The sequence below is a fragment of the Flavobacterium sp. genome (assembly GCF_043780635.1).
Classification (GTDB): Bacteria; Bacteroidota; Bacteroidia; order Flavobacteriales; family Flavobacteriaceae; genus Flavobacterium.
In genome coordinates this window covers 1-40437 of sequence record NZ_JAYWCK010000135.1, presented here as the reverse complement: position 1 = coordinate 40437, position 40437 = coordinate 1, and the positions used below count along the sequence as shown (strand labels likewise).

Below are 40437 nucleotides of genomic sequence, written 5' to 3'. Positions count from 1 at the left end.
AACCGTTAAACCTACAGTTCCAGTAAAAAGACTTCCGTTAAATCCTCTAATATTATTAGTACTGGCACCATCAAAAGCGAAACTTTGTTTTGCATTTGTTATAGTTGTGAAATCTCCGGTTAGGGCGATTCTGTCCGTCAATTTAATTTGACCTGTTACTCCAATCATAAAATTACCCATTCTGTCTTTTACATACGTAGGATCTTTTCTTTCCAAAAAGGATAAACCAAAACCAGCGTGACCTAACAAACCAAAAGTGTTTGTCCAAGTTTCAAAACTCATCATTCTTCCCAAGTTTGCAACACCTTGTATATCGACTCTGTAATACTTTGAGTCAAAATCGATAGATTCGTTTTTTCCTGTAAAACTGTTGTAACCAAAATCAGCTTTTAAACCAAATTTGTTGTTGAACATATAACGAGCTCCTAATTCAACTGTGTAAGGACTGACTACTGAAGTTGAATAACCAGCAGTCATAGGTCTTTGTGGTTTATTAAAACCACCGGCTAATTCGAAAGACCATTGATTAAAACCAATTGGTTTGGTTTCAACAGCTTCATTTTGAGCGGTTAAAGAGTTTATTGCGAGTGCAAAAATTAATGTAAGGAAGATTTTTTTCATAATTTCATAATTTAAATTCTTGGCAAAACTACATTGGGTTGTTTGATAAAAAATTTAAATCAGTAAATTATGAAAGTAATAACTTTAATTATGTAAGTTGGTATATTAAAATATAGTATAAAACCTGTTAATCAGAAGCTTGAAGGTTTGTAATAATGAAATAATCGTGTTATTGCAGTCTTTTTAAAACATCAATCATTTTTTCGAAAGTGCTGAAGTTTTCGTGCTCAATAGTATAGTCAATTCTTTCGTGAGCCCAAGTAGTGTGAAACGGAATATGAGCAGCGTGTCCGCCAATAGCCAAAACCGGTAAAACATCAGATTTTAAGGAGTTCCCTATCATGAAAAATTCTGACGGTTGAATTTCCAAACGTATTATTAAATCTGAATAATCTTTTTCCTGTTTGTCCGCCATTACCTCGATGTGATGAAAATAATGCCCCAAACCAGAATCGTGTAACTTCCTACGTTGGTCTAATAAATCGCCTTTGGTGGCAACCACTAGTTTGTATTTTCCGTGCAAAGCTTGCAAGGTTTCTTCGACACCATCCAATAATTCAATGGGTTTTTCGAGTAATTCTTTTCCATATTCGATGATTTTTTCAATGACTTCAACAGGAATTGTATTGTTCGAAATTTTCATCGCGGCTTCTATCATAGAAAGGATGTAAGCTTTAATTCCGTAACCGTAGATTTTTAAATTATTGATTTCGACTTTAAAAAGTTCCTGAGAAATTCCTTGATGCGACAAATAATCTTCCATCAAGCCACAGAATTTTTGTTCTGTTTCCTGAAAATAAGGTTCGTTGATGAATAAGGTGTCATCAGCGTCGAAAGCAATTACTTTTAGGTTCATTTTATTTCTTTTTACCGCAGATTCGCAGATTATAAATTATTTTTAATTTGCGAATTTGCGGTGTTTATTTAAATAGCCTCAAACAATTTTCCAGGCAAAGGTCGAATCACGCCTTTCAGTTCCATATTCAGGAGCATTCCCGAGATTTTATAAATCGGGAAATCACAACGCAAGGCAATAATATCCATCAATTCTTTGCCGTTTTTTAAGAGATAATCATACACTTTTTGTTCGTCGTTTTCAAGAGTAACAAACAATTGTTTTTGGACTGCTTTTGCTTTGCTTTCAATATCCCAATTCAAGATATAAACCAAATCAGCAGCGCTCGTAAGCAAGTTTGCTTTTTGGGTTTTTATCAAATTATTGCAACCTTGACTGTATTTATCGGTTGTTCGACCGGGAACAGCAAAAACATCACGGTTGTAATCGTTGGCGATATTTGCCGTAATTAACGAACCGCCTCTTTCGGCAGATTCAATGACAATCGTAGCTTCTGAAATTCCAGCAACAATACGATTTCTTCGAACAAAATTTTCTTTGTCCGGATTGGAAGAACTCCAAAATTCGGTCATAAAACCGCCGTTTTGTTCAACTTTGGCAACGTATTTCTTGTGAGTTTTGGGGTAAATTTGGTTTAAACCGTGCGCCACAACGCCAATAGTTTGCAAGTCGTGCTCCATTGCCAGTTGATGTGCAAAAATATCTACTCCATATGCAAAACCACTCACGATTACAGGATTAAGCGGTGCAATATCTTCAATCAATTTTCGGCAAAATTCCATTCCGTAGGATGTGATTTGTCGGGTTCCTACAATACTGATTATTTTTTTGTTTTTCAAGTCAATATTTCCTGACGTAAACAACAAAACTGGTCCGTCGATGCAATGTTTTAAACGATCTGGATAATTTTCGTCTTGAAAATACTCGACGTTGATTTCATTTGATTTAATGAATTGCAGTTCCTGTTCAGCTTTTTCGAAAACTGATTTGCTTTTTAATTTTTGGATTAAAATGGAACCAATTCGATCAATAGCAGCAATTTGTGATATTTTTGTCTTGAAAACTGCTTCTGCACTTCCGCAATGATTTATTAATTTTTTGGCCATAATATCGCCTACGCCTTCTACTTGTTGCAATGCTAATAAATGAAATAATTCTTGCTCAGTCATACTAATCGTTTGAGGTTGAAATGTATAAAAATTAATGCGGATTGTTAATAAAAATTGTGAATAAAATTTTGATAACTATTCTCAATGTATAACTTTGTGTCTATGAACATCGAACCATACATCGCGCAGCTTTTATACCGTTACCAGTGTGTAACCGTTCCGGGTTTCGGAGCTTTTTTGACCGAAATTCAATCGGCTCAATTAATAGAAAGTTCCAATTCTTTTTTTCCTCCAAAGAAAATCATTTCTTTTAATGGGTATCTAAAAAACAACGACGGTTTATTAGCCAATCATATTGCCCAAGCCGAAAAAACATCATACGAATATGCCATCAGCGCCATTCAATATGAAGTTTTTAATTGGAAAAAAGCACTCCAGGAAAACGGATTGTTCTCTATAAAAAACGTGGGGAATTTTTCTCTTAACGCCGATAAAAATTTGATTTTCACGCCTTACGACCAAACTAATTATTTGACTAATTCTTTTGGTTTAAGTGCCTTTGTTTCACCAATGGTAAAAAGAGAAATTTTCGAACAAAAAATCGAAGCTCTTGAAGAAGATGAAGTCATTGTTTTCACACCAGAAAGAAGAAGAACAAGCGTGTATTTGAAATATGCCGCTATTTTTGTTTTAGGATTAGGTTTAACTGGAGCTATTGCTTACCCTATTTATCAACAACAAATTGCTAACGAAACTATTATTGTTGAGCAATCTGTCCAAAAACAAGTTCAAAACAAAATTCAAGAGGCTACTTTCTTTATTAAAAATCCAATTCCAGCCGTAACACTTACGGTTAAAGAGGAAAAAATGTCATACCACATTATGGCCGGTGCTTTTAGAGAAGAAAGAAATGCACAAAAAGCATTTGAAAGACTATCCGATCAAGGATACAAAGCAAGAAGAATTCCACAGAATAAATATGGCTTATTTCCCGTTCTTTACGGAAGTTACGCCACTTTCCCCGAAGCCGAAAAGGCCAAACAGGAAATCCAAAAAACCGTAAATCCTGATGCTTGGATTTTGGTTGAATCACTATAAAAACGAAACCCATTCTTAAATCGAATGGGTTTTTTATTTAAAAACGTTTCTGTTTAGTATTTCAGATTCAAACTTGCTTTGAACATTTTCAATTCGTCCCAAGTAAATTTTTCACCATATTGTTCTTTCAAACCGTTTAAAGTTTCTTCTTTGTAGCCTTTGAAAGCTTTTTCCAATTCCAATATTTTGTCTTCCGGCAAAACAGATGTAATTGCGATGGTTCCGGATTCAATGAGTTTGGCAATATGTGTTCCAATAGTTTGCGAAGTCAGTTTTCTTATTGCGGCAATTTCTTTAATCGTGTTCTTTTCGAGCCACAATTCATAGGTTTCCTGAACGGTAGATTTCTTGGGTTCTTTAGTGGCTTTTTTCTTTGAAGTATATCTTTCCAAGTCGACTTCGTCTTCGATTAAAGTTACATTCACGTCCTTAAATTCTTCTTGAATAACTTTTAGCTTATTGATTTTGTAATATTTAATTTCATCCGAAGTCAGCTTTTCTTTAGATATTTCCTCGCCGTTTACGACAGTTTCTATCAATAATTTAGCTTTCATTAATCGTAAAACAGCTTTGATTTGTAATTCTTCAAGAATGACCAATTCCTCGTAAAATGCTTTAACCTTTTTGATGCGTTTTACTTCTTCTATTTTCCAAAGTATTTCGTGAACCAAATTGTCCATTGGCAACAAAAAATAATTGAATGCCGCTTCTATTCGGTCTAAAACGTGATTCAAATCGACAGATTCTTGACCAAATAATTTGTTCAATTGCAAGACAAATTTTCTGGATGGTTCCAAAAGGGACTCAATGGCTTCGGTTTGTTTTCGTGCCCAAACAGCGTGTTTTGATTTCTCGGAACTTTCGCCTTTTTCATCATAACTAAACTTATGATTCCGCCATTCTTGGGCCAAATCACTCCAATCAAAACTGCTATTGAGGAAATTATGGATAAAGTTTCTGGTTTCTAATTGCAACGAATTTTCGAGAACTTCTTCAGACGCTTTGTTCAGTGAATAATCCATAACGTCCTGATCGTTTGAAATGCCATTCATTCGAAGCGGAGAAAGCAAAATTAAGCCGTTTAATGATCGCAAACGCGATAAAGCCACATATGCTTGCCCAGGAAGAAAAACCTGCGAAACATCGAGCGCTGCTTTGTCAAATGTCAGTCCCTGGCTTTTATGAACAGTTATCGCCCAAGCGAGTTTTATAGGATAATGAACGAAAGTTCCCAACACTTCTTCCTCGATTTCTTTAGTGTTTTCATCAACTTTATAGCGGATGTTTTGCCATTCATATCTTTCGACTTCGATAGTTTTGTTTTCTTCGGGAAAATGAACGAGTATTTCCTGACTCGAAAGTGATTTGATAAACCCCATTTTGCCGTTGAAATATTTTTTGTCAAAAGACAAGTCGTTTTTCACAAACATAACTTGCGCTCCAACTTTCAGTTTTAAATTCTCTTCAACAGGATATATTTTATCCGGAAAATCATCTACAATTTCGGGTTTGTAGGTTACCAATTTTCCTTCCAAATCTTCCAATGCTTGAGCATTCATTGCATCGGCTTTGGCATTGTGCGTTGTTAAAGTGATATACCCTTTATTTGCTTTCAAATCGAAATCAGGTTTTACATATTGATTCAGGTTTTGAATATCTGCAGCAGAAATTTGGTTGTTCCTGAGATTGTTCAAAATCGAAATAAAGGCGTCGTCGGTTTGACGAAAAATTTTCGACAGTTCAATATATAAAGGTGGATTTTGCTGAACAACGTGCGAATGAAAAAAGAATTTTCCTTTATAATAGGTTTTTAAAGTTCGCCATTCTTCGTCTCGAATTACGGGTGGCAACTGCAACAAATCGCCAATAAATAAAACTTGAACTCCACCAAAAGGACTGTTTTTTTTTCGAACGGTTTGCATCATAAAATCCATTGCATCCAATAAATCGGCACGAAGCATACTCACCTCATCAATAATCAGCAACTCCATATTTCGGATTACCGATTTCTTTAAACCACTCATTTTGAAGTGTCTGCGCAAAGTGGCTTTAGTTTCAAATTTGGTGTTTTCCGAAAAATGTGGTGATGAATTATCGGGAATAAATCCACCAAAAGGCAACTGAAACATCGAGTGAATGGTTACTCCGCCAGCATTTAATGCCGCAATTCCAGTTGGCGCCACCACGACGGTGTTTTTGTGCGTAGTTTGAATAATTTCCCGCAAAAGCGTCGTTTTCCCAGTTCCAGCTTTTCCCGTAAGGAAAATAGAGCGATGCGTTTGATTGATAAATCGCAAGGTATAAACAGCGGCTTCGGAGATAGTTTGCATTTGGCGTATAAATTAAAAGCTAAAATATTGTTTTAATGTTGATATAACAAAAAATGTCACGCAATTGCGTGACATTTGATATACTAATTTTGCAAAATTATTTTTTAACTTCTTCTTTTGCAGCAGGAGCTTTGTATTTGTCGTTTAATAATTTAAGGATGTCTTTGGTGATATCCAATTTGTCTTCGGCATATAAAATACTGGCGTTAGAATCTCCTGTACCATATATATAAGTAAAGCCTTTTTCTTTTCCGTAAGCTTTTATAGTCCTTTTTACACCGGCAACTAAACTATCCATTTCTGTTCCACCTTCTTGTTGTAATTGTTGAGAAAGTGCTTGTTGAGCTTGCGCTAATTGCTGCTCTCTTCTCTGCAATTCAGCTCCTTTTTGTTGTGCCCAAGCTTGACCGTTTGCTTGTGCTTGTGCTTGAAAGTTTGAAGCTTCTTGTTTAAATTTATCAATTTCAGCTTGAAGTTGTCTTCCTTTTTCTTCTCCTTTAGCTTTATATTTAGCATCAAGATCTTTTGTTCCAGTATATTCTTTCATTAAAACTGAAGTGTCTACATAAGCTGTTTTTACTTCCTTAACTTCTGCTGCTGGTTTATTGCAAGAAACAATTGAAATTGTAAGAGCAATAATTACTACTATTTTTTTCATTTTGGTGTTTTTTCTAATTTTTAATAATTGATAACAAAAATATAAAAAAATAAGTAGCATTGTCATAAAGTTGGAAAAATGCAGAAATATTTATGATATAAGTATTTGTTATCGGAATTAAATATTTTATAAGTTATATTTATTAAAATTGGATTCGTCAGCCTTTAAATAATGGATTTTGTTGTGAAATTCGAGGTAATGGTTCGGAAACAGTAAAAAGTATTCTTAAATTGGCTTAAAATGAATTTTACTTGTTTTTTATGATGTAAATGTGAGAAGAATATTCAAAATTCTCTTTCGCCTTCCAATTGGATTGTAATCCAATGAAAAAAGCTTTGATAAAATTCATTTTTCCAGATTTGTATTTTTCCGAAAGCAAACTCACATAAAAAGAATCAAATTTCATTGGCAACACTTTTTGCAACTTCATTTCTTCTTTTTCGAAAAGTAATTTTATGGCAGTTTTCGAAAAATGCCAAAAGTGAATTGGCACATCGTAAGCCGCCCAAAAATTTTCGTAATGTTTTGCGTCGAAAGATTTAAAATTGGGAACAGCAATAATTAATGTTCCTGCTGGTTTTAGCAATCGTTTCAATTCTTTGATTTGTTTGTGTAAATCTGGAACGTGTTCTAAAACGTGCCACATCGAAATCACGTCAAAAGAATGATTTTCCAATTCGCTAGTTTCTTCGACAAAAGAGATTCCTTTATTTATTGCAATAGATTTCGCTCTTTCACTTGGCTCTACTCCTATGGTTTGCCAACTATCGCTTTTTGCAACCGACAAAAAATCTCCTGTTCCGGCTCCAATATCTAATATTTTTCCTTTATTGGGTTGAAGCGAATTTATTAAATTAAGTTTGTTCTTTAAAGCTATACTTTTTATAAAATGATACAATTTTTCAAACAAAGAACGTTTATTGTCGGTGTGCGAAATATAATCCTCACTTTCGTAATACTTACCCAAATTTTCTAAACTAGGTTGCGGAAATGTAATTAGCATATCCAAAGTTTCGTCATAATATAAATCGAAAGTTTCTTTGGAAACCGAATAATCTTTTACAGAAAGGAAATGCTTTTTGTTTGAAATGTCCATTTATTTATTTTATTATTTTTTAAAATCCTCAATAATACCAAGCCTTCACAAAGTAGTTTCACGTGGAACAAATTACCTTCCCATATAAATCAACAATACAGAAACATCACTTGGCGAAACCCCGCTTATTCTGGAAGCTTGTGAAATAGTCACTGGACGAATCTTGCTTAGCTTCTGTTTTGCTTCAATTGACATTGATTTTATTTTATTATAATCGAAGTTTTCAGGGATTTTTACATCTTCTAAACGAGTCAATTTATTGGCGTTGTTTCTTTCCTTTTCAATATAACCCGAATATTTCACTTGGATTTCTGCTTGTTCTAATATTTCTTGATCCAAATTATTTTCCGCTACATAAGACGCCACTTTTTCGAATTTGATAATGTCTTCCAAATCTATTTGAGGACGAGAAAACACTTTAAACATTTTATCGCCTTGGGTTATTAAAGCTGTATCTTTTGATTCCAATATTGGATTTGCTTCAGCCATAGAAACACTAGTTTCTTTGAAAAAAGCCACCATCTTTTCGGACTCATTCAACTTGTGCTCCATTCGACGCAAACGCTTTTCAGAAGCCAATCCTATTTCGTACGACATTGGCGTAAGTCTAAAATCGGCATTATCTTGACGCAATAAAGTTCTGAATTCAGCGCGAGAAGTAAACATTCGATAAGGTTCATCCGTTCCTTTTGTAATTAAATCATCAATAAGAACTCCAATATAAGCTTCGTCTCTTTTTAAAATAAGAGGTGCTTTTTCCTGTACTTTTAATGCAGCATTAATTCCCGCCATCATTCCTTGGGAAGCGGCTTCTTCATATCCGGTGGTTCCGTTTATTTGTCCAGCAAAATACAATCCTTCGATTAACTTAGTCTCTAAAGTGTGTTTTAATTGGGTTGGAGGAAAATAATCATATTCAATTGCATATCCAGGGCGGAAAAATTTCACTTTTTCAAATCCAACAACAGAGCGCAACGCTTTAAACTGAATATCCTCCGGAAGCGAAGTAGAAAAACCGTTTACATAAACTTCACAAGTATTCCAACCTTCTGGCTCTACAAACAATTGATGTCTTTCTTTGTCTGCAAAACGATTAATCTTATCTTCAATAGAAGGACAATATCTCGGACCTAGAGATTGGATTCTACCATTAAACATTGGCGAACGATCAAAACCTTCTCTTAAAATATTATGAACTTCGAGAGAAGTATATGTCATATGACAAGATCTTTGATGAATCAAAGGCGAGGTTTCATCTGAATACGAAAATTTATCTGGCTTCGCATCTCCCTTTTCCTCATTCATTTTAGAAAAATCTAAAGAACGTCCATCGACTCTAGGAGGCGTTCCTGTTTTCATTCTACCTGATTGAAATCCTGCATTCACCAAATCTTCGGTGATTCCATAAGCAGCACTCTCTCCTGCTCGTCCTCCGCCAAATTGTTTTTCGCCAATATGAATCAATCCATTTAGAAAAGTTCCATTAGTCAATACTACGGATTTGGACTTTATTTCAATTCCAAGTGCAGTTCTGATTCCGTTTATTTTGCCGTTTTCAATAATCAAACCTTTTACCATTTCTTGGTAAAAATCCAGATTTGGCGTTCCTTCGAGCATCAATCTCCACTCTTCGGAAAAACGCATTCTGTCACTTTGAACTCTTGGCGACCACATTGCAGGGCCTTTAGATTTGTTCAACATCTTGAATTGAATAGCGGTCTTATCTGAAACAATTCCAGAATATCCACCAAGCGCATCAATCTCACGGACGATTTGTCCTTTAGCAATTCCTCCCATTGCAGGATTGCAAGACATTTGCGCAATGTTTTGCAAACTCATTGTAACCAACAAAGTTTTCGAACCTAAATTGGCAGCAGCAGCAGCGGCTTCACAACCAGCGTGACCCGCGCCAACTATAATTACATCATATTCTTCTTGAAACATCTTTTATTTGGGATTTGGAATTTATGATTCAGGATTTATATTGTGAATCACAATTCTATTTTTTTGTTCCACGTGAAACAATTGTTATTAAAAACTCAAAAGGACTTGCTATTGTTCCACGTGAAACATAGCTAGTTTTTCATCTTCTTTACTTCTCATAAGAAGTTCGTCTTTTTCGGTTTTGTCTTTATAGCCACAATAATGTAAAACACCGTGAACTAGAACGCGCTTCAATTCCTCATCGAATGAAACATTAAAATCAACAGCATTGTCTTTGACTCTTTCAACAGAAACAAAAACGTCTCCGTGTATTTCGTTTCCAATACTATAATCAAAGCTGATAATGTCTGTTAAAGTATCGTGACCTAAATGCTCAACGTTTATTTTATGCAAATAATCGTCATCACAAAAAATGTAGTTTATCTCTCCTTCTTTCTTGTTTTCAGATTTGATTACTTTTGTAATCCAGTTAGAAATTGACTCTTCATTATCAAGAGAGAATTCGGTTTCGTAATTAAAATTGATCATTTTTTATTGAAATATTCTTGAACTTTTTGATTAAAATTCGAGCGCAAAGGTAGGGATTGTCTATTTAATATTTCAATACTGTTTAAATAATCCAATAATGAGGAAGGAAGAGGTTTAGATTGATTGGTAAACTCCTTTTTATTGGTTTCGGATTGTCGTTTATTTTCTTGTCCTTGTTGCTGAATTGCCGTATTTAATTTCAATAATTCTTGCTTCACATTAAGGATTTTTTGAAGCGTTTCGTTTTTGAAACCTTTGTTCAACAATTGCTTTTCAATTTCTTTCATTTGGTCTAAAGCGTTTTGACCGTTACCTCCTAAACCTTGTTTTTCTAATTCATTTTGCAAGGCTTCACGCAATTGCTTTTGCTCTTTGTAAATTTCCATTATGGCTTGAGCATCACCTTCGCCATCTTCACCGTTTTGTCCTTCTGATCCAGGTTGATTACCTTCTTTCCCTTTTTCTCCATCTTTACCTTCTCCTGGTTTTTTCCCTTTTTTCATTCCGTCTTTCATCTTCTCCGAAAGACCTTCTTGTTTTTTTATTATGTCCGGCAATTGCATTCCCTGTCCTTGGCCAGGTTTAGGCTTTCCAGGACCTTCGCCAGACATAGACATTTGCATATTGTTTAAAATCTCAGACAAAAAATCGGCTAGTTTATTTGATGAAGAAACAACATATTGTTGATGTGAAACTCCTTTTGGAATTTGTGCGTCTGCCAATGTCTCTAAAGATTTGTCTAAATTATATTGAGCATTACCTATTTCTTTGGTGATGTTTTCACCAATTTTTGGATTACGCAAGGACATAGCAAAAAGACTATCGTCAATGTGCTTGAATTGAAGTTTTAAATCTTGCTGGATTTTAAGGTTTTTATTAAATGCTGGAGAACCTATTTTTAAACTTTTAAACTTAGCCATTAAGTCTTCTTGTGAAAATGAAAAAGCCAATAAGTTATCCAGAATTTGACGTAACATAGCAATGTCTTCTTCTAGTTGCTCCATTTCGCCACCTTCCATATTTTGCTCCATTTTTTGGGACATTTGTTTTATTTTTTTGGCGGCGCTTTTTTGCTTTGGTTTGGCAGATGCTTTTTTATCTTTTTGCAATTCATCCGAAGCTTTTTTCAAATCTTCATCAATACTTTTTTGCGCTTCTTTGTCATTTGGAATATCCAAAGGCTTTTTAAGCTCCTTGTTTTCTTTATCTAAATCTTGTAATTCTTCTTGAATTTTATCAAATTCTTTGTTGATTTCATCTTGGTTCTCGACATTGTTTTCTTTGTCTTTGTTCGATAAATCATCTTGCTTTTCGGAAAGTTTATCGAGTTTGTCTTTTAGCTGTTCTGCTTTTTTCTGAACATAATATTTCTTGGTGAGCTCAACTAATTGTTCTAAGCTCTTCGTTTGATTCTTGGCAGTCTGTTTAAACTTGTCCATTTTTTCCATCAAGTCTTCTTTCTGGATTTTATCATTGAGTTCTTTTAGTTCGTCTAATAATTTTTTATTTTTCTCTAAATCCTTATCAACATTGTCCAAACTCTTTTGCAAATCTTGTTTGAATTCATCCGTCTTATCCGTTTTAGTTTTGTCAAGATTATCTTTCATTTTCTCGGCAAAATCTTTCATCATTTTATCCTGCTGATTTTGACGTTTAATAAAATCATTGATTTTTTGTTGGTCTTTAAATTCAAGAGTTTCTTTTTCCTTTCCTGACTTTTGCAACTTATCCATCTCTGAGATTTGCTTGTCTTGATTTTTTAATGACTTTTCTAAGCTGTTGATGTTGTCATTTTGCTGTTGTAAATCCTGATCTTTAATTTCATCATCAGTTGCAATGCGATTTGAAAAAACAGAAGATTTTGTGCTTTTGAAATTATGAATAGCATCATTGTCAAAAACTTCAAAATAATATTCATAAGAAACTCCTTGCTCTACTGGAAGTGAACTTGGAAAAGCAAAAATAAACTGATCATAAAGTTTTGCTTTTACAGAAATTGTTCCGCGCTTAACTGATTCTGGTTTGTTTTTAGGATAATAAACAACCTGAAGCTTGGACAATCCATAATCATCCGAGATTTGACCTAAAACATACTTTTTATCGATTTTGAGACTATCTGGGGCATTGTTTACATTGATGGTTGGAAACTGATCTTTGATTACAGAAATCTGATAGTTCAATTTCTCATAGTTTTTTACTTTAGAATTCGAAGTAAGAATTTGATATTCTGTATTTTGAGAGATTAATTTGGATAACGTAAAATCATTTTCAGACTTGGAAAAAGGAAAATTAGATGTCAAATCTTTCCATACTACATTTTGGGTTGCTAAAGTGTTGATTTTCCAAGTAACACGGGTTCCTTCCGGAATAATGGCGTTTCCATTGCCTTTGATAATCTCGGATCTTATTTTCAAATAGGAAGGAAAATTCAATTGCATTTCAAAATTGGCAATCGATGGCACGGTAACCACATTCAGTTGATAATCCGGAGAAGAAACGGCATTAGCCTCCACGTGAAACAAAACGTTCGATGTTGGTTTTTCAATTTTATATAGAAATTCTCCAGCTTTATTAGTTTCCATAAAATAACTTTCATCTCCGATGAAAATCATAGCGTTTTCTGGAATTATTTTACCTTCCGTTTTTAGTCGAATAATAAAGTCCTTGTTTTGTTCCGTTTGTAAATTATAATTCAACATCACAAACCGAAAAGGCGCTGGAGGAGAAAATTGATCTTGAAAATGCACCACCCTATTCAAACTTTGAGAAAGTATTTTACTGTTTCCAGAAACGTAAAAGACGGCAAAAAACAAAATAGGAAATATCGCTAATGGCAAATACTTCTTATTGACATTAAAGTTTATTGCGTTTCCAAAAGGGATTGGTTGTAACGAATTTGCCTTTTGTTCAATCGAAGCCAATAACAATTCCGATTGATTTTTGTCATTCGTCAATTGAAGGAAATTCGTTAGTTTGTCACTTACTTCCGAGAAATGATTTCCAATTATGGTTGACGCTTCTTTATAATCAATTCCTTTTTGGAGTTTGAACAATTTAAATATTGGAAACAAAATAAAACGCAACAAAAGGAAAATTTCAACACCAATAAAAGTCCAAAACAAGACCGTTCTTCCCATTGGCTTTAGCCAAAGAAAATATTCCACGAAAAGCGTGAACAAGAAATACAACAATCCTAAGCCGATGAAGAAAATAATTCCTCGAATCAGTTCGTTAGTGTAAAACTTCTTGATGAAAAGTTCCAGCTTTTGATATATGATATTTGACGGTTCCAAAATATATTACTTGTAATTAAATAACTGCTAAAAGTACTAATTTATCTTAATTAGAAAACGTTAAAAATTTATCAAACTTAAATAGTTGGAGAATTGGAAACGATTTGGTATTTTTAGAAAAATCTTTTAGTATGAAATATTTATGGGCATATAGTATTCCAGTTATTGGTGTTCTAGGAATATATCTAGGTGGTTTTTGGTCGTTCTCTGCATTACTGTTTGCTTTTGTCGTGATTCCTTTTCTTGAGTTGCTCTTGCCAAAAGACGAGAAAAATTATGATCAAGAAACCGTTTCAAAAAGATTGAAAAACAAGTTTTTTGATGTTTTGCTTTATTTGAATGTTCCCATTGTTTATGGTGCAATATTCTTTTGTTTGTATAAAATTACTCAAACTGAAGTCTCAAAAACTGAAATCATTGGGATGACATTGAGTCTTGGGATTATTCTTGGTGCCAACGGAATTAACGTTGCACATGAACTGGGTCATAGGACGAATCTTTTTGAAAGAATTCTGGGAAAACTTCTTTTAATTCCAAGCCATTATACCCATTTTTTTATAGAACACAATCACGGGCATCATTTGCATGTTTCAACTCCCGACGATCCTTCAACGGCCAAATACAATCAAAACCTATATGCTTTTTGGTTTCAAACTGTAACGGGAACGTATAAAAAAGCTTGGGAAATTCAAAAAAAATTAAATGCTAGTGACAATCGTTCTTTCTTTAATCTAAAGAATGACATGTTTTGGTTTACGATAATTCAAATTAGTTATTTGGTGCTAATTTATTCGTTCATTGGATTCAAGGGCTTTATATTTGTTTTATGTGCCGGAATTATTGGCTTTCTTTTGCTAGAAACCATTAATTATATTGAGCATTATGGATTAAAAAGAAACCAACTCGCATCCGGTAGATTTGAACGCGTGTCAGAGAAACATTCTTGGAATTCTAATCATGTCCTAGGGAGAATTATTCTTTATGAACTCACTCGACACAGCGATCACCATTTTAAATCTCAAAAGAAATACCAAATTTTAGAATACCATGATATTTCGCCACAAATGCCTTATGGTTACCCAACATCTATAGTTTTGTCTTTTTTTCCTCCGCTTTGGTTTGCTATTATGAATAAAAGAATTCCTGAAGAAATGAAGTAGATTTTTAGTACTTATTGGTTTTATCTAAAAATCTGAGAAGTCTGCCAATCTACCAATCCTTTTAATTTATCTTTGCAAAAAAAACTACAGAAATGTCAAAGCAAGTTCGGGTGCGTTTTGCACCAAGTCCAACGGGACCTTTACATATAGGCGGTGTTCGTACTGCCCTATTCAATTATTTGTTTGCCAAAAAAAACAACGGCGTTTTCTTTCTTCGAATTGAAGACACAGACCAAAATCGTTTCGTTCCAGGTGCCGAAGAATATATTATGGAAGCCCTAGAATGGTTGGGGATTTCTCCGGATGAAACCATTGGAAAAAATGAAAAGTTTGGCCCTTACAAACAATCCGAAAGAAAACATTTGTATAAGCAATATGCCGATGAATTGATCAATTCAGGAAATGCCTATTATGCTTTTGATACTGCAGAAGCTTTGGATATACATAGAAAACAACACGAAGAACAAGGAAAGACTTTTATTTATAATTGGCACAATCGAGAAAAATTAGATACTTCTTTGGTAATTTCTAAAGAAGATACCGAGAACAGAATTGCTGCTGGTGAAGATTATGTCATTCGTTTTAAAACACCGGTTGATGAAACTTTGCATTTGCAAGACATCATTCGTGGCGAAGTTAAGTTTGAAACTAGTCTACTTGACGATAAAGTGTTGTTCAAAAGTGACGGAATGCCAACGTATCATTTGGCTAACATTGTCGATGATCATTTAATGGAAACTTCACACGTGATTCGTGGCGAAGAATGGTTGCCGTCAATGCCGTTACACGTTATGTTGTACCGTGCTTTTGGTTGGGAAGCGCCGGAATTCGCACATTTACCTTTGATTATGAAACCTGTTGGAAACGGAAAATTATCAAAACGTGATGGTGATAAAATGGGATTTCCCGTGTTTCCATTAGATTGGACCCGAGCCCCTCAAGGCGAACTGAGCGAAGCTAAAACAGCCGAAGGTGTTTCATCAGGTTACAGAGAAAAAGGATTTTTTCCAGAAGCTGTGGTCAACTTTCTAGCTTTATTAGGTTGGAATGACGGAACCGAAAAAGAATTATTTACTTTGGAAGAATTAGAAAACGCTTTCGATTTGAGTAGAGTTCATAAAGCGGGCGCTAAATTTGATCCAGAGAAAAACAAGTGGTTCAATCATCAATATTTACAAGTTCAAAATCCTGTTAAATTAGCTTTTGATTTTATTCCATTAATTGAGAAAAAAGTAGATTATAAAATAATTAGAGATGAAAACCCAATTAAAAGAATTGATGAAAAAGTTGGTCATATTCCTTTTCAAGAATATCGAGACTCGAATTTTGCTCACAAGGACTTTAATTACATTTTAAAAGTGATTTCTCTTATAAAAGAAAGAGCAAACTTTGTTTCTGATTTTTGGGAGTTCTCTGATTTTTTCTTTTTAGCTCCAAATTCATTTGATGAAAAAATTTCTAATAAAGTTATTAATGAAGAGTCAAAAAAATTACTTTTGGAATTATCTATTCATATAAAAAACTTGAATTTTGAAAATACTGCTTATATATTTGACGGAATAAACACTTGGTTAGTTAGTAAAGAGATTAATTTTGGAAAAATTGCGCAGCCTTTAAGATTGTCATTAGTTGGAAAATTAAAAGGCCCTGACATTTATGAAATAATAAAAACATTAGGAAAAGTAGAAACGATTAATAGAATTGAGAAAGCAATAGCTACTTTATAAAACTTAAAAGCTCCCAAATTTGGGAGCTTTTTTTATAAATAAAGAATCAAATTTCCATTTAATATTCCTGGATTGCCTTTGAAATCAACACCTAGATTTTTGTTATTTAAATTGCCAAGCATATTGTTTATTCCATATTGATACGAAATACTCAACCGAACATGCCGAACTCCAGCAGTAATCCCTATGACAGGATAAAAGTTAAAAGTAGAAATATCCGCAATGTCTTTGGCCAACAAAGTAGTTCCGGTAATAATATTGTTTTCTTTGCCCTTCTCCACATTTAGTTTTCCATTAACCTGAACTAAGGGTCCAAACTCAAAACTTAAATGGTTTTCAATAATTTTATAACTCCACATTAAAGATATTTGGGCAGAAGGTAATTTATAATTAGTGTCTTCTGTAATAAAACCACTGTTTGTGGTTACCGAAAAATTATTTTCGCTAAACTGAATCGCATAAACCATATCCCAGTCGTCATAGAAATTTCCTCGCATCGAAAGACCTACATTCCAACCCGTTCCGGCTTTTGTTTGAAAATCATTAGTGTTCAAAGTAAATTGATTTACACCAATACTAATTCCAATTCTATTCGAATCTCGATATTCGTATTGTGCAAAAACAGTCATTGAAATTAGTGCAAAAACAGAAGCTAAAAATAATCTTTTCATAAAATTGGAATTAAACAACGGCAAACCTAAAGTTTTTTTGTAATTTAACGGTTAATTTTTTTAACTAAATTAAACTACTTATGGACATTCCGTTAATTATCCTTCTTGTATTTGGATTATTTATTTTTCTTTCTTCTTTTTTTACCGTGAAGCAGCAATCATCATTTGTTATCGAACGTTTTGGAAAATTCTTAAACGTGAGAAGTTCAGGTTTGCAACTTAAAATTCCTTTGATTGACAGAATTGCTGGCCGTGTCAATCTTAAAATTCAACAATTGGATGTTATTATCGAAACCAAGACAAAAGACAACGTATTTGTTAAAATGAAAGTTTCGGTGCAATTCAAAGTGATACCGACCAATGTTTATGATGCTTTTTATAAACTCGAATATCCTCACGACCAGATTACGGCTTACGTTTTTGACGTTGTTCGTGCCGAAGTTCCAAAATTGAAATTAGATGATGTTTTCGAAAGAAAAGATGACATTGCTATTGCCGTAAAACGCGAATTAAACGACGCAATGACTACTTATGGTTACGATATCATCAATACATTGGTAACCGATATTGATCCGGATATCCAAGTGAAAAATGCTATGAACCGAATTAATGCCGCCGACAGAGAAAAAACAGCTGCAGAATTTGAAGGCGAAAGCACCAGAATTAGAATTGTGGCTAAAGCCAAAGCTGAAGCGGAAAGCAAACGTCTTCAAGGACAAGGAATCGCTGATCAAAGGCGTGAAATTGCCCGTGGATTAGTAGAAAGTGTTGAAGTTTTAAACCGTGTTGGAATCAATTCGCAAGAAGCATCAGCATTGATTGTGGTAACACAACATTATGATACTTTGCAAGCCATTGGCGCAGACGCAAATTCTAATTTGATTTTATTGCCTAATTCTCCACAAGCTGGAAGTGATATGCTCAACAATATGGTGGCTTCATTTAGCGCTTCAAATCAAGTGGGCGAAATGATGAAAAAACAAAATAGAAAATTAAAACCAAAAACAGATGAACATACATTTATTCAACATCAAGCGCCACAAGAACCAGATGCTCCAAAATTACCGGAAACAGAAATATAAAACATCAGATAATTTCAATAAAAAAGAGGCTTAATCGCCTCTTTTTCTTTTTGTAAACCAATTAATTATCAGTGGAATTACTATGTTGAGAATCATTCCGGATGAATTTGACAGAATCGATTTATAATCTCCCAAAAACCCTTTTATTATGTTTTTTAGCAAAAGACTTTCTTCTGCTTTTTCATAATCTAAAACAATTTTTTGAAGGTTCAATTCTTTTTCAAGTCTGAGAATTTCCAGTTCTAATTCAATTTGTGCGTAGGACGAATATTTTTTGGTTTCCATAATTTAGTCGTTAAAAAAGATTTCTGAAAATTTCTCCAAAATTGGTCCTTCAACAACTTTATCCTTAACTAAAAATAAAAGTCCGGTAATGACTAAATAAATTGCGCCAACGATAAGAAATCCCAAAGCATTACTATTCAAGGCTTCCCCGATTGCAAAAGCACCCGCGATAGAACAAAATAATAAAACCAAAGACAACGACATCGCAATTAATACAAATTTCAAAATCATCGTGGTCGATTTCATTGCTACTTTGAAACCCCAAAGCTTATAATACGCCGCGCTGTTTTCGATATATTTCTTTGCTTGTTTTTGAATGTCCTCGGTGTGTTCTTTTAGTTCTTCGAAAGCCATAAATAAGTTATTTAAACGGTTTCTTTTTGTTGATTAGCCATCTGTTTTTTTAGAAGTTTGGCGTTTTGTTCTTTCAAGTCAGCCAACTTTGTTTCCAAAAAAGAAATAACATCTTCGGTTTTATGACTCATATTAGAAACTAATTCTTCATAGGTTTCATCCAAGTCGTACTTTGCTCCTGAAAATCTACTTCTCAATTTTTCTGATGCATCTTCCCATTTATGTTTTAAATTGTTTTTAGCATCATCATAACCTTCTTTGATTTTTTCTCTGGTTTTTGAACCTTTGTCCGGAGCAAATAATATTCCTACTCCTGCTCCAATCGCTGCACCTAATAAAAGTGCCAATACTGAATTTCCTGTGTTGTTTGACATCACTTTTAGAATTAAAATTAATACTGTCCTAAAGTTACAAACTTTGTTAACAACTCAATGTTAATAAGGCGTTAAAGTATTTTAATTCAACTAGAAACCGTAAATAAGCCGTTTTCTTATAATAAATGCATAACAAATATAGCGGAAGTTGCCCAATTAAAAAAACTGCATTAAAAAGCATTTATGAAAGCCGTTTTTGATTGATAAATCCTATAACAAACAGAAAGTTTATAGAAGTTTCCAATAATTAAAAAATCGCATTGTTAATGCGATTTATATTGTCAAAAACTATAATTCTAATCCGTTTAGTAATTCCAAAACATTTTCGTTCTTTTCATTGTTTTTTAAGTTGGAAAGTTGTTTTTTGAACTCATTCAAATTATCTAAATCTTTTTTCAAATTTTGAATAGCAAAAAACCGAACTGCTGTTAATTGACTTTTTAACGACATCGAATATAATTTTGTCAAAGGTTCTTGTTCAATATCTTTTGCCAAAGCTTTATCAGAATATTTCAAAATCAAATTCGAGAACAATAACGAATTGTTGTCATTTTTAATGTTTTTGATAATGGTCTGGGTAATCAAACTGTAATTATCAATACTCTTTATGTTTTCAATAATAGGTTTCAGAAGGATTTCTGCTGCATCTTCATCTTTTTCCTTTACGTATTTATTGATTTCTTTTTGAGTATTCATCAATAAGTTTTCTTCTTTTTTCCCTTTTTCTTCCCAAGCATCTTTGAGTCCAACGGTTTTGTTGAAAACTAATTTAGAAGCTGTTGAATCTTTATCCACATTGAAATAACCCAAACGTTGAAACTGGAATTTTTCGTCTGATTTCGCATCCGAAAGACTAGGCTCTACAAATCCTTTTACAATTTGCAAAGAATTTGGATTCATAAAATCGAGGAAGTTTTTCTCTTTATGGCTGTCCGGTGATTCATCAATAAAAAGCCGGTCATACAAACGAACTTCCGCTTCAATAGCGTGTGGTATTGAAACCCAATGCAAGGTTCCAGCCACTTTCCGTTGGCTGGCTTCGCTCCCGCTTCCTGAACGAGATTCTTCGTCATAAGTAACGTGAATTTCTGTGATATTTCCAGCTGCATCTTTTACGACACTTTCGCCTTTAATGATGTAGGCGTTTTTCAATCGCACTTCTCTACCTATGGACAAACGGAAAAATTTAGCTGGAGCTTCTTCTAAAAAGTCTTCTCTTTCGATGTATAATTCTTTAGAAAAAGGTACTTTTCTGAAACCGGCATCGTCATCTTCCTGATTATTTTCGGCATCCAAAAGTTCTTCTTTATCCGATGGATAATTGGTAATTATCACTTTTATTGGATCTAAAACCGCCATAACTCTTGGTGCCGTTTTGTTTAAATCTTCGCGTAAACAAAACTCCAAAAGCGAAACATCAATCACATTTTCTCTTTTGGCAACGCCAATAATATCACAAAATTTCCGAATGGAATTGGCCGTATAACCTCTTCTTCGCAAACCTGAAATGGTAGGCATTCTTGGATCATCCCAACCATTTACTATATTTTCTTGAACCAATTGCAATAGTTTTCGCTTGCTCATTACGGTGTAATTCAAATTTAAACGCGCAAACTCATATTGGTTGGGTCTTACTTTATTGTCATCATAAATTTGGTCTAAAAACCAATTGTATAATTCTCTGTGCATCACAAATTCCAAGGTGCAAATAGAATGCGAAATTTGCTCGATATAATCACTTTCGCCGTGAGCGAAATCATACATTGGGTAGATTTTCCAATCGTCTCCTGTTCTATGGTGATGACGGTGCAAAACTCTATACATCAACGGATCGCGCATCAACATATTAGTGGATGCCATATCAATTTTGGCACGCAAAACGTGGCTTCCTTCCGGGAAATCACCGTTTTTCATTCCTTGGAACAAAGTTAAATTCTCTTCAACAGAACGATTTCTAAAAGGACCATCAATTCCTGCTTGCGTTGGAGTTCCTTTTTGATCAGCCATAGCTGACGAAGATTGACTGTCAACATAAGCTTTTCCATTCTGAATCATAAGAACCGCCCAATCATACAATTGCTGGAAATAATCAGACGCAAAACGCTCTTCAGCCCATTCGAAACCCAACCAATGCAAATCATCTTTAATGGCGTCTACATATTCCTGCTCTTCTTTGGCGGGATTAGTATCGTCAAAACGCAAATTTACAGGCGCATTGTACTTTAGACCCAAACCAAAATTCAGACAAATGGATTTGGCGTGACCAATGTGTAAATAACCATTAGGTTCTGGAGGGAAACGGAAACGTAAATTCTCTTGAGGAAAACCACCTTCTAAAGTGTCTTCTATGATTTGTTCTATAAAATGAAGTGATTTCTCTTCGGTTGACATAATTTTCTATATTGAAACGCAAAGGTAAAAAAATAGATGATAGATAATAGACTTGGAGATAATAGACTTTGAATTAAAATAATTAATACATTTGTATAAATACTGAAACTTATGAGACAAGTAACCGTTACTATTCCAGATGAATACTATGATAATTTGGTGCAATTTTTAAAACCAATTCCTGATACATTTATAGACAACAGTCAAGAAGAATACAATCGCTCCATAGAAAAAATGGTTTTAGAAAGAATTAAAAACGCAAAACCAGAAGATTATATCAGCTGGGAAGAATCTAAAAAAAGACTCCATACAAAATGGAATAAATAATGTATGAGATAATTATTCTTGTACGTGCTGATTTGGAAGCAGATGAAATTTCTGAATATTATGAATCAGTTTCTAATGGATTGGGAACAAAATTCTACAATGAATTTGAAGATTATGTAGAAACATTGAAGACATTTCCTTTTTTTGAGGAAAAATACAATATTGTCCGCACTTTACCTCTAAAGAAATTCCCTTATACTATCCATTTTACAGTTGATGAAAACGAAAAAATAGTCTCTATACAAGCTGTAACCTCTAATTACCAAGATCCAAACACCACAAGATTAAAATTATAAAAATGGGAATTATAAAACTAAAAAATATTCGAACTTACTCTTATCACGGCTGTTTAATCGAAGAAGGAAAAATAGGCTCTGATTACGCTGTGGATTTAGAAGTAAAAACTGATTTGAGAAAATCAGCTATTTCAGATAATCTGGAAGATACCGTGGATTATGTGCTTTTGAACCGCATTGTCGAGGAAGAAATGGATATTCGTTCCAACCTTTTGGAACACGTTGCGCACCGAATTATCAAAAGAATTTTCGATGAAGTAGCTGCCATTTCTAGAATTACATTGGCTGTTTCAAAACTGAATCCTCCTATTGGCGGTGATGTTGAAGCCGTTACGATAGAAATGGAAGAATACAGGAATTAAATTAATTACAAATTTCAAATTACGAATTACGAATTTTAAAAATTGTTAATTATCAATTGTTAATTATCAATTGTTTGCTATATTTGCACACCAATAAATAATTGGCGTCGTGGCCGAGCGGCTAGGCTGGGCTCTGCAAAAGCTCCTACTCCGGTTCGAATCCGGACGATGCCTCAAGAAGAGATACAGAAATGTGTCTCTTTTTTTTATAACATTTTTAGAAAAAATAAATTAAAGTTACGGTTCGAATCCGGACGATGCTTTTAAAACCTTCAAGGAAAATAAGAGGTAATTTTAGAAACACTTGTATAATTTTGTGAGCACTAAGTCGAGAGACTTTGCGCAGCTGGGGATTTAGGAACAGAGTATTTTCTGTTTAACGAAAATGTGATACAAAATAGCAATTCCACTAAAACCCCAATATATTAAAACTCCAGTTATACTACATTTATCTTATTTATTACTAATTAAAAGATAATATGTAGTATTTTTTTTAAACTTTACAGTTGTTAAACTAACAAGACTTTGATGATATAAATAACTTATTGTCGAAGCATTATTATTAGTTTCAATTAATTCTCCTTGATATTCTAAAGTGTTTTTATTGAGTAAAAACTGCTCTTTATCAGAAAAAATATAAGTAACTAAATTGTCTCCTTTTTTAGTTAGTGAACGTAATAACATCACATGTCCACCTGTTTTTAAAGGGATATTACAAAGGTATTCATCTCTATTCGGATTAAAACTAAATCCATTATTCACTGCAAAAGCATCAAACTGCGACGATGTTAGGTTATTACTTAATTCTAATTGTTCTAATGTAATTAAACATTGTGATTTGACATTATTACTAATAAAGCTAATAATTATTAATGCTAAGATTTTCTTCATATGATTATTTTTTCTTAAATGTTGCACAACTTATAAATATACGTGAGTTATTGATTTTCTAAAACCTACTTATCAATTCTCTCTAAAGCATCTTTCAACTTCTCTTTTTCTTTTGGAAACCAACCCTGAACAATTAATGCTATCCCGAAAATCATCAAAACAATACTGATTCCTTTTTTGATTTTAAGAATATTTTTTGGTGTCATTTTATTTTTTAACTGCTTGGCTAATAGTATTTTTATACAATCAACAAACACATAAGATAAAATTACGGAGGCGAAAAAAGTAAGCATTCTAGAGGTTTGCATTTCAAGTTTTGGTCCAACCGAAATAATAATGGCCAACCAAAATCCCAAAACTCCAATGTTAATAATGTTTAAAAAAAAGCCTTTTATGAATAATCCAAGGTAATCTTTTCTAATAATTTCATTGTCAATTTTATGAATGTTTATTTTCTTTTCTTTGTGTAAACTGATATACGAAATAACACCATAAGACAGCATTAATATTCCTCCAAACATAAAAAGCGCCGAGTTGTCTTTAATACTTGTTATCAATCTATAACTTCCTACATAAGCAATGGTGATGAATACAATATCTCCTAAAACTACACCTAAATCAAAAACTAAAGCTGCTCTAAATCCTTTTATAATACTGGTTTCTAGTAATATAAAAAAAACAGGACCAATCATAAAACTTAAAAATATTCCCCACGGAATACCCGATAAAATATCATTTATCATTGAAAAAAAATTAAAAATTTTTAAATAATTTATTCAAAAAAAATCCCAAAGACAAAGCCTCTAGGAATTTTATTAATTTTCTGTAATAGTTCCACCCGCAAAGGCTTGTTGTTTTATTTGTTTTGGCTTGCCAAAAATAGTAATATTTCCTCCCGCATTTACTTTGGCATCTACAAGTGTGCTTGCATTTACATCAGCACTCCCTCCTGCAGAAACACTGACAGTTGTTTGAGAAGTTTCAAAATTCTTGGCATTAAAAATTCCTCCAGAAGTAATAGTTGCTTTTTGAGTAACTGCTCTTCCTGATAAATTAATAATACCGCCAGAATTAAGTTTCGCAGTTATATTATCAACATCAAGTTCAACCTCAATCATTGCACCTTCTTGGGTTGATAATTGAATTGTGGTTTGTTTAAATTCAGTTGCACAACTCACAATACTTCCTTCATTTGCATCAATACTTTGAATGTTTTTAAAGTATAAAGTAACTTTTGTGTCATCACCAGACAACATTTTAGTTATTGACATTCTAAGTTTTAAAACGCCATTTTTATTAACTGCTTCAAAGTTGCTTTCATTTTTTCCGGTTACAACTACTTTATTTTCATTAGAAGGAATTAAAGTTACATTCAATTGATCAAATACTCTTATTTCATCAAAACTTTCTAGTTTGATTGTAGTTTGACCAAAATTTACTTGGGTTAAAAACACAAATACCAGTAAAAAAATCTTTTTCATTTTATTAAATTTAGTTGTTAATTAATTCAAAAACACTTAATCATTTCGTCTTATAAAATTAAAATCCAATTGTTTTTTGACTAAATCAGCATTTTTAACTTTAACGTAAATTTCGTCACCTAATTGCAACAAAGCTTTTGTAGTTGCGCCAACCAAAGCATATTGTTTTTCGTCGAAAGTATAATAATCATCTTTTATTTCACGAATTCGAACCATTCCTTCGCATTTATTTTCGATAATTTCAACGAAAATTCCCCATTCAGTCACACCAGAAATTACACCTAAAAATTCCTGATCGTTGTGATTCTGCATATATTTAACCTGCATATATTTGATGGAATCACGTTCGGCATTGGTAGCCAAATCTTCCATTGTAGAGGAATGCAAACATTTTGCTTCGTACTTTTCTTCATCTACAGATTTTCCTCCATCAAGATAATGTTGCAATAATCGATGCACCATTACATCAGGATAACGACGAATTGGCGAGGTAAAATGACTGTAATAATCAAAAGCTAATCCATAATGACCAATATTGTCTGTCGAATATTTGGCTTTACTCATAGTTCTAATCGCCAGCGTATCTATTAAATTCTGCTCTTTTTTTCCAACAACTTCACTCAATAAATTATTCAATGATTTAGAAATATCTCCTTTATTTCTGAAATCTATTTTATAACCAAATTTTGAAATCACGGTTTGCATTGCAATTAATTTATCCTCATTAGGTTCGTCGTGAATACGATAAATAAAGGTTTTCTTTTGTTTTCCAATATATTCTGCGACTTTTCTATTGGCTAATAGCATAAATTCTTCAATCAAATGATTGGCATCTTTTGATATTTTAAAATAAACCCCTTCTGGCTCTCCCTCTTCATCTAAATTGAATTTTACTTCCACTTTATCAAAAGAAATAGCGCCTTCATTCATTCTATTTCTACGAAGAATTTTGGCTAAATCTTGCATTTTAAGCGTTGCAGCAACAATTTCATCCGAAACCATATAAGAACTTCCTGTGATAGAAGTTTCTCCTGGAATAGTGTTGTCTTTCGTCTCTATGATGTATTGTGCTTCTTCGTAAGCAAATCGTTGATCTGAAAAAATCACTGTTCTTCCAAACCATTGATTGACCACTTGTGCTTTTTCTGTTATTTCAAAGATGGCAGAAAATGTATATTTCTCTTCTTGAGGTCGAAGTGAACAAGCAAAATTAGATAACACTTCAGGTAACATTGGTACCACTCTATCTACTAAATAAACCGAAGTTGCTCGTTGATAAGCTTCATCATCCAGAATTGTTCCTTCTTGTAAATAATAAGAAACGTCAGCAATATGAACACCAATTTCGTAATTTCCGTTTTCTAATTTTATGAAAGACAAAGCATCATCAAAATCTTTTGCATCTTTTGGATCAATAGTGAAAGTCAATGTATCGCGCATATCACGACGATTTTTGATTTCTTCTTCTGTAATCGAAGTATCAATTTTTTGGGCATAAACCTCTACTTCTACTGGAAATTCTGCTGGTAAACCATATTCAGCTAAGATTGCGTGAATTTCAGTATCGTGTTCTCCAGGTTTTCCAAGAACTTTTATTACGGAACCAAAAGGACTATCGGCTCTTTTAGGCCAATCTTCAATATGAACTAAAACGACATCGCCTTGTTCAGCTTCTCTCAATTTATCTTTTGGAATAAAAATATCGGTGTACATTTTTGGATTGGCGGTAGAAACGAAAGCAAAATTCTTCTGGATATCAATTACACCAACAAAATCGGTTTTAGCTCTTTCGACTACTTCAATAACTTCACCTTCAGGTCTTCTTCCTTTTCTTCGATTATAAACATACACTTTTACAGTGTCTTTGTCTAAAGCTCTATTTAGATTATTAGTCGGAATAAAAACGTCTTCTTCTAATTCCGGACAAACAAAATATGCGGTTTTTCTGCCAGTCATATCAATTTTTCCTTCGTAATAATCTTGACTAATGGCTTTGATTAGATATTTTCCTGGTTCTGTTTCAGTAATTTTTTTTTGTGAAGCAAGAATTTTTAAATCCCTTATAATTTCATTTCTGCTTTTGGTGTCATCTTTCTCTAAAATAGCAGCTATTTGTTTGTAATTAAATGCTTTATTGGAATTTTGTGATAGTATTTTTATAATTTTATTAGAAAAATCTTTCTCTTTATTTTCTGGTTTTCTCAACTTTTTACTCATAATTCTTTTCTTAAAAGTCTAAAATTACGAAATTGTATTCAGTGTTTAGTATTCCTAATGTAGTTTTAAAGAAATAATAACTTTCGTATCTTTATAAAAAAGTAAAAATGGAAGATTTTAAAACCATTACCATATTCAATTATACACACGAAATAGTGGTTCTAAAACATAGATTGGATCAGGAGGAAATTCAATACTATTTCGAAAACGAAACAATGTCTTCAATTGCTCCATTTTATTCAAATGCGCTGGGTGGAATTAAACTTAAAATTCATCCCAATGATTTCGAAAAGGTTCAAAATATTTTAGACGAATTAAATTCTAATTTAAATATTGTTTAAATTTATAAAGTTGTCAACATCTATTAAAAACAACAAAAAGAAAAAGGAAATTAAATTTATTTTTTAATGGTTATTATAGCGTGTTGATAGTTACAATAAGTTTATTTTTAAAAGCTATATTTTGTTGTTATACTTTTTTATAACGATTTATTAACATAGTTATATTAAGTTAAATAGTTTATTTTAAACTAATTTTAAAAAACAATTAACAATGGTTAACAATTAAAAAACATTTGTTTTTGTAAATAACTTACTATTGATTTTTTGTTAACAACAGCACTTTTTATATCAATAACTTTTCTAAAAATTAACCAAACTAAATTTGGTTATTTCATTCAGGTTTTGGATTACATTTTTATTTCATACAAACAAGAAATAGTTCTAATTTTCTATCTAAAGTTATAAACATTTAATGTTAACTTAAGGTTAACTGATTATCAATGTTTTATGAAATACTATCAACACTACTATAATTTAACATATTCATTATAAAATATTTATTATTTTATTCAGGTTTCTATTGATATGATTTTTGATAAAAACTTTAAATTATTAATAATAGAATAGTTATATTTTTAAGAGTATTAATTTAAAATTACGCAATTGTTTCCCTAAATTTGCGCAACAGAACTAATAATAAAAATATGAAAATCTCCATTGGGAACGATCACGCAGGACCAGATTATAAAAAAGCAATCGTTCAATATTTAGAATCTAAAGGACACGAAGTAACTAATTACGGAACTGACACAGATGCTTCTGTAGATTATCCAGATTTTGGTCATCCTGTAGCTAATGATGTTTCTGAAGGAAAAGCTGATTTTGGTATTGTTATTTGTGGTTCAGGAAACGGAATTGCAATGACGGTGAATAAACATCCAAAAGTTCGAGCAGGTTTATGTTGGATTAAAGAAATTGCTTATTTGACTCGTTTACATAACGATGCTAATGTTCTAAGTATTCCGGCACGTTATACTTCGATTCAACAAGCGGTAGAAATTGTAGAAACTTTTTTAACTACAGAATTCGAAGGAGGAAGACACCAAAACAGAGTAGATAAAATTAGTTGTTAGTATATTTTGGGAAGCAATCACAACCACGGTCATCATCATCACGAAGTACAAGGTAAAAATCTTCTATTTTCGATTGTATTAAATCTTGTAATTACGGTTGCGCAAGTTATTGGCGGACTTATTTCAGGTAGTTTAGCGTTACTTTCTGATGCGCTTCATAATTTTTCCGATGTTCTTTCTTTGGTTTTCAGCTATGTTGCCCATAAATTATCCAAGAAAAAAGCCTCTGCTAATCAAACTTTTGGTTACAAAAGAGCAGAACTTATTGCTGCTTTTGTAAATGCGTTGACCTTAATCATTGTGGCTTTGTTTTTAATTTACGGAGCAACAGAACGGTTTTTCAACCCACAAGAAATTAAATCAGGATTGGTAATTTGGCTTTCAATTTTAGGAATTGTCGCCAATGGTTTGTCTGCTTTACTATTAAAAAACGATGCTGATAAAAACCTGAATATGAAATCAGCTTATTTGCATTTGTTTACAGATATGTTGGCTTCGGTAGCGGTTTTAGTTGGCGGATTGTTAATGAAATATTTTCAATGGTTTTGGGTCGATAGCGTATTGACGTTGATTATCGCCATTTATTTAATAATTGTTGGATTTGATTTACTCAAAAAATCCACTCAAATGCTGATGCTTTTTACACCTGTTCATATTGATATAGAAGAAATTGTTCAAGAAGTACACAAAATTTCTGGTGGCGGAAAACTACACCATATTCACGTTTGGCATCTTAATGATGATGAACTTCATCTCGAAGCACATTTAAATTGTCTTGCGGATATAAAAATGTCTGAATTCAATGAAATAATTCACCAAGTAGAACACGTTTTATTTGATAAATTTCAAATCAATCACATCAATATTCAACCGGAATATAATAAAGAAGAAGACTCAAAGGATTTTATCGTCTAAGATTAACGTCAAAATCACATAATGACCAACATACAATTCATTTCCAAAACTGTTGTCACAGCTGCTATAAACATTCAAAACACAGTTCAATTATTACAGGAAGATTGCACTATACCGTTTATTTCCCGTTATCGAAAAGATAAAACCGGGAATTTGGATGAAGTTCAAATTGAACAAATTGCCAAACTCCAAAAGGATTATGAAGTCATTATAAAACGAAAAGAGGCCATTTTAAAATCCATCGAAGAGCAAAACGCATTGACTCCTGAATTAGATAAAAAAATCCAGCAAAGTTTCGATTTACAGGAATTGGAGGATTTTTATTTGCCGTTCAAAAAGAAGAAAAAAACCAAAGCCGATGTCGCTCGTGAAAACGGATTGGAACCCTTGGCGAAAATCATAATGGCGCAAAATAACGACGATGTCGATTTTATTGCTGCCAAATATTTGAACGAGAATGTGATTAATGAAGACGCTGCTTTGCAAGGTGCACGGGACATTATTGCTGAATGGATTAACGAAAATATTTATGTTCGGAAGCAATTGCGAAGACTTTTTCAACGCAAAGCGATTATCACAACTAAGGTTGTTAAAACCAAAAAAGACGATCAAGGCGCCCAAAAATTCAACCAATATTTCGATTGGTCAGAACCTTTGACAAAAGCACCATCGCACAGATTATTGGCAATGCTTCGTGCCGAAAACGAAGGTTTTCTCAAGTTTAAAATAGAAGTAGATATTGACGAAGCTTATGAGATTATTGACCAATTGATTTTAAAAGGTCAGAATCCAAGTACGCCACACGTTCAATTAGCGATTGAAGATTCTTATAAAAGATTATTGAATCCTGCCATTTCAAATGAAGCTTTACAAGAAGCCAAGACCAAAGCTGATACTAATTCGATTCAGGTTTTCGCTAATAATTTAGGTCAATTATTGTTGGCTCCGCCTTTGGGAGAAAAAAGAATTTTGGCGATTGATCCCGGATTTCGTTCCGGTTGTAAAGTGGTTTGTCTGGACGAAAAAGGGGATTTACTTTACAACGAAAATATTTATCCTCACGCGCCACAAAACGAAACCGCAATGGCGATGAAAAAAATCCGTTCGATGGTGAATGCCTATCAAATTGATGCTATTTCCATTGGTAACGGAACGGCTTCACGTGAAACCGAATTTTTCATCAAGAAAATCGCTTTCGATAAACCCGTTCAGGTTTTCATCGTTTCCGAAGCTGGCGCCTCGGTGTATTCTGCTTCGAAAATTGCGAGAGAAGAATTTCCAAATTATGATGTGACAGTTCGTGGTTCAGTTTCCATAGGAAGACGATTGTCTGATCCTTTGGCCGAATTGGTAAAAATCGACCCCAAAGCCATTGGCGTTGGCCAATACCAGCACGATGTAGATCAAACTAAACTGAAAGAGGAATTAGACAACACGGTGATTCGCTGCGTGAATTCGGTTGGAATAAACATCAACACGGCAAGTAAACATTTGTTGAGTTACGTGAGTGGAATAGGAGAGAAGCTGGCCGAAAATATAGTGCAATATCGTTCAGAAAATGGACCTTTTGAAGATAGAAAACAGTTGAAAAAAGTGCCACGTTTGGGTGAAAAAGCCTATCAACAAGGTGTTGCTTTTATCAGGATTTCGAATGCAAAAAATCCGTTAGATAATTCCGCAGTTCATCCTGAAGCTTATGCTATTGTGGAAAAAATGGCAAAAGATTTGAAACTTTCGGTGAATGATTTGATTGCTAATAAAGAAAAGACAGCCTTAATAAAACCAGAAAATTATGTTACTGCAGAAATAGGAATTTTGGGTTTAAAAGACATCATCAAAGAACTTGAAAAACCAGGATTAGACCCAAGAAAATCGGCTAAAGTTTTCGAATTTGACCCAAATGTAAAAACGATAAAAGACCTTAGAACCGGAATGATTTTACCGGGAATTGTCAATAATATTACCAATTTTGGTTGCTTTGTCGATATTGGTTTGAAAGAAAGTGGCTTGGTTCACATTTCCCAACTCAAAGCCGGTTTTGTGAGTGATGTAAATGAAGTGGTGAAATTACACCAACACGTTCAGGTAAAAGTGACAGAAGTGGATGAAGATAGAAAAAGAATCCAGTTGACGATGGTTTTGTAAAATAAAATTCCAAACCTGAGACAAGACTGTCTAAAGTTTGGAATTTTTTTAAAATTGGAATTTCTAAAATTTATTCTTTAGTTTCTTCCTTTGTTTCTTTTTTATCTGCTGGTTGATCGTCTTTAGCAGCGTTTTTGAATTCTTTAATTCCACTACCTAAACCTTTCATTAATTCCGGAATTTTTTTACCTCCAAAAAGCAATAAAACAACCGCCAATATAACAAGGATTTCCGTGATACCAAATCTTCCCATAATTAAATAATTTATTGCCGAGGCAAATTTGTAATAAATCTTGCGACAAAGGTATATAGAATTACTTAATCGGAAATCATTTTACAGCTATTATTTAGTTTTATCAGCGTAAAAATTAGGCAAAACAATTCATTAGTATTAATTTCTTAAAGGAAATAGGCAGTTGATTTCAAGACATTAATTATTATATTTGTATCATAAACGCACAATATGTCTGAAAATAGACTTAAACGAAGAAAGCTTCACAACAAATTATTCACAAAAAACCGGTTGGTTATTTTGAATGAGGAAACTTTTGAAGAACTTTTTTCCTTCAAATTAAATTTAATGAATGTTTTTGTGGCGGCATCTTCGGGTGCTATTTTATTGATTACGTTTACTACTTTTATAATTGCTTTTACCCCTTTACGCGAGTATATTCCGGGATATTCTTCTTCCAAATTAAAAAGAGACGCAACGGAACTAGCTCTAAAATCAGATTCATTGACTTTGGCTTTGCAGCAAAATGAAGCTTATATTAAATCAATCCAAAAAGTGTTGACCGGCGAGTTGGAATATGCAAAATTCAATAAAGATTCTATCCTTGCTTCAAGCGATGCAGCACCATCTCAGGTTGATATTTCAGCTTCAAAAGAAGAACTGAAATTAAGAAATCAAGTAGCCAAAGAAGAAAAAAACAACCTTCCTAAAGCGAAGAAAAATACACAAAAATAATGTCTTTAAAATCTTTTTTTGCTAAACTTTTTGCCAAAAAAATCTACCGAAAAACGCAACTTTGGGCAACAAATCCAATAGAAACCCAACGCAATGTTTTCGAAGATTTAATTCAGCAAGCAAAAAACACCCAGTTTGGAATTGACCATCATTTTGAACAAATAAAAACTTTCGAAGATTTTGCAAAAGCGGTTCCTGTTCGCGATTATGAAGGTTTGAAATCATATGTAGATAAAGTAGTAAAAGGTGAGAAGAACGTTCTATGGAAAGGCAAACCTCTTTATTTTGCCAAAACATCGGGAACGACTTCGGGGGCAAAATACATTCCGCTTACCAATGAATCGATACCTTTTCATATCGAAGCAGCCCGAAACGCAATTCTGCATTACATTCACGAAACCGGAAACGCTGATTTTGTTGATGGAAAAATGATTTTCCTCCAAGGAAGTCCTGTTTTAGAAGAAAAAAACGGTATAAAACTAGGAAGATTGTCTGGAATCGTGGCGCATTTTGTTCCAAAATATCTACAAAAAAACCGAATGCCATCTTGGGAAACCAATTGCATTGAGGATTGGGAAACTAAAATAAACGCCATTGTCGAAGAAACTTTCGATCAAGATATGACTGTGATTTCCGGGATTCCATCTTGGGTTCAAATGTATTTTGAGAAATTGCACCAAAAAGGAGTAAAGCCAATAGGCGAAATCTTCAAAAACTTCAATTTGTTCATTTATGGTGGTGTAAACTATGAACCTTATCGCGCCAAGTTCGAAAATCTTATCGGAAGAAAAGTAGACAGCATTGAATTATTTCCAGCTTCGGAAGGGTTTTTTGCTTACCAAGATTCCCAAAAAGAAAAAGGAATGTTGCTGTTGTTGAATTCCGGAATTTTCTACGAATTTATCAAAAGCGACGAGTTTTATGCCGAAAATCCAAAAAGATACACCATTGGCGAAGTCGAATTGGACGTAAATTATGTTTTGATAATTTCAACCAACGCAGGACTATGGGGCTACAATATTGGCGACACAATTCAGTTTACGAGTTTGAAACCGTACAGAGTTATCGTTTCAGGAAGAATCAAACATTATATCTCGGCTTTTGGTGAACACGTGATTGGAAAAGAGGTCGAAAGTGCTTTGCAGGAAGCTATTATTGGCACAAACATTTGCATAAACGAATTTACCGTTGCTCCACAAATCACTCCAAAAGAAGGTTTGCCATATCACGAGTGGTTTATCGAATTTGAAAACGAACCTGAAAACTTGGGAACTTTTGCTGAAGCATTAGACAATGCAATGCGCAAACAAAATATCTACTATGATGATTTGATTGTGGGCAATGTTTTGCGAAAAGTAGTTGTTACAAAAGTCGCTAAAAACGGATTTCAAGACTATATGAAATCCATTGGAAAACTGGGCGGACAAAACAAAATCCCTAGGCTGAGTAACGATAGAAAAATTGTTGTTTTACTTAAAAAGAAATAAATACCATACATTTGCAGGTTACAAAATAGAAATTAATGAAAGAAATTAAAAATATATCAAGATCTAGAGCACAAGAATCTTCGGCGGCAATTGAAAAAATGTACATAACAATGCGCCATTTGTTTAACCGTGGTTTTTATAAACCAATGGGAGTTTCGGGTGATACTTTGCGAGAAGCATTATTAACCTTGCGACCTGAAATTTACGGAAATATTGCAGAAGAAAAAGTTGAATTAAATGGGCTTCTATATGTTATTGAACGTCTTCCTATAGGAATTGAGGAATGTCGATTTATTAATTTAACCTCGGATGAAGGCTATTCAAAATCTCATTTTCAGGCAATTGTTCCTCCTAAAAGGAAAAGAAATTGTTATCGGATTGACGAAGAACAAATGAATGTCGAAATTACCCGAGGACGTTCGGATATTTACGATATCTTAACACATTTGACCTTTATTTTCATTGAATCTCACAAGATAAGAAATAGAGTTTTACTAGATGATGCAGGCGAGGTTTCTCGAGATTGGCAAAAATTGGAATTGGCAGTTTCTCAAAAGAAAAAACTTTCCCAAATAGAGAAAGAAAAAGCAGTTTCACACGCCGCAAATATTCTTGGAAGAACATTTATTGAAGTTTTGAACATATATGATGCTTTTGGTTCAGAAGTTTCTCCAGATCGTTTTTTAGATGTTATTTATTGGCTTGGAAAATTAGCCATTGAAGAAGTTATTGATGACAACAAAAGAACAATTACTTTTAGTCCAATTTTAAGAGAACGATTAGGACATCATATTCACGGCGAAATTTGGGCAACAAACATCAAAGAAGTCTTAAAAAAGAATAAACTTTTAGACCGACCAATTCACGTTATCAGTGCCAATATGCACAGTGTGATGAATTCCATTTTTGCCACCACTGTTTTAAAAACCAAATTTAAAGATAAATCTGACTTCTTTATTTATGAAGAATTAAGTAAATCTGGCGCGAATGAGGATAGGGATAAAGTGGAAGAATTTGCAAAATTGCACGGAATGATATCGATTCCTGACAATTCCGGAACCAATATTGATGTGCAAATCTTTGACACAGCCAAAATTGATTGGACAAAATCATCGTTTCCACAAGCAAAAACAGGAGATAAAAAACCCGTAATAATTGTGATGGATTATGCTTTTGGTGAACAAGCGTATGAAACCATTGACGAATTATTGAAACCGTATAAAAAAGACAATACTTTATTAAATGTGGAATCTGTTTCTATAATGGGTAAAGCAGGTATTCTTGAAGGCGAAAAAGGCGACATAATGATTCCAACGGCTCACATTAATGAAGGAACTGCGGATAATTATTTTTTCCAAAATGAATTGACAGCAGATATGTTTAAAGGCGATGACATCCCAGTTTTTGAAGGTCCAATGGTTACCGTTTTGGGAACATCATTACAAAATAAAGATTTATTAAAGTTTTTTTATGAATCGACTTGGGGCGTTATTGGGTTAGAAATGGAGGGGTCTTATTATCAAAAAGCCATTCAATCCGCCTCAAAAATTAGAAAAAGTATTCCGCAAGACGTGAAAGTGCGATATGCTTATTATGCATCGGATAATCCTTTAGAAACAGGAAGCACACTAGCCTCAGGAGGGTTGGGGACAACAGGTGTAAAACCAACATATTTGATTACAATCAAGATATTGGAACAAATTTTTAATGTAAAATAATGGGTTTTCAATAACCAAAAAAAGATGAAAAGAATATTAATTACCGGAGCAGCAGGATTTTTAGGATCACATCTTTGTGACCGTTTTATCAAAGAAGGATATTTTGTTATTGGAATGGATAATCTCATTACAGGTGATTTAAAAAACATAGAGCATTTATTCAAATTGGAACATTTCGAATTTTATCATCACGATATTACCAAGTTTGTTCACGTTCCCGGAAAATTAGACTACATACTTCATTTTGCTTCGCCGGCAAGTCCGATAGATTACCTAAAAATTCCAATTCAGACTTTGAAAGTTGGTTCTTTAGGAACACATAATCTTTTAGGATTGGCAAGAGTCAAAAAAGCCAGAATTCTTATTGCGTCAACATCTGAAGTGTATGGAGATCCATTGGTTCATCCTCAAACGGAAGATTACTATGGAAACGTAAATACAATTGGGCCAAGGGGAGTTTATGATGAAGCGAAACGATTTCAGGAATCTATCACGATGGCATATCACACTTTTCACGGAGTAGAAACCAGAATTGTTAGAATTTTTAACACTTATGGTCCCAGAATGAGACTCAATGACGGTAGAGTTATTCCGGCATTTATTGGGCAAGCGCTTCGAGGTGAAGATTTAACTATTTTTGGTGACGGAATGCAAACGCGCTCTTTTTGTTATGTAGATGATCAAATAGAAGGTATTTTCAGATTACTGCATTCGGATTATGCCTACCCCGTTAACATTGGAAATCCTGATGAAATTACCATCAAGGATTTTGCTGATGAAATTATAAAACTTACAGGAACGACTCAAAAAGTAGTGTTTTATCCGCTTCCAATAAATGATCCTTTGCAGCGTCAACCAGATATCACAAGAGCAAAAGAATTACTGGGTTGGAGTGCGAAAGTTTCTAGAGAAGAAGGCATGAAAATTACTTACGACTATTTCAAATCACTCTCATCCGAGGAACTTTTAAAAGAAGAGCACAAAGATTTTTCCAAGTATATAAGTTAATGAAGACAAAAACAGGAAGATATTCAGGTTATATTCGCCCTTTCTCTTACTTGATTGATTTAATAATCATCAATGTATTGGCCCTTTATATAATGCCATTTCATTCAAATGAAATTTATTATGCAGTTTTTATAAGTTTTACTTGGTTTATTATAGCTGCCAACCTTGGTTTTTATGAAGTATATCGATACACTAAGGTAATTGCAATTTTAAACTGTACGCTAAAACAAGGGATATTATTTACCTTGTTTTGTCTTGTGTTAGAGTATTTTTATTCAGAAACGGCTAATCAAAAAGCAGTTGCTTTATTTGTTGTTTTATCGTTAGTTTTAATTCTATTATTTAAACTTTCTATTTATTATTTTCTGAGAAGATTCAGGGTTTTATTTGGAGGAAATTCTAGAACTGTAGTTTTATTAGGAAATAATAAAAACATCAACCCATTAAAAACATTTTTTACTGAAAATCCAGATTACGGATATAAATTAATAAAAGCATTTACCCTTGAAGACCACAAAAAACAAAGGATTGATGAATGTCTTTCCTTTGCGTTAGAAAGTAAAACTGATGAAATATATTGTTCGATGACTGATTTATCTGAAAGTCAAATAAGCGATATCATCAATTTTGCCGATAATAATTTGAAAACTTTAAAATTCATTCCTAACGAAAAACAAATTCTTTCAAGAAGCGTTAAGTTTGAATATTATGACTATATACCTATTATTTCTCTAAGAAATATTTTACAGGACGAAACCTTAAACAAAATCATCAAACGTGTTTTTGACCTTCTTTTTTCAATTTTAATAATTGTGGGATTATTATCTTGGCTTACCCCTATTTTAGCAATATTAATAAAATGGGAGTCAAAAGGGCCATTATTTTTTGTACAAAAAAGAAACGGATTGAATTACAAAGAATTCAATTGTTATAAATTCAGATCGATGGAGGTAAATGACAAAGCTGATTTAGATTTAGCCTCAAAAAATGATGTTCGAATAACCAAAGCAGGTAAATTTTTAAGGAAAACCAGCATTGACGAATTACCACAATTTTTCAATGTTTTAATGGGCGAAATGTCAGTGGTTGGACCCAGGCCTCATATGGTAAGCGTTGCTAACTTATACGCTCTTAAGGTAGATAAATTTATGGTGCGTCACTTTGTTAAACCCGGAATAACAGGACTTGCCCAAACCAAAGGATTTCGAGGCGAAGTAGAATCAGACGAGGATATCATCAATAGAGTAAAATATGATATTTTCTATATGGAAAATTGGTCGATTTTATTAGATATTAAAATTATCTTCAACACTATCTTCAACACTTTAAAAGGGGACGAAAAAGCGTATTAAAAAACACCGTTTTCAATAAGTCCTTTTATTTGAAAATTAAGATTGAAATTATTTTCAGCATAATCAAACACCTGTTTCTTCCTTGTTTGAATATTGTCTTTCCCTTCTTTTGAAATTTCGATTAGCGTAGAATTCAAACTTTCAAAATTTCCAACTTCAGCAACCCAACCCAAATTATTTTCGCTAACAATAGCTTCGCCTTCACCTCCGCCAAAATATAGAATTGGGAATCCCAGAGCACCATATTCGAATATCTTTGAAGGAACAGATCCGTAAATCCTCGTTTTTAATGGTACAAGCGCAATGTCAAAAGTTTGTAGTTTTTCGTGTAAAACATTGCGTTCCATCATTCCATAAAAAAATAATTTTTTTCCAGGATTTTTCCAAATTAAATTTTCTATTTGCGATTTTTCGGCACCATCGCCAAAAATATGTAATTCGATGTTTAAATACGGTAATTCAATGTTTTGACACAATTCAAAAACACCTTGCGCAATGCCCAACAATCCTGCGTAAAATAGTTTTATAGGTTCATTTTCATTGATTGAAAAATTCATTTCTGCCAGTTGATGATCTGGAAAATTGCGGTATAAATAACATTTTTTCTCTGGAAAAATGGAATGAATATGCGAGATGATTTCGTTAGATTGACCGAGGATTACAGTAGCTCTTGAGTATATAAATTGTTCAAAAAACAAAGAAATATTATGCGAAAAACCGTCTTTTTTCAAAGCTTTTAATTCAATCGCTGCCAAAGGCCATAAATCAGAAACATTCAATATTATTTTTTTCCGCATTAATGAAAGCACTAAAACCGAAACGAACGATAATAATAATGGAGGTGATTGAACCACGACTTTATCGGGTGTTTTTTTTGTCAATAAATAGAAAAATAGTATTGAAGAAAATGACAAAACGGAAAGGGTTCTTTTGAAGATATTTTTACTTACACTCGGATAAATCCATAGCCGTTTTACAGTGATATTTTGGATTTTTTCCGTTACTGAAAATTTGCCTTTGTATTCTGGAAATAATTCACCTTTTGGATAATTTCCCAGAGGACAAAGCACAGAAACTTTATACTTATTTTGATCTAATTTCAGCGCCAACTGCTCAATTCTATTGGCAGCAGCGCCTTTTTCGGGTGGATAATAATTCGATATGATAAGGATGTCGCCCATTATTTTTGAAGAAGAATGTCAATAATTCGTTCCGAGGCTTTTCCGTCCCAAAGTTCTGGAATTCCAGATTTCCGTTTTCCGTTTAGAAGAAATTCTCCAAATAATTTTTCTAAATTTATTATCGAAGTTCCCACCAAAATATTAGTTCCAATGCTTTCTGTTTCGGGTCTTTCAGTGTTGTTTCTCATTGTAAAACAAGGAATTTCAAGAACTGTAGTTTCTTCCGAAATTCCACCTGAATCCGTAATTACGGCAAAACTATTTTTGATGAGAAACATAAAATTCAAATAGCCTTGTGGCTCCACAAAAAGAATATTTTTCAATTTCAAATCCGTTTCGCCTAAAATTGCTTTTGTCCTGGGATGAATCGGGAAAATCACTTTTTTATCACCAGCCATTGTATCAATTCCTTGGAGCAACTGAAATAAAGATTGCTCTTCATCAACATTTGATGGGCGATGTAGCGTGAGAATGATATAATTTCCAGTTTCCAATTGGAATTCTTTCCAAAAATGAGGGGCAATAATTCTGCCTAAATTTTGATATAAAGTATCAATCATCACGTTGCCTACAAAATGAATATTAGATTCATCAACACCATATTTCAACAAGTTTTCGGATGCTGAGGTTGAGGTGGTAAAGAAATAATCAGTAATGCTGTCGGTGACAATTCGGTTGATTTCTTCGGGCATTGTCATATCACCAGAGCGAATTCCGGCTTCGACGTGGGCAACTTTTATATTTTGTTTTTTGGCTACAATCGCACAAGCCATTGTCGAATTGACATCGCCAACTACCAAAACCAAATCGCAAGGATTTTGCAACAATTCTTTTTCAAAAGCTACCATAATCGCTCCCGTTTGTTCCGCTTGTGAACCACTTTTTACTTCTAGATTGCTATCGGGTTTCGGAATATTTAATTCTTCAAAAAAAGTATCGCTGAGATTTTTGTCATAATGCTGACCTGTATGCACCAAACGATAGGAAACATTTGCTCCTTCGTTTTGCTTTTTTTCAATCGCTTTGATGATGGGTGCGATTTTTATAAAATTAGGTCTTGCACCTGCAACTATGGTGATTTTCATTAGGCTATTTCTTT

Annotated in this window: 37 protein-coding genes and 1 tRNA gene; 17 read left to right on the top strand and 21 right to left on the bottom strand. The window is 33.3% G+C overall.

The genetic code is table 11. The features are described from left to right. From ACH2BV_RS12160 to dprA, 3 genes are all read right to left on the bottom strand, one after another. Positions 1-621 (bottom strand): outer membrane beta-barrel protein (locus tag ACH2BV_RS12160; protein ID WP_395051000.1); only part of this gene is annotated, 621 nt, incomplete at its 3' end. Positions 622-790: 169 nt separating this feature from the next. Continuing rightward, positions 791-1477 (bottom strand): HAD family hydrolase, encoded by a 687-nt coding sequence (locus ACH2BV_RS12155; RefSeq protein WP_395050999.1) that lies wholly within the window; start codon positions 1475-1477, stop codon positions 791-793. Between the two features lie 68 nt (positions 1478-1545). Then, the gene (dprA, locus tag ACH2BV_RS12150) at positions 1546-2646 is read right to left on the bottom strand and encodes a DNA-processing protein DprA (RefSeq protein ID WP_395050998.1); all 1101 of its coding nucleotides are present in this window, start codon (positions 2644-2646) and stop codon (positions 1546-1548) included. 102 nt (positions 2647-2748) lie between these two features. Between dprA and ACH2BV_RS12145 the strand changes: the two genes are divergently transcribed. Beyond that, a complete protein-coding gene (locus ACH2BV_RS12145; RefSeq protein ID WP_395050997.1) occupies positions 2749-3684 on the top strand; it encodes an SPOR domain-containing protein in 936 nt (311 codons plus the stop codon). 53 nt (positions 3685-3737) lie between these two features. Here ACH2BV_RS12145 and ACH2BV_RS12140 read toward each other — a convergent pair whose 3' ends face one another. The 6 genes from ACH2BV_RS12140 to ACH2BV_RS12115 form a co-directional block, all read right to left on the bottom strand. After that, positions 3738-6014: a helix-turn-helix domain-containing protein gene (locus ACH2BV_RS12140; protein ID WP_395050996.1), complete on the bottom strand. Its 2277-nt coding sequence runs from the start codon at positions 6012-6014 to the stop codon at positions 3738-3740. 97 nt (positions 6015-6111) lie between these two features. Next, positions 6112-6672 carry an OmpH family outer membrane protein gene (locus ACH2BV_RS12135; RefSeq protein ID WP_395050995.1) on the bottom strand — a complete coding sequence of 187 codons (561 nt, stop codon included), beginning with the start codon at positions 6670-6672 and terminating at the stop codon, positions 6112-6114. Positions 6673-6919: 247 nt separating this feature from the next. Next, positions 6920-7768, bottom strand: coding sequence for a class I SAM-dependent methyltransferase (locus tag ACH2BV_RS12130; RefSeq protein ID WP_395050994.1), 849 nt, complete (start codon positions 7766-7768; stop codon positions 6920-6922). Between the two features lie 72 nt (positions 7769-7840). Beyond that, positions 7841-9712 carry a tRNA uridine-5-carboxymethylaminomethyl(34) synthesis enzyme MnmG gene (gene mnmG / locus ACH2BV_RS12125; RefSeq protein WP_395050993.1) on the bottom strand — a complete coding sequence of 624 codons (1872 nt, stop codon included), beginning with the start codon at positions 9710-9712 and terminating at the stop codon, positions 7841-7843. Between the two features lie 108 nt (positions 9713-9820). After that, entirely contained in the window at positions 9821-10240 is a 420-nt protein-coding gene (gene ybeY / locus ACH2BV_RS12120; protein WP_395050992.1) for an rRNA maturation RNase YbeY, read from the bottom strand. After that, a complete protein-coding gene (locus tag ACH2BV_RS12115; protein ID WP_395050991.1) occupies positions 10237-13533 on the bottom strand; it encodes a hypothetical protein in 3297 nt (1098 codons plus the stop codon). Before ACH2BV_RS12115 ends, ybeY begins: the two co-directional genes overlap by 4 nt. A 131-nt stretch (positions 13534-13664) precedes the next feature. Between ACH2BV_RS12115 and ACH2BV_RS12110 the strand changes: the two genes are divergently transcribed. Next, the gene (locus ACH2BV_RS12110; protein ID WP_395050990.1) at positions 13665-14693 is read left to right on the top strand and encodes an alkane 1-monooxygenase; all 1029 of its coding nucleotides are present in this window, start codon (positions 13665-13667) and stop codon (positions 14691-14693) included. A gap of 92 nt (positions 14694-14785) precedes the next feature. Then, the gene (gene gltX / locus ACH2BV_RS12105; RefSeq protein WP_395050989.1) at positions 14786-16420 is read left to right on the top strand and encodes a glutamate--tRNA ligase; all 1635 of its coding nucleotides are present in this window, start codon (positions 14786-14788) and stop codon (positions 16418-16420) included. 32 nt (positions 16421-16452) lie between these two features. Here gltX and ACH2BV_RS12100 read toward each other — a convergent pair whose 3' ends face one another. Then, positions 16453-17091 carry a PorT family protein gene (locus ACH2BV_RS12100; protein WP_395050988.1) on the bottom strand — a complete coding sequence of 213 codons (639 nt, stop codon included), beginning with the start codon at positions 17089-17091 and terminating at the stop codon, positions 16453-16455. An 80-nt stretch (positions 17092-17171) separates the two neighbouring features. Between ACH2BV_RS12100 and ACH2BV_RS12095 the strand changes: the two genes are divergently transcribed. Continuing rightward, on the top strand, positions 17172-18173 hold the full coding sequence (locus tag ACH2BV_RS12095; protein WP_395050987.1) for an SPFH domain-containing protein: 1002 nt from the start codon (positions 17172-17174) through the stop codon (positions 18171-18173). Between the two features lie 30 nt (positions 18174-18203). Here ACH2BV_RS12095 and ACH2BV_RS12090 read toward each other — a convergent pair whose 3' ends face one another. From ACH2BV_RS12090 to ACH2BV_RS12075, 4 genes are all read right to left on the bottom strand, one after another. Next, the gene (locus ACH2BV_RS12090; protein WP_395050986.1) at positions 18204-18458 is read right to left on the bottom strand and encodes a DUF6327 family protein; all 255 of its coding nucleotides are present in this window, start codon (positions 18456-18458) and stop codon (positions 18204-18206) included. 3 nt (positions 18459-18461) lie between these two features. Further along, positions 18462-18812 (bottom strand): competence protein, encoded by a 351-nt coding sequence (locus tag ACH2BV_RS12085; RefSeq protein ID WP_395050985.1) that lies wholly within the window; start codon positions 18810-18812, stop codon positions 18462-18464. A gap of 11 nt (positions 18813-18823) precedes the next feature. Continuing rightward, complete coding sequence (locus tag ACH2BV_RS12080; RefSeq protein ID WP_395050984.1) at positions 18824-19186, bottom strand: YtxH domain-containing protein; 363 nt, start codon at positions 19184-19186, stop codon at positions 18824-18826. A gap of 288 nt (positions 19187-19474) precedes the next feature. After that, positions 19475-21577: a glutamine--tRNA ligase/YqeY domain fusion protein gene (locus ACH2BV_RS12075; RefSeq protein ID WP_395050983.1), complete on the bottom strand. Its 2103-nt coding sequence runs from the start codon at positions 21575-21577 to the stop codon at positions 19475-19477. Positions 21578-21688: 111 nt separating this feature from the next. Here ACH2BV_RS12075 and ACH2BV_RS12070 point away from each other — a divergent pair, with 111 nt between their 5' ends. From ACH2BV_RS12070 to ACH2BV_RS12055, 4 genes are all read left to right on the top strand, one after another. Then, positions 21689-21904, top strand: a complete 216-nt coding sequence (locus ACH2BV_RS12070) for a hypothetical protein (RefSeq protein WP_395050982.1) — start codon at positions 21689-21691, stop codon at positions 21902-21904. Next, entirely contained in the window at positions 21904-22200 is a 297-nt protein-coding gene (locus ACH2BV_RS12065; protein ID WP_395050981.1) for a hypothetical protein, read from the top strand. The genes ACH2BV_RS12070 and ACH2BV_RS12065 overlap by 1 nt, the downstream gene beginning before the upstream one ends. Positions 22201-22202: 2 nt before the next feature. After that, positions 22203-22562 carry a dihydroneopterin aldolase gene (folB, locus tag ACH2BV_RS12060; RefSeq protein WP_395050980.1) on the top strand — a complete coding sequence of 120 codons (360 nt, stop codon included), beginning with the start codon at positions 22203-22205 and terminating at the stop codon, positions 22560-22562. Between the two features lie 103 nt (positions 22563-22665). Next, positions 22666-22736, top strand: a tRNA-Cys gene (locus ACH2BV_RS12055). Positions 22737-23015: 279 nt separating this feature from the next. Here the strand turns inward: ACH2BV_RS12055 and ACH2BV_RS12050 are convergent. The 4 genes from ACH2BV_RS12050 to rnr form a co-directional block, all read right to left on the bottom strand. Then, on the bottom strand, positions 23016-23453 hold the full coding sequence (locus ACH2BV_RS12050) for a hypothetical protein (protein WP_395050979.1): 438 nt from the start codon (positions 23451-23453) through the stop codon (positions 23016-23018). Positions 23454-23518: 65 nt separating this feature from the next. Next, a complete protein-coding gene (locus tag ACH2BV_RS12045) occupies positions 23519-24196 on the bottom strand; it encodes a LysE family translocator (protein WP_395050978.1) in 678 nt (225 codons plus the stop codon). 72 nt (positions 24197-24268) lie between these two features. After that, on the bottom strand, positions 24269-24934 hold the full coding sequence (locus ACH2BV_RS12040) for a head GIN domain-containing protein (RefSeq protein ID WP_395050977.1): 666 nt from the start codon (positions 24932-24934) through the stop codon (positions 24269-24271). A gap of 36 nt (positions 24935-24970) precedes the next feature. Beyond that, entirely contained in the window at positions 24971-27151 is a 2181-nt protein-coding gene (gene rnr, locus ACH2BV_RS12035) for a ribonuclease R (RefSeq protein ID WP_395050976.1), read from the bottom strand. Positions 27152-27258: 107 nt separating this feature from the next. Between rnr and ACH2BV_RS12030 the strand changes: the two genes are divergently transcribed. The 4 genes from ACH2BV_RS12030 to ACH2BV_RS12015 all read left to right on the top strand — a co-directional run bounded on the left by ACH2BV_RS12030 (position 27259) and on the right by ACH2BV_RS12015 (position 31625). Then, the gene (locus tag ACH2BV_RS12030; protein WP_395050975.1) at positions 27259-27492 is read left to right on the top strand and encodes a DUF2007 domain-containing protein; all 234 of its coding nucleotides are present in this window, start codon (positions 27259-27261) and stop codon (positions 27490-27492) included. 644 nt (positions 27493-28136) lie between these two features. After that, entirely contained in the window at positions 28137-28565 is a 429-nt protein-coding gene (gene rpiB / locus ACH2BV_RS12025; protein ID WP_395050974.1) for a ribose 5-phosphate isomerase B, read from the top strand. Between the two features lie 6 nt (positions 28566-28571). After that, positions 28572-29480 carry a cation diffusion facilitator family transporter gene (locus ACH2BV_RS12020; protein WP_395050973.1) on the top strand — a complete coding sequence of 303 codons (909 nt, stop codon included), beginning with the start codon at positions 28572-28574 and terminating at the stop codon, positions 29478-29480. 21 nt (positions 29481-29501) lie between these two features. Next, on the top strand, positions 29502-31625 hold the full coding sequence (locus tag ACH2BV_RS12015) for a Tex family protein (RefSeq protein ID WP_395050972.1): 2124 nt from the start codon (positions 29502-29504) through the stop codon (positions 31623-31625). 70 nt (positions 31626-31695) lie between these two features. On the opposite strand, the gene tatA is transcribed toward ACH2BV_RS12015, so the two are convergent. Continuing rightward, positions 31696-31878, bottom strand: a complete 183-nt coding sequence (tatA, locus tag ACH2BV_RS12010) for a twin-arginine translocase TatA/TatE family subunit (protein ID WP_395050971.1) — start codon at positions 31876-31878, stop codon at positions 31696-31698. 210 nt (positions 31879-32088) lie between these two features. On the opposite strand from tatA, the gene ACH2BV_RS12005 reads away from it, so the two are divergent. Genes ACH2BV_RS12005 through ACH2BV_RS11985 form a run of 5 tightly spaced genes read left to right on the top strand, consistent with a single transcriptional unit; the run spans position 32089 to position 38157 of the window. Continuing rightward, positions 32089-32592 carry a peptidase gene (locus tag ACH2BV_RS12005; RefSeq protein ID WP_395050970.1) on the top strand — a complete coding sequence of 168 codons (504 nt, stop codon included), beginning with the start codon at positions 32089-32091 and terminating at the stop codon, positions 32590-32592. Further along, positions 32592-34079 carry a GH3 auxin-responsive promoter family protein gene (locus ACH2BV_RS12000; RefSeq protein ID WP_395050969.1) on the top strand — a complete coding sequence of 496 codons (1488 nt, stop codon included), beginning with the start codon at positions 32592-32594 and terminating at the stop codon, positions 34077-34079. Before ACH2BV_RS12005 ends, ACH2BV_RS12000 begins: the two co-directional genes overlap by 1 nt. Before the next feature lie 35 nt (positions 34080-34114). After that, positions 34115-35797 (top strand): DUF6909 family protein, encoded by a 1683-nt coding sequence (locus ACH2BV_RS11995; protein WP_395050968.1) that lies wholly within the window; start codon positions 34115-34117, stop codon positions 35795-35797. Positions 35798-35821: 24 nt separating this feature from the next. Further along, positions 35822-36805: a UDP-glucuronic acid decarboxylase family protein gene (locus ACH2BV_RS11990; RefSeq protein WP_395050967.1), complete on the top strand. Its 984-nt coding sequence runs from the start codon at positions 35822-35824 to the stop codon at positions 36803-36805. Continuing rightward, the gene (locus ACH2BV_RS11985; RefSeq protein ID WP_395050966.1) at positions 36805-38157 is read left to right on the top strand and encodes an exopolysaccharide biosynthesis polyprenyl glycosylphosphotransferase; all 1353 of its coding nucleotides are present in this window, start codon (positions 36805-36807) and stop codon (positions 38155-38157) included. The genes ACH2BV_RS11990 and ACH2BV_RS11985 overlap by 1 nt, the downstream gene beginning before the upstream one ends. Here ACH2BV_RS11985 and ACH2BV_RS11980 read toward each other — a convergent pair. Both ACH2BV_RS11980 and wecB read right to left on the bottom strand, forming a co-directional pair. Beyond that, the gene (locus ACH2BV_RS11980) at positions 38154-39338 is read right to left on the bottom strand and encodes a glycosyltransferase family 4 protein (RefSeq protein WP_395050965.1); all 1185 of its coding nucleotides are present in this window, start codon (positions 39336-39338) and stop codon (positions 38154-38156) included. The two genes, ACH2BV_RS11985 and ACH2BV_RS11980, sit on opposite strands and share 4 nt — an antisense overlap. Beyond that, positions 39338-40437 (bottom strand): non-hydrolyzing UDP-N-acetylglucosamine 2-epimerase (gene wecB, locus ACH2BV_RS11975; RefSeq protein WP_395050964.1); only part of this gene is annotated, 1100 nt, incomplete at its 5' end. The genes ACH2BV_RS11980 and wecB, both read right to left, overlap by 1 nt.

Coding starts and splice junctions, on each gene's coding strand:
- ACH2BV_RS12155 (WP_395050999.1), bottom strand. CDS start 1,477: ATGAACCTAAAAGTAATTGCTTTCGACGCTGATGACACCTTATTCATC.
- dprA (WP_395050998.1), bottom strand. CDS start 2,646: ATGACTGAGCAAGAATTATTTCATTTATTAGCATTGCAACAAGTAGAA.
- ACH2BV_RS12145 (WP_395050997.1), top strand. CDS start 2,749: ATGAACATCGAACCATACATCGCGCAGCTTTTATACCGTTACCAGTGT.
- ACH2BV_RS12140 (WP_395050996.1), bottom strand. CDS start 6,014: ATGCAAACTATCTCCGAAGCCGCTGTTTATACCTTGCGATTTATCAAT.
- ACH2BV_RS12135 (WP_395050995.1), bottom strand. CDS start 6,672: ATGAAAAAAATAGTAGTAATTATTGCTCTTACAATTTCAATTGTTTCT.
- ACH2BV_RS12130 (WP_395050994.1), bottom strand. CDS start 7,768: ATGGACATTTCAAACAAAAAGCATTTCCTTTCTGTAAAAGATTATTCG.
- mnmG (WP_395050993.1), bottom strand. CDS start 9,712: ATGTTTCAAGAAGAATATGATGTAATTATAGTTGGCGCGGGTCACGCT.
- ybeY (WP_395050992.1), bottom strand. CDS start 10,240: ATGATCAATTTTAATTACGAAACCGAATTCTCTCTTGATAATGAAGAG.
- ACH2BV_RS12110 (WP_395050990.1), top strand. CDS start 13,665: ATGAAATATTTATGGGCATATAGTATTCCAGTTATTGGTGTTCTAGGA.
- gltX (WP_395050989.1), top strand. CDS start 14,786: ATGTCAAAGCAAGTTCGGGTGCGTTTTGCACCAAGTCCAACGGGACCT.
- ACH2BV_RS12100 (WP_395050988.1), bottom strand. CDS start 17,091: ATGAAAAGATTATTTTTAGCTTCTGTTTTTGCACTAATTTCAATGACT.
- ACH2BV_RS12095 (WP_395050987.1), top strand. CDS start 17,172: ATGGACATTCCGTTAATTATCCTTCTTGTATTTGGATTATTTATTTTT.
- ACH2BV_RS12090 (WP_395050986.1), bottom strand. CDS start 18,458: ATGGAAACCAAAAAATATTCGTCCTACGCACAAATTGAATTAGAACTG.
- ACH2BV_RS12085 (WP_395050985.1), bottom strand. CDS start 18,812: ATGGCTTTCGAAGAACTAAAAGAACACACCGAGGACATTCAAAAACAA.
- ACH2BV_RS12080 (WP_395050984.1), bottom strand. CDS start 19,186: ATGTCAAACAACACAGGAAATTCAGTATTGGCACTTTTATTAGGTGCA.
- ACH2BV_RS12075 (WP_395050983.1), bottom strand. CDS start 21,577: ATGTCAACCGAAGAGAAATCACTTCATTTTATAGAACAAATCATAGAA.
- ACH2BV_RS12070 (WP_395050982.1), top strand. CDS start 21,689: ATGAGACAAGTAACCGTTACTATTCCAGATGAATACTATGATAATTTG.
- ACH2BV_RS12065 (WP_395050981.1), top strand. CDS start 21,904: ATGTATGAGATAATTATTCTTGTACGTGCTGATTTGGAAGCAGATGAA.
- folB (WP_395050980.1), top strand. CDS start 22,203: ATGGGAATTATAAAACTAAAAAATATTCGAACTTACTCTTATCACGGC.
- ACH2BV_RS12050 (WP_395050979.1), bottom strand. CDS start 23,453: ATGAAGAAAATCTTAGCATTAATAATTATTAGCTTTATTAGTAATAAT.
- ACH2BV_RS12045 (WP_395050978.1), bottom strand. CDS start 24,196: ATGATAAATGATATTTTATCGGGTATTCCGTGGGGAATATTTTTAAGT.
- ACH2BV_RS12040 (WP_395050977.1), bottom strand. CDS start 24,934: ATGAAAAAGATTTTTTTACTGGTATTTGTGTTTTTAACCCAAGTAAAT.
- rnr (WP_395050976.1), bottom strand. CDS start 27,151: ATGAGTAAAAAGTTGAGAAAACCAGAAAATAAAGAGAAAGATTTTTCT.
- ACH2BV_RS12030 (WP_395050975.1), top strand. CDS start 27,259: ATGGAAGATTTTAAAACCATTACCATATTCAATTATACACACGAAATA.
- rpiB (WP_395050974.1), top strand. CDS start 28,137: ATGAAAATCTCCATTGGGAACGATCACGCAGGACCAGATTATAAAAAA.
- ACH2BV_RS12015 (WP_395050972.1), top strand. CDS start 29,502: ATGACCAACATACAATTCATTTCCAAAACTGTTGTCACAGCTGCTATA.
- tatA (WP_395050971.1), bottom strand. CDS start 31,878: ATGGGAAGATTTGGTATCACGGAAATCCTTGTTATATTGGCGGTTGTT.
- ACH2BV_RS12005 (WP_395050970.1), top strand. CDS start 32,089: ATGTCTGAAAATAGACTTAAACGAAGAAAGCTTCACAACAAATTATTC.
- ACH2BV_RS12000 (WP_395050969.1), top strand. CDS start 32,592: ATGTCTTTAAAATCTTTTTTTGCTAAACTTTTTGCCAAAAAAATCTAC.
- ACH2BV_RS11995 (WP_395050968.1), top strand. CDS start 34,115: ATGAAAGAAATTAAAAATATATCAAGATCTAGAGCACAAGAATCTTCG.
- ACH2BV_RS11990 (WP_395050967.1), top strand. CDS start 35,822: ATGAAAAGAATATTAATTACCGGAGCAGCAGGATTTTTAGGATCACAT.
- ACH2BV_RS11985 (WP_395050966.1), top strand. CDS start 36,805: ATGAAGACAAAAACAGGAAGATATTCAGGTTATATTCGCCCTTTCTCT.
- ACH2BV_RS11980 (WP_395050965.1), bottom strand. CDS start 39,338: ATGGGCGACATCCTTATCATATCGAATTATTATCCACCCGAAAAAGGC.